Raw genomic sequence first — 46,366 nt, 5'->3', positions numbered from 1 at the left:
ATCTTACATGGAATTCTTCAGGAATTTTTCCTAAATTTGTGTTTTCAAAGTTTTCATTGAGGATTGTTTTATATTAGATATTTGATCTTAATGCACCTTTGGCTATATTGTGCAATATATCTCTTCCGGCTTTTCCAATATACCCTCCAGTTTGATTTTCTTGATCAAAAGTCCAAAGTAAGTAAGTTGTTATTATTATTCTACCTTTTCCCACATTCCATTGTGGAAATATATCTGTTTCATCATTAACATTCCATCCCGTATGAAAACCTTTTGCAAGATATTCATCAGGGTCTATTATATATTCTATTATACCATATCGTCCTGTATAAGAAAGATTATTATCTATTCTAAATATTAATGAATCATAATCTCCAGAATTCCAATAAGATACATCATGCGAATGAGGATCTTCTGTACATACATTCACATTTTCAAATAATGGATCGTTTTCACGAGCTTCTGTAATAAAAAACGAGTCATTTAATGCAGGGAACCATCCTGATTTCATAGAAGAATTTACATAATTCATTAAACTTAATAATTTTGCCCCACCTGCTTCATTATTTGTTATAAAAACAGATCCAGTCTCTACCGCCTCTAATATCTTATTAGCTACTGATTCATCTATGTTCGAAACCTTATCTTCTCCTCCATATATAAAACATGCAATAACTCCATAGTCTTCAGGATTAACATTACCATTTCTTATATCTTCTCCATCAGCTATATCTATCTTTTTTTCTTCTTCCATAATTTTTTTAAATTCTATACTTACAGAATCCATATCATCCTTATCATTTACTATTAAAAGTGTTTTTTCTAGTTTTTCTACAAATTCAGAAGTCAAATAATTGTCTTCATCAACACGACCAGAATGTTGTGGATTTGCATGGAACATTGGCCATGGTGTGTCTGATAAACCACCATTATTTCCTTTTATTGCATAGATATAACCATCCTTACTTCCAATATAAATGGTGCCATCAGACCCTATTGCAGGAGAGGATTTTACCCAATCAGCTGTTCTAAAATTCCCTTTTAAAGACCCATCAGGGTTTATTGCATATATATAATTATCATATGAACTAACGAAAACAGAACCATCGGCTCCTATTGCAGGAGAAGAAGCTACCCAATCTCCAGTTTCAAATTTCCATTTTAGAGACCCATCAGGGTTTATTGTATACATGTATCCATCCTTACTTCCAATGTAAATAGTGTTATCTGCTCCAATTGCAGGAGAAGAAGCTACATCACTCCCAGTTTCAAATTTCCATTTTAAAGATCCATCAGGGTTTATTGCATATATATAATTATCATATGAACCAACGTAAATGGTGCCATCCGCTCCTATTGCTGGGGAGGAAGCTACATCACTCCCAGTTTCAAATTTCCATTTCAAAGACCCATCAGGGTTTATTGCATATATATAATTATCATATGAACCGACAAAAACAGTGCCATCCGCTCCTATTGCAGGAGAAGAAGCTACATCACTCCCAGTTTCAAATTTCCATTTCAAAGACCCATCAGGGTTTATTGCATATATATAATTATCATATGAACCGACAAAAACAGTGCCATCGGTTCCAATTGCTGGGGAGGACTTTACCCACTCTCCAGTTTCAAATTTCCATTTCAAAGACCCATCAGGGTTTATTGCATATATATAATTATCATATGAACCAACGTAAATGGTGCCATCGGCTCCAATTGCTGGGGAAGAAGAAATCAAAGCTTCTGTTTCAAATTTCCATTTCAAAGACCCATCAGGGTTTATTGCATATATATAATTATCATATGAACCAACGTAAATGGTGCCATCGGCTCCAATTGCTGGGGAGGAATATACGCTTCCATTTGTTTTAAATTTCCATTTTAATAATGATGTTGTAAAGTTAGCAATAGTGCTTTCTGCTATTCCACCATATCTATCTTTTGCTATTATTTTCCAGTAATATTTTGTTATTGTATCTAAATCTTCTATTTTATATTTTGATTCTTCATAATCTTTTGCTATTAGTTTTAAATTATTTTTATCTTCTCCAAAATATATGTCATATGTTATATTATGTCCATCAATATCAATAGACTTCCATTTTAATGTTGGAATCAGACTTACATTTTCAGCTCCATTTTCTGGTTCAATTATTTCAGGTGTTGTGGGTGGTGTGTTTTCTTTGGTTTTAAACTCCCAAATATCGCCTTCTGTTTTAGCACCTAAGCTATCAATACTATCTATTTTCCAATAATATGTTTTTTCTACTTCTAAACCTTCTATTTTATATGCTATTCCATCATATCCTTTTTTCATTAATTTTAAATTATTTTTATCTTCACCAAAATATATGTCATACTTTATATTATGCCCATCAATATCAATAGACTTCCATTTTAATGTTGGATTTAAACTTACATTCTTTGCATTATTATATGGCTCAATTATTTCAGGTGTTGTTGGTGGTGTGTTTTCTTTAGTTTTAAACTCCCAAATATCGCCTTCTGTTTTTGCTCCTCTACTATCAATACTATCTATTTTCCAATAATATTTTGTTATTGGCGCTAAACCTTCCATTTTATACGTTGATTCTTTATAATCTTTTTCTATTAATTTCAAATTGTTTTTATCATTGCCAAAATATATATCATATTTAATATTGCTTCCATTTTCTATATCGTATCCTTCCCATTTTAATGTTGGATTTAATTCTATATTTTCACTGTTATTTAATGGATAAACCTCTGTAGCTTTTAATGGTGGATTGTTGTTTATTATTCCGCCAATTAATCCTCCTGCAATCATTGCTATTAGTAATGCGAGTACTATTATTTTATCCATTTTATTCACCTCTCAAATATTTTAATCATTGCCAGTATGTTGTGGAATAGACCTCACTATTTATATCCTATAATTACAAAATCATCAAAATATGTAGGTATATCGTCGTTACCTGGACAATCTCCAATTCTAATACCTTTAAGTCCCTTGTAAGCATTCGGATCTCGGTATTCAGACTTTGGCATGGCTGTGTATTCAATAGTTTTATTGTCTGGCAAGTAAACTTTTATTTTCGAAGAATACCCATCATCGTTTATCCAATATTCATATATTAATGTGTTGTTTATATAAACTTTTCCATATTTTTCATTAGGGAAAAAGATTGTTTTTACATCATTCCATGAATTTATATTATAAACTTTTACTTTTATTTCTTCATTTTTATCAGTTACAAAACGTATATTACCATTATCCCAAATATTAGCACCTCCACATATCCATCCCCACGAAACATCTGGATTAATAAATGCAATCCAACCAATATGTTCTTTATTTGACGCATATACTTTATAATTTAATTCAATTTTTTGATATTTAAATATATCAAAATAGAATACTATACCACAACACCAACCTGGTTGCCCCCATACTTTTAAAAATTTATTTCCAGAAGCATCTATATTTTCATCTTGTACTACTCCATATGAACGACCACTATATAATACAGAAAATTCTTTAGGAATTTTTCCTAAATCTATATTTTCAAAATCTTCATTGAGGATTATTTCAGAAGTCAAATAATTGTCTTCATCAACCCGACCAGTATGTTGAGGATTTGCATGGAACATTGGCCATGGAGTATCTGCTAAACCGCCGTTATTTCCATTTATTGCATAGATATGACCATCCTTACTTCCAATATAAATAGTGCCATCCGCTCCTATTGCAGGAGAGGATTTTACCCAATCAGCTGTTCTAAATTTCCATTTTAAAGAGCCATCCGGGTTTATAGCATATACATAGTTATCCAAACTGCCAACAAAAACAGTGCCATCCGCTCCTATTGCAGGAGAGGATTTTACCCAATCAGCTGTTCTAAATTTCCATTTTAAAGAGCCATCCGGGTTTATAGCATATACATAGTTATCCAAACTGCCAACAAAAACAGCGCCATCTTTTCCAATTGCTGGGGAGGACTCTACATCACCATCTGTTTTGTATTTCCATTTTAGAGACCCATCGGGGTTTATTGCATAGACATAATTATCATCACTGCCAACATAAATAATGCCATCTTTTCCAATTGCTGGGGAGGACTTCACATCACCATTTGTTTTGTATTTCCATTTTAGAGACCCATCGGGGTTTATTGCATAGACATAATTATCATCACTGCCAACATAAATAATGCCATCATACCCTATAGATGGTGAGGATTCGGCATATCCATATGTTAGATATTTCCACTTCAAAAAACCGTCAAAAGTTATTGCATAAATATATCCATCATCACTGCTAACATAAATAGTACCATCAATTCCTATCGCTGGGGAAGTTGATATATTTTTATTTGTTTCAAATTTCCATTTCAGAGAACCATCATAATTTATTGCATAAATATATCCATCACTATTACCAACATAAATAGAACCATCAATTCCTACTGTTGGTGAGGAAGCTACAACTCCATTTGTTTTGTACTTCCATTTCAAAGACCCATCGGGGTTTATTGCATATAAGTAATTATCATATGAACCAATATAAATAGTGCCATCGGCTCCAATTGCAGGGGAGGAAAGTACCCTATCTTCTGTCTTGAATTTCCACTTTAGTAATGATGATGTTGTAGTAAAATTAGCAATAGTACTTTCTGCTATTCCACCATATTCATCTTTTGCTATTATTTCCCAGTAATATGTTTTTTCTACATCTAAACCTTCTATTTTATATTTTGAATCTTCATAATCTTTTGCTATTAATTTTAAATTATTTTTATTTTCTCCAAAATATATGTCATACTTTATGTTATGCCCATCAATATCAATAGACTTCCATTTTAAAATAGGATTTAAAATTACATTTTCAGCTCCATTTTCTGGTTCAATTATTTCAGGTGTTGTGGGTGGTGTGTTTTCTTTGGTTTTAAACTCCCAAATATCGCCTTCTGTTAGTTCTCCTCTACTATCAATACTATCTATTTTCCAATAATATGTTGTGGTTGGTTCTAATCCAAGTACGTGATATTCATTTTTTGTTATTTGATATTCCATTAAATTTAAATTATCTTTGCTTTTTCCCATATATACATCATAATATAAATTGCTTTTATCTTCTTCATCATATCCTATCCATTTTAATGTTATATTTAACGGTATACCTTCACTATAATTTATGGGATAAACTTCTAATGCTTTTGAAGGTGCATTGTTATTTGTCACACATCCTGAGAGTATTAGCGTTATTAAAATTAGCATCATTATTATTTTTTTCATTTTCCCCACCTCCATTTTTTTAATTAGTTTTCTATATTCTAAAATTCTGAAAATATATTGTTTAAAATACTTTCACGCTATTTTTAATAAGGGTTTCAATGTTGTTGTATTAGATAATCGAAAGTAATTCTTTTTATTTGTGTAAAGTTTTAATTGTCATTAACATTGCCAGTATGCTGCGGATTTGCATGGAACATTGGCCATGGTGTGTCTGCTAAACCACCGTTATTATCGTTTATTGCATAGAAACAATCTTTTACTGTTATTTTTCAGCACTATACAACGTCAGGGATTATCCCTGACATTGTATAGTCACAGTTTTTGCTTCAGAGTTAGCTTTAAAATTAAGGAGGTTGTTTAAATAATGAAAATCTTCCTATTGCCGTCCGTTGTTTAATAAATTTTTATGAATTTTTGGCCATGGAGAATTCATCAAACCTTTACTTTTTACATTTAAAATATATAAATTTCCAGCATTGTCTCCAAAGTAAAGGTTTCCATCATAGAACAAAGTTATTCCACCATAAATTGCACCATCTGTTTTAAATCTCCAATACATAGTTCCATCAGGTTTTATTGCGTATAGATAGCCATTATTACTGCCAACATAAATAGTTCTATCTTTTCCGATTACAGCATCTGATGTTATTGAACCTCCAATGTAATATTTCCATTTTAAATTCCCAGAAGCATCAAGCGCATAGAAATAACCATTGTTAGCTCCGAAATATATATTACCTTGATCGTCAATTATTGGGGCTGATTCTATTTTATTTTCAATATTAAAACGCCAAATCTCATTACCATTAAGATCCAAAGCAATTAGATTTTCGTCTGATCCTACATATAAATGTTCAGCTCCTAATGAAAAGGTGTAAAAATAATAATAATAACCATAATATTTAGACCATTTATTATATCCACTACTATAATAACTTTTAATATAATTTGTAATACCTATAATAATATTTCCATTTTTATCTATTACTGGATATGAATACGAATAATTCGAAAGATATTCTTTCCAAACGAAAGAACCATTATTACTAATTTTATATAAATTATAATTATCTTGAACATAAATATTTCCGTCTTTTCCAATTGCTGGAGTATAACTAATATTGTAACTTGTATTGTATTCCCAATTTTTAATTCCATCTTTATCAATAGATAATAAATAATTACCGTCATTTATATATATTGTTCCATCGTTACCTAACACTGGTGATGTATTTATTGTTGAAGTTGCATTATAAGTCCAATTAATGGTTCCATCAGGAGTAATTGAGTATAAACTATTTTCAGTTGTAAAATAAACAATATAGTTTGAACCGTCTATCCATATTGCAGGTGTTGTGGTTATAGCACCATCTACCGATATTTTTGCTTTTAGAATATTTCTTGTTTTAAATGAGTATATTATGCTTTCTGAACTACCTCCGAAACTATCTTTTGCTATAATTTTTAGATAATAAGTTGTATCTAAATCAAGATTTTTTAAATAAATAGATGTTGATTCGTACGAAATTTTATAGAGTTTAGGTTCGCTATTCTTGCCAAAATAAATATCGTATTTTATATAATCTCCATCCGGATCTGAGGATTTCCATGAAATTTCCAATTCAACATCAGTAATTCCACTGTTTATAACTTCATCAGGAGAAATTATTTTTGGTGTTTCAGGAATAGAATTAGATATAATCATAAAATTATTTATTCCTGTATAATATCTTCTAGCCATAGGCCAAGAGCTTTTCATTAGTCCATCATCTTTAAAATCAATACTAATTATATGATTTTTTTCACTGCCAAATATTAAATTCCCGTTATCCAATAAGAACATATTGGTTATTGCTTTATCAGAAACATACTTTCCATACAATTCAAATTCAAGAGAATATTTTCTGATTTCACCATTTTCTAATCCAATATATATGTAATTCTTAGCAGATAATACAGGTATTGAGATAATTTTAGAATCAAGTTTAATCCTTCTTAGAAGGTCTCCATTTTTGTCTAATTTGTATAAATAGCCGTCATCATCCCCAAAATATATGTTGTTATGTATGTCTATTACAACACCTTTTACAATATTATTTTCCGAATAGTATTTCCATATTTCATTATTACTTAAATCATAGCAATATAATATATTTTCTTCTATGAAATAAATTCTATTATTATCCGAAAGTGCAAAGTATCCATCTGTATTTAAATTTAAATTATTTGTATAAATAATATCTCCATTTGGATTAATTACATATAAGTAATTATTCTCATTAAAGAAATAAATATTACCATTTTGATCTATGACAGGACTATTTTTTACTGCTCCGTATATATTCTTTTTCCATTTAAATGTTCCTTCATCAGATAATGCATATATATAATCAGATGTTCCAATATATATGCAACCATCATTTCCAATTGCAGGAGAAGAATAAATCATTCCTTCTGTTTCATATTCCCATTTTAAATTCCCATCAGCACTTATAGCATATATTTTTCCATTCCCATCAGCAACTATAATACTATTATCTTTTCCAATTACTGGTGATGCGTTAACATTAGTTCCAATAGAATATTCCCACTTTTTATTTCCATTAACGTCATATGCATATAAAATTCCACTTTTGCTGATGAAATATAAAATGTTACTGTTATATGCAAAATTATCGTTAATATTTTCAGATATCGTAACATTCCATGCTGTAATATCATTGACTTTAAAAGTATAAGTATCGCTAACTGTATCAAAATAATAATCATGCATTACTATTTTCCAATAGTAGGTTGTATTAAACTTTAATGAAACATAATAATAATTTTCTTCAATCCGGTTAGCTATTTTAGATAAATTATTTAAATCTTCCCCAAGGTATACAGAATATTTTAAATGGGTACTGTCATTGCTTTCAACATTCCAAGATAATTTAATATATGAATCATCAAGAATAGAATTGTCTGCAGGTGAATTTAATGAAACTTTTAATTCTGAATTGCATTGTGATATATAAGGGTTTCCATTATTAAATTTGTTTGATCTGAATTTTGCCCAATTTGACTCAAGAGGTCCTTTAGAATTCGAGTTTATAGCATATAAATAATTATCATATGAACCAACAAAAACAGTGCCATCTGCTCCTATTGTTGGTGAAGATCTTACATCATTTTCCGTTCTAAATTTCCATTTCAAAGACCCATCCGGATTTATTGCATATAAATAATTATCATATGAACCAACAAAAATAGTGCCGTCGGCTCCTATTGCTGGGGATGAAAACACATAATCTCCAGTTTCGAATTTCCATTTCAAAGTACCGTCAGGGTTTATTGCATAGATATAATTGTCACCTGAACCAACAAAAACAGTGCCATCTGCTCCTATTGCTGGGGAAGAATTTACATAATACCCCGTTTTAAATTTCCATTTCAAAGTACCATCAGGGTTTATTGCATATAAATAATTATCATATGAACCAACGAAAATAGTGCCATCTGCTCCTATTGCTGGGGAAGAATTTACATAATACCCCGTTTTAAATTTCCATTTCAAAGTACCGTCAGGGTTTATTGCATATAAATAATTATCATATGAACCAACGAAAATAGTGCCATCTGCTCCTATTGCTGGGGAAGAATTTACATAATACCCCGTTTTAAATTTCCATTTCAAAGTACCGTCAGGGTTTATTGCATAGATATAATTATCATATGAACCAACGAAAATAGTGCCGTCGGCTCCTATTGCTGGAGAAGAACTTACAACATTTCCCGTTTCAAATTTCCATTTCAAAGACCCATCAGAGTTTATTGCATATATATAATAATCACCTGAACCGACAAAAATAGTACCCTCGGTTCCAATTGTAGGTGAAGAAGTTACATAATACCCCATTTCAAATTTCCATTTCAAAGACCCATTTGGGTTTATTGCATATAAATAATTATCGACTGATCCAACAAAAACAGTGCCGTCAATTCCTATTGCTGGGGATGAGAATATAACATTTCCCGTTTCAAATTTCCATTTGATCATATTTTTTATTGTTGTAAAATTGCCTGAAATTTCTTTTATACTTCCAAACGGTTCTTTAGCTATTATTTTCCAATAATATTTTTTGTCAAAAGAAAGATTTCCAATTTCGTATTCTGTTTTTGTCACATCAGTAGCAATAAGCGTTAGATTTTCTCCAAAATATATATCAAATTTTATAAGATCCGATTCAGGTTCTACTTTCCATTTTAATTTTACATTATATGGTATAACGTTTGTTTGGTCTATTTGTGGCGATATTATTTCAAGGTTTTTTATGTCTACATTTATATTTTTTACATTAATTGTTATTGTTGCAGTTGAGGTTGCTCCGTATATATCGGTCGCTTTTATGACTATATCATATGATTTATCTCCTTCATCTAAGGTTGGAGTCCATGTGTATAAACTTTCATTTATGATTCCTTTTCCTGACACGATAGAAAACGTTATTCTATTATTTTCATCAGTTACATAATCGAGCAAATTAATTTCTAATGTTTCATTTTCATTTATTGTGAATTCTTGTATTTCTTTCCATATTGGTGGTTTTGTAGTTGTAAATGAATATGCCGAACTTGTATATTCAATATTATCATTGTCATATGATATTATATTCCAATAATATGTTGTATTACTTTTTAAATTGTTTAATTGATATGATGTTTCATTTATGCCTGTTGCAATAGTTGTCATCTCTGAGTCTCCAAATTGAATAGCATATTTTAATTCACCAGGATAATTGACTCCCCATGTGAGTTTTGGATTCAAACTCACATTTGTTGCATAATTTTCAGGAGAAATTAAAACAGGTTTTTTTGAATCTTTTATTGTTGTAAATGTCCATATTTCAGATGCGGTGGAAGCATTCTTGCTATTTTTCGCCACGACTTTCCAGTAATATGTAGCTTCTTCTAAAATATCCGTTGTGAATGTTTTGTTTGTTAAGTTATTTTTAAAAAGTTTTGGGTCTTTGTCTTTTCCAAAATATATGTCATATTTTAATTCGTTATTATTATCATCACTTGCATCCCATTCGAGTGTTACAATAAGTGGATTATCAACTGAACCATTTTTAGGACTTTTTAATGATATTTTTGGTGGAGTTGTGGTTGAAAAAGAAAAAATATTAGATGAAATTTCATGTTTTCCATCTTTAGCTACAACTTTCCAATAGTATTTTGTATTACTTAATAATTTTGGGTAATATTCTGTTTTTGTATAATTTGTTTCAATTTTTTCAAGATTTTTATTTTTTGATAGGTATATATCATATAATATTTCATCTCCATCTAAATCTGTTGCGTTCCAACTTAATTTTTGGTTTAATGCAACGTTAGTACTATCAAAGGTATTTAATTTTATTTCGGGTAACGTTTCAAAAGATATATCAAATATTTTATCAGAATCCCATTTATTGTTTAGTATTAATACGTTTCCTGTATAAGTAGTTGGTTCTGTAAAATCTATTGATATTTTTAATTTATTATTTTCCATCGATGTAGAGTAATTGCTTATTAGTGGACTAAATATAATCTCTTCAGTTGTTTTAATATCTACAAGAGAAGATAATGTGATGTTTTTTAAATTTTTTAAATTCGCATAAATCATCACTTTATTTTGTTCTTTAATTTCTTCAATTTTTCCAAAATCTATATAGTTCAAATAATTGTATATATTAATATCTTTTTTGTATCCATAATATTTCTTTTTATTTATAATAAAATATGGATTTATTGATATTGTATATATACCTTTTTCTTCTGTAATTAGTTCGAATTTATCTGTTACTGTTTTTTTTGTAGATATTTTTGTATTTTTATAGGTGGTTATTATGTCATAGTATGTCTTTAATGGTTTTTCTTTAAAATCGATTATTACTGTTGAATTTGATGATTCATAATTTAGATCGTTGTATTTTATACTATTTTCAATTTTGCTCATAATTACTTCAGGTTTTTGAACGAATACTATTTTAGCAATATCACTTTTTATTCTTTTGCCATTTACATTATATGTTTCAACCATCCAATAATATTCATTATAATCACTATTTAAGTTGAATGTATATTTATATTCTTCACCTTTGTAATCTTTTACTATGGGGGTAAGATTATCTTTTTTTGTTCCTATGTATAAAGTTGCAAGGGAATCTTCTCCTTTTTTCCATTTTAAAATATAGTCAATTTTTTTAATACCTCTTTCATATATTTTATAATCTTCTATATTTAATTGCGCTTTTAGAGCATCTTTGAATACAAAGCAACCACTTAGTATTAAAGTTATTAGTAGCAATATAAATACTATTTTTTTCATATTAACCCCCTTACCCCATTTTTTTAATTTATGTATTTTTTTTATTTGTGTAAAGTTTTAATTGTCATCAACATTGCCAGTATGTTGTGGATTTGCATGGAACATTGGCCATAGTGTGTCTGCTAAACCGCCGTTATTTCCATTTATTGCATATAAATAGCCATCATATGAACCGACATATATTGCCCCATTCGTTCCTACTGCTGGGGAAGAGTATATTTCTCCTTCTGTTTCAAATTTCCATTTCAAAGAGCCATCAGGGTTTATTGCATATAAATAATTATCCCAACTGCCAATATAAATGGTACCATCTGTGCCTATTGCAGGTGAGGAATCAGCATATCGTCCAGTTTCAAATTTCCATTTCAAAGATTCGTCAGAGTTTATTGCGTAGATATAACCATCACCATTTCCAATATAAACTGTTCCATTATTTCCTAACATTGGAGAGGATATTATATTATTTCCAGTTTTAAATTTCCATTTCAAAGACCCATTGGGGTTTATTGCATATAAGTAATTATCATATGAACCAACGTAAATGGTGCCGTCGGCTCCTATTGCTGGTGAAGAGTATACAATTCCATTTGTTTTAAATTTCCATTTCAGAGATCCATCAGGATTTATTGCATATAAATAATTGTCATATGAACCGACAAAAACGGAACCATCCGCTCCGATTGCTGCAGATGAATATATCCAATTTCCAGTTTTAAATCTCCATTTCAGAGATCCATCAGGATTTATTGCATATAAATAATTGTCATATGAACCGACAAAAACGGAACCATCCGCTCCGATTGCTGGAGAAGAACGAATCAAAGCTTCTGTTTTAAATTTCCATTTTAATGTTCCATTATCGTTTATTGCGTAGATATAATTATCATCACTTCCGACAAAAATAGTACCGTCTTTTCCAATCGCAGGTGAAGAAAAAATACTACCATTAGTTTCAAATTTCCATTTCAGAGACCCATCAGGGTTTATTGCATATAGATAATGATCATCTGAACCAACAAAAATAGTGCCATCGGTTCCAATTGCTGGGGAGGAAGCTACCTTACCCTCAGTTTTAAATTTCCATTTTAATAATGATGTTGTAAAGTTAGCAATAGCGCTTTCTGCTATTCCCCCATATCTATCTTTTGCTATTATTTTCCAATAATATGTTTTTTCTACTTCTAAACCTTCTATTTTATATGCTATTCCATCATATCCTTCTTTCACTAATTTTAAATTATTTTTATCTTCTCCAAAATATATGTCATACTTTATGTTATGCCCGTCAATATCAATAGACTTCCATTTTAAAATAGGATTTAAACTTACATTCTTTGCATTATTATATGGTTCAATTATTTCAGGGGTTGTAGGTGGTGTGTTTTCTTTAGTTTTAAACTCCCAAATATCGCCTTCTGTTTTAGCACCTAAGCTATCAATACTATCTATTTTCCAATAATATGTTTTTTCTACTTCTAAACCTTCTATTTTATATTTTGAATCTTCATAATCTTTTGCTATTAGTTTTAAATTATTTTTATCTTCACCAAAATATATGTCATATGTTATATTATGCCCGTCAATATCAATAGACTTCCATTTTAAAATAGGATTTAAACTTACATTCTTTGCATTATTATATGGTTCAAGTATTACAGGCGTTGTAGGTGGAGAATTTTCTTTAGTTTTAAACTCCCAAATATCGCCTTCTGTTTTAGCACCTAAGCTATCAATACTATCTATTTTCCAATAATATTTTGTTATTGGATCTAAATTATCTATTTTATATGTATTTTTTTTATAATCTTTTTCTATTAATTTCAAATTATTTTTATCTTCTCCAAAGTATATATCATATTTAATATTGCTTCCATTTTCTATATCGTATCCTTCCCATTTTAATGTTGGATTTAATACTATATTTTCACTGTTATTTAATGGATAAACCTCTGTAGCTTTTAATGGTGGATTGTTGTTTATTATTCCGCCAATTAATCCTCCTGCAACCATTGCTATTAGTAATGTGAGTACTATTATTTTATCCATTTTATTCACCTCTTATTATAATATTTCCTTCAAAAATATTTTCTTTTCCATTAAATCCTTCAAAATATGTTATATATTCGTATTTATTTTTCATTATTAATCCGAAATTATTTAATGATATTGCTTCAATACCAGAAATTTTTATTTGTTTATAAATTTTGTTTTCAAGGTCATATAATATATATTTTTCCGAACCAGATAATTTTAATATTAAGAAATTATTAACTGCTGCTATATGAAAGTCTTTGTCAATTAAATTATTCAAAACTCTTGAGTTTTCTTCTGTATTTATATCCAGAATATTCAATGTTGAATCTTTATTTTTTTCGTTAGATATATATATTATTTTGTCTTTAACAAAATTTATCTGGTTCTTAATTAGTTCTGATGAATTTGTATATTTTTTTACTTTGTTATCTGCTATGGAATATACATAAATATCGTTATTATATATGTATGTTATTAGATTTTCAGTTATAAATTTTATTTCGGTTATAGGTTTATCTGTTGAAAGTGGGAATATTTCTTTTACCTTACTTATTTTTTTAAGGGTTAAATCAATTTTTCCATAGTAAAGTCCAGCATTTGATATCCAAGCTATGTTATTTCCAAATATATCAAAATCTGTTTCGTTATTTTCTGATTCCATAAGTATATAATTTGTTTTGTTTTGAAGATTATATAAATATATATTATATGAATTATCTTTTATCATTGTGTATAGAATCTCCTTATTATTTAACCAATAAAACTGATATATAGAATATTTTTGATCTTTCCTTTTCCTTATAGAAGTTGTTCCAATAACTTTAACACTCTTATTTTTATTTATTTCATAAATGTTTAATGAGATATTCTCGTTTGATAATCTAATATATACAATATGTTTTCCGTCTGGAGAAATTTTTGGTTCGATGATCTTTTCCCGAGTATCTGCTTCAATCAATATTTTTGAAATATTCAATTCTACATTTTTGATTTTTGAAATTTCTAATTTTATTGGAGTTACGCTTTTATCAGATTGATTTTTTAAATTGGTTTTGGTTGCTTTTATTGTTGGTTTAATATTTGTTGAAGTAATAACTTTATCAGATTGATTTTCTGAATTTTTACCATTAATTGAATAATTTTCAATAGTAGTTTTAGTTGCATTTTGCGTTTGTTTAATATTTTCTGATTTGGTGTGTTCTAATGTTTTTTTAATTATATTTTTCTGTATTATTTTCATATTCAACTCTTTTAATTTTTTGTTTTTATAGAATATTTGTACTTTCACCATTGTGGCTTCTTCTGATGGTATTAATATAATATTATTTTCGGTTAACTCTAATTTCAAACCACTAGTCTTAAATTTTATTTCGTCATTAAATGTGGTTTTTATAGTATTTTTATTTATTTCTTTTACATAGATTCTATTATTAAATTTGTCAAAAATTTCAAAATTTAATGTTTCCTTATTTTCAATTTCTGTTTTTTCTGGATATAATTTTATGTATTCAGGAGATGAGGGGATTATAAAGAAATATTCATTATTGCTTTCTATATTATTATATTTTAGATTCACTTTATAAATTCCAAATCTTTTCTGATCATATTTAGCAATTATACGATTGCCCGAGATTTTATATGGAATTTTCTGATCATTAATAAATAAATCTAATTTATCTGAAATATAAGAAGATTCTATTTCAATATTAGTCTTTCCTATTTCATATACTTTTCTTACAAGTTTTATTTTTATTGATGTTGCTTCTGAGGTTTTCTTTGACGTTTCAGGTGATGTAATTATTTCTTCTTTTTTTTGAATAGTTGAAGAAATTTCTTCTGATTTTGTAGGAGTGCTTAATTGTGTTTTAGTTGATAATTTGAAATCGGACACAAGAGTTTCTTTTTGGTTTATTTTTATAACCCAATTTCCCAATTCAAGATTTTCATATGTAGCCATTATTTCTCCAAAAGAATGGCTTTTTTCAGGGATAACTTCTATATATTTTTCTGTTCTGTTGATGATTTTTAAGCCTTTTGATTTGAATTTTAAATTTTCTTCTGAATGTTTTAATTCTATATCAGCTTTATCGAATATTTTATAATAAATTTTTGTTTTTTCATTTTCTTTTATTTCTGTATATTGGGAGTAAAAATAAATTTTTGATATTTTACTTGGAACAATCTCTATAAAAAAATGATTACTCTCAATATTATTTAGTTTTATATAAATTTCATTTTTCCCATGTGTAAAATAATTTTCTGTATTTTTTATGATTATATTTTTCTCTTGAAGTTTTTTATCATTATCTAATATTTTCTTATTATTTGCGTATATATCTAAAGGTAGATAATTGAAATCATTTTCAATACCATTTATTTTAAATTGTTTTATAGGTATAATCAATGTTGTTGCTGACTTAAATGATGAAGTTTTAGGTTCAATGAAAATTTGTGTTTGAGTTGTTATCTTTTTTATTTTTATTTCATCTGAAAGGTTTTGTTTCAATTCTTGATTTATTTCATAGTTATCTATTTTTACTGGTATTAACTTTATTATTGTTGCATTATTTGAACTTGGTATATTTGGTATATATAGAATATTTTCATTATATTTTATTCCATTTTCAAATTTTATTTTCTGAGGTATATATTCATTGTTTTGTTTAGTTCTGAATTTTATATTTAAATCTTTAATTTTATTATCTTCGACTAAAAAAGGATCTTTGCTTTCAATATTTATTTTAGAAAATTCAGGTTGTACTATTACTTGTATATCTTTTTCATCTAATATTTGTTTTTCGATTTCATTCGATATTTGATCTTTTTTTTCATTTTGTATTTTATTTTCTTTGTATATCTTTACTTTAATAATATAATTACCAAATTTGGAAAAATATAAACCTTTTATAGTTAGGTTTGAAGTGTTTGTTTTTTCGTTTTTTATTTTTTCTGATTTATTACCATTATTTTTATAAATTGTGAATTCACATTTTATGTTAAGTGATTTCTGAAATGCTTCTAAATCTTCTATTTTTTCATTATCTATTTCAATATCATAATTAAAATTCACATCTTCAGATTCATTTATAATAAATTTGTTTTTATTAAATTCTATTTTTACATTATCTATTTTCTTTATTATATAAAATGTGATACTTATAGTTTTTCTTGAAGTCAGTGTAAAAAATTTATTATCCATTTCTATTTTTTTTAATTTTAATTTTGTTGTTTCTTTTATTACTTCATCGAATATTACGTAAGAATTTGAATATTTTGCCTTATACTCTTTAGACGTTTTAGTGTCTTCAAAATAGAAAACTATATCATGATTTGCTCCATCATATTTTTTCATATTACTTTGTATTTGTACGTGGTCACAATAAAATTTTGTTGTTTCTTTATCTGAATATAAACTTTTCAAATTTGAAAAATTTATATTTTCAATATATTCTTTTTTGTCCAAAAGACCTATTTCTGCCATAGCACTAATACTTATATTAAATCCTGAATTTTTTTTATATAAAATTGTTGGTATAATATTCAATCTAAAAAAGTCTTTCTCAAAAAGATTAATGTGAAATTCTTTTCCAATTCCACCAAACAAATCACGTGATTTTAATATATCGTCTGCCCCGATATTTATAAACCAAGGACCCCAAGGAATTAAATCATAATTTTTAAGTTTTATATTTAGGGAAAAGTCTTTGGTATCTTTTAATTTAGCTTCGCCAATAATATAATTATTTGATATAGGACTAAATCCTATACTCATTCCGAAATAGTTGTTGAAATCATCAAATGAAATATTTTTATAATTAGTTTCAAAATTAGCAGATGTATTAATTTTTGCTATAAAATTTGCTTGTGTTAATATAGAAAGGGTTATGAGCATTATTATAAATATTATATTTTTCATTATATCTCTCCTTATTAAAAATCTTTAGTATTTTAAAAAAATCTATAATATATTATTTGTCTAAGTTCTTTTTGTTTTAATATAGTTATTTTGATTAAAATCAGCATATAGTGTTTTTATTTTACTTTTGTAATGTTTTAATTGTCATTGACATTGCCAGTATGCTGCGGATTTGCATGGAACATTGGCTATGGTGTGTCTGCTAAACCACCGTTATTTTCGTTTGTTGCATATAAGTAGTAATCCCTACTGCCAACATATATAGTCCCGTCACTTCCTATCACTGGTGAGGAAGATACATCCCACTCTGTCTTGTACTTCAATTTTAATGTTCCATCTCCGTTTATTGCATATACATAGTTATCCCAACTGCCAATATATATAGTCCTGTCACTCCCTATCGCTGGGGAAGAGAATACGTCTCCTCCTGTTTTGTACTTCCATTTTAATAATGATGTTGTAAATTCCCATATTTCTCCTTCTGCTATTCCACCATACCCATCTTTTGCTATTATTTTCCAATAATATGTTATTCCTAATTCTAATTTCCTTATTTTATATGTTGTTTCTTTATAATCTTTTTCTATTAATTTTAAATTGTTTTTGTCATTCCCAAAATATATGTCATATATTATTTTATGTCCATCAATATCTTCTGATTTCCATTTTAATATTGGAGTTAAACTTACATTCTTTGCTCCATTATATGGTTCTATTATTTTTGGTTTTGTAGGTGGGGTGTTTTCTTTGGTTTTGAATTCCCAAACATCTCCTTCTATTATTCCACCATACCCATCTTTTGCTATTATTTTCCAATAATATGCTGTTATCGGCGTTAACCCTTCTATTTTATATGTTGATTCTTCATAATCTTTTTCTATTAATTTTAAACTGTTTTTGTCTGCTCCAATGTATATGTCATATGTTATTTTATGTCCATCAATATCAATAGACTTCCATTTTAATGTTGGATTTAAACTTACATTAGTTCCTCCATTTTCTGGTTCAATTATTTCTGGTGTTGTTGGTGGAGTATTTTCTCTGGTTGTAAATTCCCATATTTCTCCTTCTCTCTTTGCTCCTTTACTGTCTATACTATCTATTTTCCAATAATATGTTGTGGTTGGTTCTAATCCAAGTACTTGACATTCATTTTTTGTTATTTGATCTTCAATTAAACTCATATTATCTTTGCATTTTCCTACGTGTACATCATAATTCAAATTGCTCCCATCTTCTTCATCATATCCTTGCCATTTTAATGTGATTTTTAACGGTATTCCTTCGCTATAATTTATGGGATAAACTTCTAATGCTTTTGAAGGTGCGTTGTTATTTGTTACACATCCTGAGAGTATTAGCGTTATTAAAATTAGTATCATTATTATTTTTTTCATTTTCCCCCATCTCTTATTTTATATGTTGAGTTTTTTACTACAATATCAAAAATCTTCATTATTTAATTTTAATTGCTCTATATCTATTAGAATTCCATCGAAATGTTTTTCTCCTTGAATATTATTAAAATCATCAATTTTAAAATGTTTAATTTCTTTGGAAGTTGAGTTTTTAAATATTATTTCAAGATAATAATCCACTTTTTCGTATAAATTATTTAATTTTATATATAAAATATTTTTTCCACCTTTAATTATTTCTGAATGTACTTCGCAATTTTGAATATATTCAATTAAATATTTATAATCTTTTATAGAATATATGGCTCTAACATTTACACTTTTTATACCTTGTGTATATGGTAATTTTAATAATACATTATTTTTAGTTTTAAACTGTGGTATTCTGATATTTTGTGGATACATTATAGGTATTTGTGTTTTATTTTCAATGTTAGAAATGAGATTTAATATTAAAGGATATCTTTCATTATAATAAGATTTTAATAGTAAAAGTCCTTTTAAATTGAAAGGTGTTTGAATTTTTTGATAGTAGTAGTCTTTTATAATATTTATTTCTTTTTTTCCGTTTGGATTAAATATTAATGAATTTGTTTTTGAATCGAATGATAATTCTTCTGATTTTATTTCTAATCTATATTTTTCTTTTGAAATAATATGATAAGTTTGATACATTTGAGCAACTTTAAAATAGGAATGTTCTATATCTTTTTCATATTTTGACAAAGATAAATCTGAGGTAGTAAAAAAATGTTTATTTAAAATTTTATTTCCTTCGAATGTTTTTGAATTTATATATATTTTTACGAAATTTAACGGTTGATTACCATTTATTGTTTCTTCAAATAATTTTAAAATTTTTAGTTTTTTAAAGCCAGGTATTTCAAATTCAAGTAAGTGATATCCTCGAGGAACAAAAAATTCTGCTATTTTACTGGTATTTCCATAATATACTTCATGACCATCTAAATATATTTTCATCATTCTATCTTTATCTTTTATGTCGAACTTAGTTGAGACATTTACAAAGAATTGAGGGATTTTAATTTTAAAATATTCACGGTTGTTCTTTTCTGATACTTCTTTATTGATCCCAATTTTAGATAATTTATATCCATCTTCTATTGGAAATACCATATAGAAATTATATGTACCTTCTGGTAGCTCTATATTGCCATTTTCATCAAAATAAACTTCGGTTATAGGATAATAATTTCCTTTAAATGTTTTACCTTCAACATAAATTTTTTCTAATTTCATGTTTGATTTTGTTTTATCATTTTCTATCATTATTTTTGTTTTTATTAATTTTTCTTCAATTAGTTTATCAAATGTTTTTTTGGTTAAAATTTTTGCGGGCTTTATACTTTCTTCATATATAATATGATTGTTTCTTATCAATTTGATTTTTACAATATTTCCCCATTCGAATAATGGTATTTTTACATCTGCATTTGATTCATTGGCAAATGTTTTTATATAATAGTCATTAATAAATAATTTAACTCCAAACAAATCTTCACTTAAATTCCCAAACATATCTTCAATTTCAAAATTCATTTTATAATCAACAATGTCTTCACAGAATTCAATTTTTTCTTCAATATTATCACCATTATTTAGGCTTATATAGTAATTAGAAAAATCTCCCTTTAACGGTTTAATTAGCAAATAGCCTTCATTAAAAGGTATTTTTCCATTATATATATATTTAAAGTTTTTATATGTGGAGATTCCAATAAATAAATTTTCTTTAAATATAGCAAATGGTACTCTTGATTCAAGGTATATTGATTTGCTCTTTTTGGTGTTTGGTATTCTAACATCAAATATTTTATATATATCATTATTTAATATTCTATTTCCAGCAATTTTAAAAGATGAAATCTGATAATTATTCATAAATAATTTTAATTCATACTCTGAAGAGTCATCAATCCTGATGTTAGAACTATAATTATTCTTTATGACTGTTTTTATACTACTATTATATATGTTTTTAAAATCTATATTTTTAGAAGTATAATTATTAATGTTTAATGTTATATTTTCATCTTTTAATTTTATTTCTTCACCACTAAATTGTTGGAAACCACTATAAGATATATATATTGAATTATCATATATTGGGGGTGTTTCTATTTCATATTCACCTTTTTGATTGGTATAAAAGGTATATGTATAGGTTTTATTGTTTACTTCCATATAAACCTCTATTTTTACAAATCTCATATTTTCTAAGGTTTGATTAATTAAAGAATAACCTTTTGATATGAATTTTAATTTCATTTTCTCCCCATATTTTCTTATTTGTGGATATTTAATTTCTACTTTTTTCAATATAGTTTGTATCGGCTTTATTCTTAAATAATTATATGTTGTGTTTTCCCCCCATATTTTTTTCTCATTTGATAATGTATAAGCAGATATTAACAAAATATAGTTATTTCCTATAAATTTATCATGATCAAGTATATTAATAATTATTTCTCCTTGTCCTTTATTATTTAATCTTATTTCTTTCTTATAAGTCAATATATCATCAATTTCTGCGTCTGGGTCGTCTTCGATAAATATTTTAGCATTTACATTACATGTGTTTAAAGGCTTTCCGTTTAAATCATAAACCATTATATTTACTTTTAATGTTTCATCTGTGCCACTATAGTTAATAGTCTTATTTTTTATAGTATAGTTATAATAAAATGTATTTTCTGAAGTTTTTACTTTAGTTTTTCCTGGAATCTTTTCATTACTGCCTTCGCCTATAGAATATTCTGAAGTTTTTACTGTGTTAAATTTTATCTTAAATGGATTTTTTACAATTTGGATATATGGTATATTTTTTATGTATAAAGATATATATTCATTATTCTGTAGATTTGGAATTTGAACATCTATTTTGTATGTATCACTTTCTAAAGAATCGGTGAAGATAAAAAATCTTGCAATTCCATCTTTATCTGTTTTTGTATTATATTTATAAACAATATCTCCTTTTCTATTTTTTATATAAAAAGTAATATCTTCATTAACTATTTTTTTCCCGTTTGAATCAACAACTTCAAATTCAAAAGGATTATTATATAAATCAGAAAGAGAAATTTTGAAATTTTTATTTTCAAAATAATTTATATTAATTGGTTTGAAGGAAATTTTATTCTTTACTTTATAAAATTTTGTTAATGAACTATCATCGACTTTTATATTTAATGAAAAAGTACCCAACTCTGAAGTTGGTAGATCCAATTCTATTTTCTGATTTTTATTATTTAATTGAAATTTTTTATATAATTTACCATTTATGTTAACGTAAAGAATGGATTCTTTAAAAGGATCAAAATATTTATATTCTGTTATTACTTTTATTTTTTTGCTTACATTTTGCTCGGTTTTATATGAAAAGTTTTCTATTTTAATTGTAGGTTTGTTGTCATATACAATAAATCCTATCTTTTTATATTTCAAATCGAAATCTGAATTTAAACTATACAATTTTATATCATATAATCCATATTCTGATGGATACCAGGTTATATTTGCAGTTTCACCAGATAATATTTTTTCGAACAAAACTTTTGAATTATGTATAATTTGCATCTTATATTTTATATTTTTATTATTTTTACTTTCATTTTTTATATTTATATCTACTGCCGCGCTTTTTTTAAATCGATATATACTATTTTTTGATAAAACGTTATTGAGTTCTATTTTAATTGGGATTAGCTTTTTATTAAAGTAAGATAATTGTACATTATAATTTGAAAGTGTTGTATTTTCAAATGTAGAACCTATTGAAAAGCCAATTCTAAATAAATTTGCTCTTACACCAAGATTGAAATAAGGTATTGAACTTGCTTCAAAATCATAAGGAATTGTAAGAAAAAATTCTGTTCCATATAATTTGGTATATAATAAAAAGTCCAAGCTTTTCTTGTTTGTTGTATAAATAGGTGTATTTATTCCAAATCCGAAGCTTTTATAATCTAAAAAAATTATTGTATTGAATACCGAATTTTTAAATGCTTCCATTTGAAAATAAGGAACAATTGAAAGATTTCCCAAAGTAAGTTTATATCCAGCATCTATTTTATAGTTAAAAAGGTTAACATTAAAATCATTAAAATTCACTCCTGGATAAGCAGATATAAATATATTTTTTATAGCTAATTCAGCACCAAGACCATAATCTTGGTTGTATTGAAAAGAAATGTTTAAATCTTTGTTTAATGTTGTCATGAACAATGATTCAAATTCAGAAAACATTAAAGTACTTATTAAAAGTAGAAATACCATTACAATAACCTTTTTTTTCATATTTTCTCACCTCTAAATATTTTTATTTTTGCCTTTTTTAAATCGTTTTTAGAAAAATGCAATGTGTTTGAAAAAAGAAATGAACTGTGAGATATAATGAGTAATATATTATTATTGTTAGTTTCCCTAAAATTATATATTTCTCTAAATAATATTATAATATTATTATAATCCAAAGAAGCGGTAGGTTCATCAAGAATCAGTAATTTTGGTTTTTTTAGAATGCTTTTAAATATAAGGAATCGTTTTTTTTCACCGTAACTTAATTCATAAATTCTTTTCTTTAAAATATCTTCAAAATTTTTCCCCTTATATAATTCTTTGAATTCTTTATAAAAATCTGTATAGTTTATATTAAAATTTTCTTTTAGATCTTCAAGGTATTCATAAACTTTTCTATATGGATTTAATGCTTTTTCAGGATTTTGAAAAACATACTCAAGGTATTTTAAAAGAAATATATAATCTTTATTTTTTATACTTTTTAAATTTAACCTTTTGTTATCTATAATATATGCAATATCTCCATCCACATTTTTATTGTGGTAATTTATTAGTATGCGAGCTAATGTGCTTTTTCCTGTACCGTTATTTCCGTAAATAATTCCTAAGTTTCCTAAATTTAATATTTCATTTATATTATAATTTATTTTCTTTTGAGAAAATTCTATTTTTTTGAGATTTAATTTTATAAATTCTTCTTTATTTGAAATTGTTTTATAAATCTTATTCATAATATCATTCATTTTATTTTTAAATTCATTTATATCATTTTTTATTTTTGCCATATTTTCTTGCATATCTTCAAAAATGTAAATAAATTTATCATCGTTTCTTTCGAATTTTAAAATTTTATTGAAACTAATATTGTTTTGGTGGTCTATAAGCATTTCTACTTGATGTGTTATCCAGAAAAGTATAGATGTGTCGTTTTCTTTTATAATATCAAAACTTTTCTTTATATATGATAGAACATTAATTTTGTTTAATGATGCTGTAGGTTCATCGCAAAATAATATTCCAGGATTGTGACTAAAATTGGTTAATGCAATTTCAAAATTCCACATTTGTAAATGACCCTCATTTTTTTCATAAACATAATTTTTACAGTTTTCATTGTAATCTGGCAAATTATAATTCTTGATTTGTTTATATGCGCCAAAATCCTTTATTTGTTTATTTAAACTAAAATATTTATTAAAAGATTTTTGAGGATTTTGAGAGATATATTCTAATAGTCCAGATTTATATAATAATTTTCTATCCTTTTGATTAAAGATGTTATAGGTACCCTGATCAGTTATATATAAGATTTCTCCAGTATATTTAAAATTTCTACTCAAAAAACCACTTATTGCATTCATAAATACAGTTTTACCAATTCCTGATTCGCCAATTAGCAAAACTTTATCTCCTTTATTAAATTTTATATTATCAATTTCAATTATTTTTTTTGATGTTATATTGGAATATATTTTTAGATTTTTAACTACTATTGAAAAAATGCGAGATGGAATTTTATTACTTTTCATATAAGATTTACCATTAAAAACTTCTAAAAGATATTCATCATATTTTCCTTTAAGATTTATTTCAGAAATTTGGGATATAAAATTAAACATATAAATTAAAGATATTAAAAACAGAAAAGCATATGTCCCTGCAATTAATGTGTATATAATATAATTGTTTGATAAGTATTTGTACATTAAAAATATGTCGTATAATTTATAGAATAGACTTCCAAAAGTTGGTATAAATATATTAGTTAGTCCAGCAAATCCAAGTATAGATTCAAAAATAACAGATGTTGCTATACTCCATCCAATAGCTGTAATATATATTGGTAAGATGTAAGGGAAATAGTCTTTTTTTAAAATTTGCATATAACTATTTCCATTTAATAGCGAAAGAAATGTAAAATCTTCTTTATTTAATTCATCTAATCTGTTTCTTAATAAAAGTGAAATTCTCGGAGATACTATTATTCCTATAGCTATGCTTAAACTAATTATATTTCCGCTATAAAAATTATATATAAATAATACTATAATAAGCCCAGGTATAAGTAATATTGCGTTTATAATTTTTTTTGAAATATAACTATTTTTTATTGTTCCTAATATGCCTCCTAATATCATTGAAATTAATCCGCTTATAAGTATTAATATGTTTTCATTTTTAGAAACGGTAGATAAATCATATAAAGATCCTTTTATTATGTCAAACAAAGAAAATTCTTCACTCCTACTATTTCTTGAAATTCTGGCGGAATGTTGTGTGTTTTGACTTAATTCGTTTTCAATTATTTTTATATTTCTGAATTCATCACCATCTACATAAAATGATCCATAAATTGAAATTATTATATGAAATAATAAAAATAAGATAGAAAATATATATTTCTTTTTCATATTTCAATCCCTTCTTTTTTATAACGTTTTTCTATTATTATATACATTATTTCTATAAATATTGTTGATATTAAAAATATAAATGTTCCTATTCTCATCAAATTAGAACTTCCAGAAATTTCGAAAAAAGTATAGAACAAATAAGCTATTCCAGGAATTTGAGCTTTGATTTCAAGAATGGCACTATACGTGATAAATAAAGGGACTTCATAAATAAAATTACTTAAAGAATCAAGACTTATACTAATGAGTATATATAAATATTTCCTCAATTTTTTTATGTTTCTAATCTCTGTAATTCTGTTAAATATACTCTCTTCATACAAAAAGTAAGATTTTCTTATATAATGATTAGATATTCCCAAAATTCTTATAGTAATAATAACCCATATCAAAACAATGTTTATAATTATCCCCTTAAAATTAGAAGAAATATTAAGGGTATATCTTCCATTAGTTATTATCAACAAAAAAAGAAATAAAACGGATTCTGGAAAGAGGGATAAAAAACTAAAATCTATTTTTTTTAATATAATGGCTAATACTCCACCAAAGAAAACACCAAAAATAATAGGAACAATAATTAATGAAAGTGTAATTAATAAACTTTTAATAATTTCTAAATTACTTATTTGATAATTTTGATTAAAAAAATTTTTAATCATTAAAATAAACTGTGAAAAAAAGCCATTTATCCTTCCTGTTTTGGAAAGATGGATTATTAACATAGTTAAGAACCATAATAAAAAGATAGATAATATTTTTAATATTTTTTTAATTTTCATTTATAACCCTCCACTCATCAATGTTCATAAAAGGACGTGAAGGTACAATAAAGTCAAAATCATATATTTTACTTATTACAAGACTTTTTTGTAATGTAAATAACCAAATATATGGAATCTCTTCATGTAAAATTTTATGGATATTTTTATATTTTGTCGTTATTACAATTGGATCCAACTCAAAGGATGATGGACCTTCAACTTCTTTTATCAAATTATACAATTTTTCATTTTGCTCTTTTGAATTATATTTTCCAAAATTTAGATATCCATCAGGTAAAAGTAAAGGGCTTATACTTGTTAAAGTTTTTGCAGAAGAATACTCAACTATAGCCATATCATATTCTCCATTTTTTAATTTATTAAGATATTCGCTCCAAGAATATTTTTTTACATCAAGAATAATATTTATTTTTTTTAAGTTTTGCTGTATAGAAAAAACTACGTTATCCAATTCTTTATTTCCTTGTGGTTGGATAAAAATAAATTTTTTCTTGAATTTTACGTCTTTTAAATATTCTATAGCTTTTTTTTGATCGTATTCATATGGAATTATCTGGTTATCATATCCAAAAAATGTTGGATTGAATGGGCCACTAATAACCTTTCCGCCGCCTAAATATACGGAATCTAAAATACCTTCTCTATTTATTCCATATATTAAAGCACGGCGAAAATTTTTATTTTTAAATTCAATATTTTTATTGTAATTCAACGATATATAATAAAATTTATTTTCAAAAGATGGATAGATATTAAACCTTTTATCTCCTTTAAAATTTCTATATGCTTTTTCTGGAGGCACATCTGTAATTAATTCATATAGTCCAGAAATCACACCTTTTTCTATATTTTCATAACTAGGAGAAATACTAATTTTTACTCCATCAATTTCTGGAGGATCAGGATAATTAACATTTCTTTTAAAATAAATAGAGTCTCTTTTGAATGTTTTTTCTAATATATATGGACCGTTAAAATTCAAATCTCCCTTTTCAACTTTTTTAAAGTAATTTTTTGGAGATAAATATGTTCTATAGGAAACTATAGGGAAATCTAGTACAGAAAGTTTATATTTTGTATAAACTTTATAATCGACACTTAAACTCTTTTTAGACATTGTTTTAATTTTTGAAATAATACTTGTAATATATTTATAGGATGTGTTTATATAATCTGAATTTATAAGATTAAATGTAAATTCTATATCTTTTGAAGTTAATTCTCTACGATGATTATCAGACCATTTTATATTATTTTTTAATGTTACAGTTGTACGATATGGTGATGTATTATATTCATTTGCAAAAACTTTTTTTACTGGAGTTGTGATATCTCCAGCTGTTTCAACATTAAATATTCGAAACATTGGGGCATATATGAGGTCTAAAATTCTTAATGTTAAAATATCATCACTCAAATATGGTGCGAAATACTGAGGTCTACTTACTTCTGCATATTTCAATATTTTCCCATTAATGTTTAAATTAAATAATATTAGAATTACAATTAATAATATAAACTTATTTTTTTTCATTAAATCAACTCCTATATTTTTGATTAGAATATATTTATTTCCGCCATTATTTCTTGATTACTTTTTATAAACTGTTGTAAATTATTTATATTAAAGAGTTTAAGATTTATATTCTTATTATTTAATTCATCAAAATTTTTTATTCCAAAAATAATAAATTCATTACTTTTTTTCAGCATCTTATGAGCTAAAATAAGTATTTTCATCTTTGAATTTGAATTTTGAATATTTGTTAACATTTCTTTTTTTTCTGACAATCCTTTTAGATAAAATCTTTCATCTATTCCTATTCTTTTTAATAAGATATGTGCATATTCGCTTAAAATTACAGAAAATAATATTTTATTCCCAAAATCTGTTTTTTGTAAATCTGTTATGTCAAAATCTAAAGTCCAAGTTTTTCGTTTAAAATCATATGTAATTGTTTGTGTAAGTATATCCATAGCTTCTTCATAGTCTTTAGATTTGTATAATGAATAGGCATAATTAAATCCTTCAACATCTATTAAATATACTTTTTCTTTATTTAAATCAACTTTAGATTCTTCAAAAGCTTTTTTCAATTCTGATTTTACACTTGAATTTCCAAGAATATAAGCAAGATAATTTTTTTCGGAGTTTTTTATTGATTTTGAAATATTCATTTTTTCAATTTTTTGATTTATAATATCAAGATTTGATTTTTTATTTTCATATATTAATTCATATCTTAAACGAAAATACTCGTAATATATTTTTTGATCTAATTTTTTTAATAGTTCAAAACTTTTTTCAAAATCATATATTTTATAATAGCTAAAGGCTTTAGCTAACAAAGTTTCATTATCTGTATTTTTTGATTTTATTATTTTCAAGTAATTATGATCAAAAAAATCATTCCAAACATCTTTTTCTGAATTATAATTTGTATCATACAGTATCTCAAGAGGATTCGGAAAGACTATTATTATCAATAATATAAAAAATATGATTAAATTTATTTTCCTCATTTAATCGTCCCCTTTAGTATATCTTCTTGGCCTGTAAATCCTTCAAAAATACATTTTATTTTTCCATCTTTATTCTCATAAAATTTAAAATATGATTTAGAAACGGTTTCTGTTCCCTCAAATTTTATAGGCATTATTTTTTGTGTTTCTATATTGTATATACTCAATCCATGAGTTGAATCTAACGATATTAATATATTTTTTCCGAACCATAAAGGACTTCCAACATCTCCGATAACTCCATTATCTATAAGTATTGTTTTTTCACCATCAAGAGAAACGACTGAAAATGCATAATCAAATTTATTTAATTCATAAAGATATCCTATTTTAGTGCCTTCGTTATTCCAAGTAATATATTTTTTATATTTATCATTATCTTCTGTTAATTTTACAATTTTTTGATTATTTGCGTTATATATATATAAATCATTACCATAAATAAAGGCTAATTTTTTTGAATCTTTTGACCATTTAATGTCTGTAACGATATTATCATTATCTTTTGATTTAATATTTTTTATATTTACTATTTCATTATTCTGAAAATCTAATGTTCCAAGCATTAGATTACCATCAGATGACCAAGCTATATATTTGCCATTTGGAGATAAATCAAACATTGTATCCTGAGTTGGCATTGTATAAATAGGAATATTTTTGTTATCTGATACAGAATAATAATACAAATCATAATTGTTATTATCTTTTATTATTGAATAAAATAATTTATCATTGTCATAATACCATTTATGCATATATATTGAGTGCTGTTCTTCTTTTTTACTTCTACTTCTTTTCTTTCTATTACTTTCACCAACAGACAATATTTCTTTTGAGTTTGTATCAAAAACTTTTAATTTTATATATTCGTTAGTTAATTCAAGATAAGATACATAACGTCCATTTTCAGAAATTTCTGGTTCAATATTTTTCATTTTGCCCTCTGCAGGTATAAGAACATCTTCTATAACAATAGTAGACATATTATCAATTATAATATTTTCTGATTTAAAATTAAGTTCATATGATAATTTACTTTTGAATTTGTTTTCAAAAATTTTAATATCTATTTTTTTATTTCCAACATTACCAAGGAAAATAGAGTTTATATACAGCTTTCCTTTTTCAATTTGATAGCTTGAAATATTTGCACTCTTATCAATTTCATTTAGTGAATTTTTTATATTTAATTCGTTTATTTCAAATTCAGCTGGATTGCCATTTCCATCTTCAATTGATAAAATAATATTTTTTACATATTTAAATGTTTTTTCCGGTTTACTTACTAACTTAATCTCTCTTGGAATCGCAACAAAGTTAACTTCAATTTCACCTATTTTATTATTTCCATAAAATGAAATTTTTTGAATTATTGGAGAAGATATTGCTGAGATTATCATTTTATTATTTTTAATAACTATATTATTTTCAATATTTGTTTTTATATAAAAGTCATAATTCATTTTATTGGCATAATTATCATATAATTTAAATTTGTTATTATCATATTCCAATTGAATTTCGTTTCCAAATTTGTCATAAACATGATAGATAATTTCTACTTTATCCTTTTCATCTTTATATGCTGTTCTTAAATATACTTTATTTTTGTTAAATGATATACTATTGGGTTCTGATGGTATAACATAAAATGTATATGTATCTGAGTTATATTCGTTATATTTACAATAAAATTCGTATGTTTCTGCTTTTGTTATATTTTCAAAATTTATTTTATATTGAGAATCGCTAATTCTTTTCTTTTTAATATTTGTTATGTTCCCTCCAAATTTCAAGTTCTCTTCATTTTGTCCTGTTAATACGCTATTACCATACTTGTCTTTCAAGTTTATAGTTAAAGTAGCTGATTTTTCTTCATCTGCTTTATAATATTTTTGAACTTCTATATTAAAATCAGCTTTTGCTACTTTATCAGGTAAAAAAGAAAGATTTATTTCTTTATTAAATATATCTTCATTAAGTTTAAATATAAGTAAAAATGTATAATTTCCAGATTTAGTTTGAGAAATATCAAAATATGTTTTATTTAGATTATCTATTTCTGGAGAGACTAAGATATTGTCTAAAGTTTCGTTATTTTTTAATGTAATTTTTAACTCGTTTCTCCCACTGTCGTTTATTTCATTTCCGTTATTACCAATAATTTTTATTTTTCCATTATCAATTGTTAACTTGTTACCATAAACATCTTCTATATTAATAGAATTTAGATTTAATTGAATTTGATTAGAAACTATATATTCACTTTTTTCAAAATTTATATTTACATCTTTTATTTTTGAAAGTTTCTTGATGAAAATTGTTATATATAAATCTTTATCAATATCATAATTATCAATTTTTGTTACTTTAAAACTGTATTCACCTATTGATGTTAATTCTTTGTTTAATATTAATTTTCCATTTTCAAATATAATCCCGTTATCAAATTCAACTCTTAATGGTGAAAAAGTATTATATTTGTCTTTAACTCTCAAGATGACATTTGAAATTTCCTTTACACCTAATTTAATGTCATCATTTATTTCATAAGATAATTTTTCAAATGACGGTTTTATTAATATACTAAACTTTCTTTTTTCATTATGAACAGTAAGATTAAAAGTATAAGTTCCAGGAACAGTCAAATTTTTTAGAACAATTTTATTATTTTCAATAACATAAGAAATCTTTTCAGGATTATTTAATGTTTTGAACATAGGCTGAAAGTCAACAAGATCTAATTTTGATTCAATATTATCGAAATACTCATATACTTCATCATTGGTAAAAATGTTTCCAACATAATCTTTGACTTGAGAATTAAATGTAATTTCAAATTCATCATCTTGTGTTTTTACATATTTTTTGTTAATTGTTATATCAATATTTGCAATTTCTGCTGGAAATTTAATACTTAGTATAACATTATTCTTTACTTTATAATTTTTACCTGAATAAGATATCTTTTCTAATTTTAAATTGTAATTCCCTTTATTCATTACATTTTGAAATTGTATTTTATTATTCTCATATGTACATTTATAAATTTTATCGTTATCTATATCCTTAAAAACTAATTCTGCAGAATTAAATTTTTTATCATCTTCTAGAATTTTTATGCTATTTACTTTTAGATAATAGTCAGATGATGATGTTCTTCTTAGATATTCATCTTTTAATTCAATTTGAACTTTTTTAGAATATTGGGTTTTACCAAGTTCAAATTCCAATCCACCACTTATTAGGAGATCTAAATTATTCCCACTGGAAGAAATCATATATTTTGCTTTTCCCATTAGAAAAATATTTAAATTATTAATTATATATTTATTTAATCCAGCAGAAAAAATACCATACAAATTATCAACATTAAAATTAGTAATATTTAGATTAGAAACTCCTCCTGACAATCTGAAAGTAATATAATCTATATATGGTATTTTAACCCTATATTCTAATCCAATATATTCTGAATGATTTAATAGTTGAGGATAATACTCAATTTGTGCACCACTATATATAAATAAGTTATTCCAAAATTTTAATCCTAATTCTGCTTTTAATAAGCTATTTAAATTTTCCGTAAAACTTTTTTCATTTAAAAAACTATATTCAGTGTCAGATTTAATCGAAAAGAAACCTTTTGAAAATATCAAAGAATGCATAATAATCAATATAACAAATAATAATAAAACTTTTTTCATTTATCTATCCCTCCATAATTTAATTTACAGACCAATCAGTAATTAACAAATTTTTAGGATTTGAAAAATCTATATCAGTAATAATTGGATTAGTTAAATTTTCAAGATTTATCTTTTTTATACTGTAATTTGTTGGTGTATTGATAGGGATATATAGACAATTTCCATTTTTTTCAATATACTTTATTGGATCTGATAGTTCAATTTCGTTTTCTTCTTCGAAAGTATCAAGATTTATTATTTTTATTCCTTTCAACAAAAATACTACATATGCATTATTGTTTTCTATTACAAAATCTTTTCCAAAAGCCAATGTTCCAATATTGTATATTTTTGAAGATTCATCTGTTAAATTATATTCTATAAACTCTTGATTTGCTGTGAAATATAAACTATCACCATAAAGTTGCATATTATGAGTTATTTTGCTTATTTCAGTTTCTTCTATAAAACTATCATTTTTTATTTCTCCAAGTATTATGTTTTCTTTTGTTGCTATTATTATACTTCCGCTATTCGTAATTTCTATATCATTTATATAGAATTCTGTATATTTTGATATTATAGTTGATTCTTGAGTGCTGTATATATATATACCATTCTCGGTTCCAAGATATAAGTTATTATTATAGACTTCAAGATCATTTAACTCTTTTCCTATTTTTACCGTTTTTATATCTGGATCTAACGGATTAGTTATATCTATTATTTTTATATCTCCAGTTTTAAGTGGAATATATATTGTTTCATTATCTTTTATTATTTTTTCTACATCATTAATTGAATCTGTTAAATCGGTTGAATATATTGTTATTGGTGTGGCATTATCAAGAATATCCGCTATTTCAAATTTTGTTGAGATAATATTCATTAATTGTGTTTCATTAACTACTGTGAATGTTGAATAATTTGTGGTTGTACTCGCATCTTTATCATCATTAGCAGTTATTTTCCAATAATATGTTTTTCCGTATTCAAGAATACCTGTTTCAAATTCTTGTTCGTTATGATTTTTCTCGTTTATTATGTCAAAATCATCATCTTTTAAATAGATATCAAAATGCATTGGATCATTATCAATATCTGTGGCTACCCAAGTTAATAATGATTTAATTCTTACATTATTTTCATTTTCTGCGGGTTCTTTTATTTCAATTAACGGCGAATGTGTTGTTAATATAGTTGATTCTGTGCTTTTATTTGTTGTTCCATATTCATCAGTTGTCTCTATCCACCATTTATATTCATTGCCTGGTTTCAAGAAAAAGTTCAAGTTTATTTGAGTTGAATTCAATGTAATAATTGTCCTTTCTCCGCTTTTTGTTTCTTCTAAAAAGAATTTTTTTGTTATTCTATTTTCATCATCATAATCAAAATTAAATTCAAATTTTGGTAATAATCTTATATTTGTTCCAAAAGGTGACAATAATGTAGAAGTTGGTGGAATATCTACTGTGATAAAATCATAATTATATGTTACTGTAGAGTCTCTATAATCTATTGCATCTATTTTTAGTCTATATTGAGTTTTATAATTTAAATATTCAGAATTATATAAATCCATTATTATGCTGGAAGAAATTTTAGTAGTTTCCATCCTTGTTCCAATTTTTGTTAATTCATCAGGTTTCCCAAACCATACATCATATTCAACTCTATCATTATTAAAGTCTATACCATTCCATTCAAAATCTAATTTTCTACTCGTATTAATTTTTGGTATTGTTTTAATCCAAACTTTTGGTTTTATATTATTTACGGTAAGTCCATAATTATCGCTAAATATCGAAAAGTCTGTTGCATCTATTGTTCCATCTGCATTTATGGTTTCATATATATTATCTTCATTTTCATCTATTGCTGAACCTATATCCATTTTTTTATTGTATGTTTCTGAGCTTTCATTACTGCCGTATGCATTTGCAAATTCAATAAAATCATAAATATTTACTATATTGTCATTATTGATATCTCCGGCCATATTCAATATTTTTATTTTAAATTCATTTTTCTTATTATAAATGTTCGCATTTTGATCAAGAAATGTCGCAGAAATGGTTAATGTTTCTGTGGCTGGATCGTTGAATTTAAAAGACAATTGTATTGGTTCATTTAATTCAGTTATATAGCTATATCCAATTTGCTTAATTATTACTTTACCATCCTCTGTTTTTACATCAAAATTATCTTTCTTATCTTTTAATTCATTTTGAAATACGACTCCATTTGCTCCTAAATCTGTTTGTAATTCCATTGAACTTGCAGGATAATCTATTTCTATTTCTATATTTAACAAGTCTTTAACATTCTGAAAGTGTAGAGTCATTAATTGATTTGAATTTGGATAATATGTCGTATATTTTGGATTCACATAATCAACATAATTAACTGATTTTGTTACTATGCCTAAATTTTCATTTTTAAAGTTTAGTGCTGTAATTTTTAAATCTGTTTTGGTTAAATTTTTTAAAAATACTATTTTTTCATTTATGTCAAATGTTTTTCCTATTTTAGATATTGCGACTATATTGTCTTTTTTTATTTTCAATGTCTTAGGATTTTCGATTATTTCTGTATCTTTTGATAATTTTATTTCTATGGTTTTTAATTTATTATTTAATGCTACTATTTCTACACCATCATTTTTTTCAATAATGCTCACTATTTTTTCATTTGTAATCAAATCACTTGTAGTATTCCATTTTTTTGTTTTATCAAATTTCATACAACCTGTTATCAGTATTAATATTATGACCATAATTAACAATGTTATTCTTTTTTGCATTATTATCACCTCACTCTATATTTTCCCATTCACAAGTGTATTCGCAAAATTTGAAATTTGAGAAATTACTATTTATATCCTATAATCACAAAATCATCAAAATATGTAGGAATATCATTATCTCCTGTGCTGTCTGCGCCATCTCCAATTCTAATACCTTTAAGCCCTTTATATGCATTTGGATCTTGATATTCAGATTTCGGAGTTACTGTGTATTCAATAGTTTTATTATCTGGTAAGTAAACTTTTATTATAGAAGAATACCCATCATCGTTTATCCATTGTTCATATATTAATTTTCCGTTTATATAAACCTTTCCATATTTTTCATTAGGGAAAAGTATGGCTTTTACTTTATTCCACGAGTTTATATTATAAACTTTTACTTTTATTTCTTCATTTTTATTAGTTACAAAACGTATATTACCATTATCCCAAATGTTGGCTCCTCCACATCCCCATCCCCATGAAACATCAGGATTAATGAACGAAACCCCACCCCGATGGATTTTGTTTGTATCTGATGCATATATTCTATAATTAAATTCAATTTTTTGATAATTAAATATATCAAAATAATATTCTATATCACATCCCCAATATGGTTTCCCCCATACTTTTAAAAATTTATTTCCAGAATCGTCCATATTTTCATCTTGTACAACCCCATATGAACGCCCACTATATCTTACATGGAATTCTTCAGGAATTTTTCCTAAATCTATATTTTCAAAATCTTCATTGAGGATTATTTCAGAAGTCAAATAATTATCTTCATCAACACGACCAGTATGCTGCGAATTTGCATGGAACATTGGCCATGATGTGTCTGCTAAGCCACCGTTATTATCGTTTATTGCATAGATATGACCATCCTTACTTCCAATATAAACGGTGCCATCGGCTCCTATTGCTGGGGAGAACTCTACGTCACCCCCAGTTTCAAATTTCCATTTTAAAGACCCATCAGGATTTATTGCATATAAATAATGATCATCTGAACCAACATAAACGGTGCCATCGGCTCCAATTGCTGGGGAAGACTCTACATCACCCCCAGTTTCAAATTTCCATTTTAAAGACCCATCAGGGTTTATTGCATATAAATAATGATCATCTGAACCAACATAAATGGTGCCGTCGGCTCCAATTGCTGGGGAAGACTCTACATCACCCCCAGTTTCAAATTTCCATTTTAAAGACTCATCAGGGTTTATTGCATATAAATAATTATCATCTGAACCAACATAAATGGTGCCGTCGGCTCCAATTGCTGGGGAAGACAAACCAAAACTACCATTAGTTTCAAATTTCCATTTTAGAGACCCATCAGGGTTTATTGCATATAAATAATTATCATCTGAACCAACATAAATGGTGCCGTCGGCTCCAATTGCTGGGGAAGAGAATATTTTTCCTTCTGTTTTAAATTTCCATTTCAGAGACCCATCAGGGTTTATTGCATATAAATAATGATCATCTGAACCAACATAAATGGTGCCGTCGGCTCCAATTGCTGGGGAGGATAATACTAACCCGCCGGCTGTCTTGAAATTCCATTTCAGAGAGCCATCAGGATTAATTGCACGTATATACCAACCACTTCCAAAATAAACAGAACCATCTATTCCTATCGCAAGGGAAGATATTCCTAAATAGATTGATTCATATTTTCGCTTCAATGTTCCATCAGCTTTTATTACATATATGTTACCACCTCTATTGCCAACATAAATAGTGCCATCGACTCCAATTGCTGGGGAGGAGGTTACCCAATCATCTGTTTCAAATTTCCATTCTAATGATAATGATATTGTTAATATGTTGTAATTTACATTTACTTCATCTAAATCAAATCCATCCATATTAATTGCCAATAATTTCTCTTCATTAATTTCCATGTTATCTTCAAATACAAAACTTACTATTATTTTGCCGTACACAATCTTTTTTATAGCGTTCATTTTTAATCTTTCCTGTATACTTTGAGGAATTTCAATTCTTGATAGGTCATCATCAGTTAATAATTCATTCTCAACGCTTATTTCAAATTCTATACCTTGTGGTGAATTTAGATTAGCATATATATATATATATTCTTCATCTTTATATGTTTTTATTTCACCTTTATTAATTACAGGATGTGCTGAAATTTCTTCAGATTCCTTTATTATTTCCCCACCTTTATCGTCATATGCTTTTAACTTGAATTTATATGTTTTAAAGAGTTGGGCTTCTAAATTATATTCATTTGTTGTTAATGCCTTGACACTATCAAATTCTTCTCCTTCTTTATATATTATTAAATCATATTTAATTTCATCATTGTCTTCATCAGAAGCATCCCACTTTATTTTTAAGGTATCATCATCTATTTGTTCTATTTCCAAACTGGTAATTGTTGGATTATGTGTAGTGGTAAATGTGTATTCTATCATATTAAATCCACCTACATTATCTGATACAACAATTTCAATTTTATAATCTTCATTAACTGTTATTTTCGGCAACTCATATTTTATTTGAGTGCCGTCAACACTTATTATTCCTTTTTTATTAATTAATTCAGTTGGACCATCGCTGATACCTGTTATAGTACCTTCAATACTAATTTCATCACCATCAATATCTTTTATGGTTATAGTACCTTCATAACTTTCATTTATTGCAACGTTATTTTGAGGAATATTACTTATCATTTCGATCTCTGGATTATGAGTAGTTTCGAATTCTATAGATTTCTTTGTAGTTTCCATCTCATCCGTTGCTTCTATATCAATTCTATATTTGTTTTCAGCTTTTAATTTTTCTGAATCAATTATTATTTCATATGTTTTATTTATTTCGCTACCCTCTTCTGAAATATTCATTATTTCTTCTTCTATATTTTCTGTAATATTTGTTAATTTTACTGTGAAACCAAATACATTACCTTCCGGTATGTAATAATCTACTACCGTTGCTTCAATTGTAATATCTTTATTTACCGCTACATTTGTTGTTGATTCCATTGTACTTATTTCTAATTCTGGTGCTGTATTTTCAGCTAAATCTCCCGCTAATTTAAATGAATATATACCTTCACCAATTCCACCTTTTTCATCTTTTGCGATTATTTTGACATTATATGTTTGTTCTATATCCAAATCTTTAATTTCCAAATCTTTTTGTGTTTGTGTAACAATACGAGTTGATTCTTCAGTTTCTTTATTAAGCCATATCTCATATACCAGGTCATCGCCATCTTTATCAGTAGCGTCCCATTGTAATTTTATGGCTTTTTCTCCTGTTACTATATGGTTTATTTCTGTTATCTCAGGATTATGAGTAGTTTCGAATTCAATAGATTTCTTTGTAGTTTCCATCTCATCTGTTGCTTCTATATCAATTCTATATTTATTTTCGGCTTTTATCTTTTCCGAATCAATTATTATTTCATATGTTTTATTTATTTCGCTACCCTCTTCAGAAATATTCATTATTTCTTCTTCTGTATTTTCTGTAATATTTGTTAATTTTACTGTGAAACCAAATACATTACCTTCCGGTATGTAATAATCTACTACCGTTGCTTCAATTGTAATATCTTTATTTACCGCTACATTTGTTGTTGATTCCATTGTACTTATTTCTAATTCCGGTGCTGTATTTTCAGCTAAATCTCCCGCTAATTTAAATGAATATATACCTTCACCAATTCCACCTTTTTCATCTTTTGCAATTATTTTGACATTATATGTTTGTTCTATATCCAAATCTTTAATTTCTAATTCTTTTTGTGTTTGTGTAGCAATACGAGTTGATTCTTCAGTTTCTTTATTTAGCCATATCTCATATACCAGGTCATCTCCATCTTTATCAGTAGCGTCCCATTGTAATTTTATGGCTTTCTCTCCTGTTACTATATGGTTTATTTCTGTTATCTCTGGATTATGAGTAGTTTCGAATTCTAAAGATTTCTGAGAAGTTTTAATACCATCAGATGCAGTTATATCAATTCTATATTTGTTTTCGGCTTTTAATTTTTCTGAATCAATTATTATTTCATATGTTTTATTTATTTCACTACCCTCTTCAGAAATATTCATTATTTCTTCTTCTGTATTTTCTGTAATATTTGTTAATTTTACTGTGAAACCAAATGTATTACCTAACGGTATGTAATAATCTACAACCGTTGCTTCAATTGTAATATCTTTATTTACCGCTACATTTGTCGTTGATTCCATTGTATCTATTTCTAATTCCGGTGCTTCATTTTCTAATTTAAATGAATATATACCTTCACCAATTCCACCTTTTTCATCTTTTGCGATTATTTTGACATTATATGTTTGTTCTATATCCAAATCTTTAATCTCTAATTCTTTTTGTGTTTGTGTAGCAATACGAGTTGATTCTTCAGTTTCTTTATTAAGCCATATCTCATATTCCAGTTCATCTCCATCTTTATCAGTAGCGTCCCATTGTAATTTTATGGCTTTTTCTCCTGTTACTATATGGTTTATTTCTGTTATCTCAGGAAAATAATTATCTCTGTTTACTATGACATGAATCTCTTTACCATCTATGGTTTCATTTGTTGTTTTATTCTTGTAATATGGAAATACTTTTATTTCATATTTTCCTAATCCTTTATCTTCTATAATATTTTCAAATTCAAATATATCGTTTACTATTTTTGTAGCTTCAGATATTGTTTCGCCTTCATAAATAATTTTTTCTCTATATTCATATTCATATTCATAATTTGATAATCTTTCATCTTTTGGGGTTAATTCAATGCTATATTTTAAATCATTTTCTCTTAATATATATTCATTTTTTGTTGATGTTTCTGTTACTTCGCTTTTTATATTAATTTTTGCTTCAGGTTTTAGTATAATGTATATTCTTCTTATATCACTTATCGCTCTTTTTCCTGCAGCATTTACAGCCACTACTTTCCAATAATAGGTTTTAATAGTTGGTGTATATTTAAACTTATAAGTAAACTCTGCTATTTTCTCAATTTCTGCTATTTTATCCATTTTATCAGGATTTTTTCCAAAATAAACCATATATTTTAATGGTTCTTGAGTATCAACTTTCCAATTTAACTTTACCGTTATTTCGTTTTCACTTCCATCGAGAATTATATATATATCTTTTCCAGGATCGGGTTTTGGTACTTCTCGTGTCAATATACAACCAGAGAAAAATAATAATATAAAGGCAAGTAATAAAATCAAGAAATAAAATTTTTTCATATGCTCACTCCTTTAAGATATATTTTATTTATTTAATTATTTTGTACATAATTTATAAGGTATAGGAAATCCTCATCTGATAAAAATTCTGGTTTGATTCCACATATATAGATTTTACCATTTCCAAATTCGTTTAAATACATTACAGCTTCTCCATTATACATTGCTATAATCTCTTCATTAATAGATGGAAGATAAGTATAAGTTTTTGAATGGATTCTAAATTTTATATTATCCAATTGAAATACTCCACCCTCATATTCTTCAAAAGATCTTATATTTTTTATAAATCCATTTGATAATAGGAATGAATCAGCTGAGTTGTCATAAAAAGATAAAATTTTTCCACCATTATTCAAAAAGTTTATTATTGATTCTTTCTCGTAACTCTCAATAAAATATAAATCTGACCAATTATCATTTGAAATAATTAATAGAGAATACTTATTCAAGTTATCGAAACTATTAATTTCTGATACTTTTATATTTTGAACTAATTTTTTCATTTTATTTAACAAAGAAGATGAAAAATTATTAAAATTAAATAATGCTATTTTTCCATCATTATCTGTTATTTCAAATTTTTTAATTAAATATGGATTATATTCTTTTTCATTACCAGGATCTATCAAAATTTTTAATATTTCATTTTTATAATATGCTTTTATTAAAAAAGTTTTATAAAAATTTTTTGATTTAATAATAAATGTTTTATCTTCATCATCAAAAAAATATTTTAAATTTTCATCAAGAATAATTTTTACATTCTTCAAAATATTTTTATTTTTATCAATAAATCTTATTTTAGCCAATATTTCTATATATATTTTTATTTTAACATTTATATTGTTTTCGCTGGTTACTTTAAAATCTTCATTAGAAAATTTTTCTTCAATACCTTTTCTAATTACCCTTAATTTTATGTTATGTTCACCGGGACTTAAATCATTGAGAAATATAATTTTGGTTATTGGAACTTTTTTCCATGATGAATCATCAAGAGAATATTCCAATATTCCTTTTTTTATCATCCAAATAGGGATATTAGTATCTATTAATATGGCCGCTCCGCCTTTTGCTTCTTTGGAATGAATTGGTAATAAAACTTTTGGATAAACAGTTATTCCGGGAATTTTTCCATCTAATTCATTATATAAATCATTTATTGTCAATTTCGTGTATTCTGGATTTTTTAAATATTCATTTATTGTATCTGATAATGTCTTAGTTAATATATTGTCGCTTGTTTTCTCAGAAATCCCTATAGTTATCCATTGATCAAATGTAGGAATTTCCGCTATATCTTGTTTCCCAAGATAACATGCATCAAAAATATTTATAATATTGGCACCTTGTTTTATAAAAAAATCAAAAAATTTCATTAAAAGATTGAGTGGTAAAAAAGTTTCTTTTATTTTTTTTATAGCATCTTCTGGAACAATATATAAAGTTTTTTTTCCGTTTTTTATATCATAGTCGCCATGTCCAGAATAATAAAAGAATATAATATCATTTTTTCTAATTTTAGATTCTATTTTTTTGGAAAATAAATATATTTCTTTTATAATTTTGTTTCGTGTGTTTTTTTCCCCATCTGAACCATAAATTTTTAATATATTTTCTTCTGGTATGTTTAATTTTTTATAAATAGATGTCATTGTTTTAAGTACATTTTTTGAGTAATTTAAATCTTCAATAGTTGGATCTTCGTATCTGGAATTTATTATTATTATTCCATATTTATTTGAATATGCGATATTTATTAAATATCCTATAAGCAAAATAAGTAAAATAGTTTTTTTGTTCATATAACCACCTCTATTCGCCAATTATATAGGTGTACGTGAATATTTCCCAGTTATTTTTATTTAAAACATAATAATTCTTTAAATCATTTAATGTTATTGAAAATTCTAAGAACTTTATAAAATTTGTACTTAATTTATTTTTTGAATATATAGCTATAATAGCTTCCTCTGATATTTTTCCTGAATTAGTGTAAAATAGAAGATTTTTTTCTATTTTATTTTTTATAAGTAAATTTACCATATTTTTAGAAATCAATTCAATAGTACCATTATCATTTTTATAATTAAGAAGAGTTAGATAATAGTCTTTATATGGATAAATTATTACTTTATATACTGAATTGTTTTTCAAAACATGAATATTATTGTTTTCAATAGTTATATACTTTTTTTCTGTGTAGTTTGAAGAAAATATGTAAGGAATAATTTTAATTTTTATTTGATCTTTTGTATTGATATATATTTTTATATTATTATCTATTTTTTCATACTTTAATATTAAAGTTTCATTAGTTAGTGAATTAACAATTATTGAAGGAATTGTTATTTTATTTTTTTCAATAATAACTTCAATTTCACTTTTGTTTTTGTTATAAAATAAATTAGAATTATTAGAAAGTAACAATTTCATTTTTATTCCAGATAAATCATATGGTGTATTTATTTTGATAGTAAAAGGCTGCGTATTTGAATGAATCTCACATTCAATTGATGAAGGAAGATTTATAGAAGTGTCTATAATTGAAGGGAATTTTTTTATTTCTTGATAATAAAATTCTATATTATATTTTTTTATAGTATTAAGAATATTTAATATATTTTTTAAATTTTTTCTTTTATAATGAAAGTCATATTGTTCTTTAAGTTTATCAAAAGTATCCCACAATTTTTTTAATTTTTCTTTTTTTTCATAATATAAATTTTTGGATAAATATTTTTTTTGATTTTCTAATAAATTTGTTGCGGTTTGTATGTATCTTAAACTATATAATATCTCAAAATCTATAATTATTGTTGGAATTTGAGCCTTTACTCTTACTATATATTTAATGTCATTATTATCTTTTATTTTTTTTATATTTGTTATATTATAACTTACGTTATTTATTGAACGTGTGGTTATAACTTTTATCGTAGATGTAAAATTATCTTTACTATTTACACTTTCATTATTAATTTCTTCTACGAAGTTCCACATTTTTTCTACAAAAATTTCAGATTCAAAATATTGAACAAGATTTGAAAGAGCTTGCTGCTTTGCCTTTTGAATGGCAATCTCTTTGTCATAATATTCTATTTCAGCTGTAGCATAATAAAATATGCCATTATTTACAGTTTTTATAATATCTTTATTAGAATTAACGGAACATCCTATTAGTATAATAAGTATCAGAACATTTAGTATAAAGAATTTTTTCATTATTTTATTCTCCTTCTTCTTTCAGTTTTTCAATTGTATAATTTAATATTTCATCCAAAGAAATTGTTTTCTTTATTTCATTATATTTATTGTTTTCTTTAATTAATTTAAAGAATAAATATGGATCATATATTGCAATAACATGATATTCCCTTAATCCCAAAGGTAAATCTATATAATACTTTCCTATAATAATGGTTCCATATTGAATTTCATCTGAAATTGAAAGGAAAAATTTTTTGTATGTGTTATATCTTGTATTATCTAAGCTATTACTTTTTTCCAATACAAAAACTTTAGTTTTTAAAAACATGGAAATTTTTTGTTGAACATCTTTAAATGCTTGGTTGAAATTATCATCTATTAAAATACGCCCTCCCGTACTCATTCCGTTAAATACAATTAATATATTTTTTTCTTTTAATTCTTTAATCCGGGAAATGATGGAAAGATTTTTTTCTACTATTTCTGCATCATATGGTATTTTTAAGAGGGTTATATCATCAAGAGTAAAAAATTTTAATCCTATATTATTTTCTTTCTTTTTTTCTCTTTTAAAAATATATTCAATCCCGCAACCAATTTTGTGCTGGCTGGATAATGCATAGTCTAAAAATAAATATGGATTAAAAATATTTCCATTATATTTGGCATAAAAATTTATACTATTTAAATGTGTCGGAAATAAATTTTTATTATCAATGCTCATTCCGATGGAAATTAAATTAAAATTGAAATTTAACAAATGGTTATATAAAATATCGGAAACAAAATTTTTATTATATTCTATTGAATTTTTTATATTAAAGTTATATTGAAGGTTATATAAAGAAATATTAAAAAGAGGCACTAATAAAGAAACTTCTCCATTTAAATTGTGTAATTCAAGTGAATAAGAAGAATTGATTTGAAATATAAACTCATTATTTTTTAACAAAATACTATTCGGGAAAAATTTTATATATATTAATATAAAAAAAAATACAGCTAATTTGATTTTCATGTATTTTCAACTCCTCAAATAATCAAAGTCTACCGAGTGTATCCTCGATAGACTTTTTTTAATTATACTACATATTACTTTTCGGCTTCTTTGAACACATCATTAAGCATTTTGAATATTTCTTTTGATTCTCCGCCTATCTTCTGAATATTATTTATAAGTTGAGAACTTTCAAAAACTTGAATTAAGGCTAAAGGATCATATACTAAGACTTCGTAATATTCTGTTAGACTGTTCTTTGGTACAAGGTATTTGGCAATTTCCTTTACACCAAATTGCTTTGATTCAGAAAAATTTTTTTGAATACTTTTCATTGCTGTTGTGGAAATTTCCTGTAAATCAGCATTGTCATTATTTTGATTTAAATTGCTTATGTATCCATCGACCTTCTTTTTGAATACTTCAACTTTATTATTTAAATATTCAGAAATTTGAGCCTGAGCATTCATCTTTGCTTTTTCATAACCACTGGTCTTGGAAATATTTCCTGCAACAGAATATCCGGTAAATAAAACCAACATATTGTTTTCTTTGAGTTCTTTAATTCGGTCTGCATAAGATTCATCTATATATTCAACTATAGCTTCTTTAGGGATGCTTGAGATCACAACATTCCCTACTTTTAAATGTTTTACAGGAGAAAATAATGCTGAACATGAGTTCAAGATACCTATAATAAGTACAAGTAAGAAAAAATAAGTTACACTCTTTTTCATCATAATTACCCCCTTTTAGAATTTTATAGAACATACAGATTTATTATAATAACAAGGAAATTATAATTTTATTATTCAAATAAATTATTTTTTAAATTAAATTATAATTTTTCTTAATAATATAATTTAATTATACCATATATCATATTATTCAGTCAATGTGTAAATTTTTTGTTTTATATATTTTTTTATTTTACTCTTTTATATTTAGAAAAAATAAATTAATACTTATTGGCATTATATTTTTTATAGCGAATTTTCCATTTATAATAAATTAATTAAAAAATTAACGTTATTAATATATCTTTGATATGCTAATTATGTTAGAATTTCAAAGAATAAGAATCATTTTCAGGTTATAACTTTATTTTACAAAAAATTCACCTATGTTTACTCAAGATTTATTATATCACCTTTATTAATATTTTGTCAACACTTTTTTATAAAAAAAGAACTGCTTTTTCAGCAGTTCTTTTTTTAATATTATTTTAATATATATTTCTTTTTTAATTTCGTCCCGATTTTGACAACAGAATGGTAAATTTTAAATTTTACAATCAAGTTATATCTAAATTATTTACATGTATTATTTGTATCCTCTAATTACAAAATCATCAAAATATGTAGGAATATCGT

18 protein-coding genes are annotated in these 46,366 nt (G+C 25.6%); all 18 read right to left on the bottom strand.

Annotation, left to right across the window (positions count from 1 at the left end):
- Positions 1-73: 73 nt before the first annotated feature.
- Positions 74-2,842, bottom strand: coding sequence for a PQQ-binding-like beta-propeller repeat protein (locus X275_RS11295; protein WP_197072565.1), 2,769 nt, complete (start codon positions 2,840-2,842; stop codon positions 74-76).
- Positions 2,843-2,898: 56 nt separating this feature from the next.
- Entirely contained in the window at positions 2,899-5,274 is a 2,376-nt protein-coding gene (locus tag X275_RS11290; protein WP_197072564.1) for a PQQ-binding-like beta-propeller repeat protein, read from the bottom strand.
- Positions 5,275-5,650: 376 nt separating this feature from the next.
- Positions 5,651-11,626 (bottom strand): outer membrane protein assembly factor BamB family protein, encoded by a 5,976-nt coding sequence (locus X275_RS11285; RefSeq protein WP_084825053.1) that lies wholly within the window; start codon positions 11,624-11,626, stop codon positions 5,651-5,653.
- 57 nt (positions 11,627-11,683) lie between these two features.
- On the bottom strand, positions 11,684-13,672 hold the full coding sequence (locus tag X275_RS11280; RefSeq protein WP_197072563.1) for a PQQ-binding-like beta-propeller repeat protein: 1,989 nt from the start codon (positions 13,670-13,672) through the stop codon (positions 11,684-11,686).
- A 1-nt stretch (position 13,673) separates the two neighbouring features.
- Entirely contained in the window at positions 13,674-17,576 is a 3,903-nt protein-coding gene (locus X275_RS00720; RefSeq protein ID WP_047267078.1) for a TolB family protein, read from the bottom strand.
- Between the two features lie 188 nt (positions 17,577-17,764).
- Positions 17,765-18,973, bottom strand: coding sequence for a PQQ-binding-like beta-propeller repeat protein (locus X275_RS10935; protein ID WP_052913469.1), 1,209 nt, complete (start codon positions 18,971-18,973; stop codon positions 17,765-17,767).
- A 45-nt stretch (positions 18,974-19,018) separates the two neighbouring features.
- Positions 19,019-23,314: a hypothetical protein gene (locus tag X275_RS00710; protein ID WP_047267077.1), complete on the bottom strand. Its 4,296-nt coding sequence runs from the start codon at positions 23,312-23,314 to the stop codon at positions 19,019-19,021.
- Positions 23,311-25,728: an ATP-binding cassette domain-containing protein gene (locus X275_RS00705; RefSeq protein WP_047267076.1), complete on the bottom strand. Its 2,418-nt coding sequence runs from the start codon at positions 25,726-25,728 to the stop codon at positions 23,311-23,313. The genes X275_RS00710 and X275_RS00705 overlap by 4 nt, the downstream gene beginning before the upstream one ends.
- On the bottom strand, positions 25,725-26,513 hold the full coding sequence (locus X275_RS00700; RefSeq protein ID WP_047267075.1) for a hypothetical protein: 789 nt from the start codon (positions 26,511-26,513) through the stop codon (positions 25,725-25,727). Before X275_RS00700 ends, X275_RS00705 begins: the two co-directional genes overlap by 4 nt.
- The gene (locus tag X275_RS00695; RefSeq protein WP_047267074.1) at positions 26,503-28,050 is read right to left on the bottom strand and encodes an ABC transporter substrate-binding protein; all 1,548 of its coding nucleotides are present in this window, start codon (positions 28,048-28,050) and stop codon (positions 26,503-26,505) included. The genes X275_RS00700 and X275_RS00695 overlap by 11 nt, the downstream gene beginning before the upstream one ends.
- Before the next feature lie 23 nt (positions 28,051-28,073).
- Entirely contained in the window at positions 28,074-29,039 is a 966-nt protein-coding gene (locus X275_RS00690; protein WP_047267073.1) for a hypothetical protein, read from the bottom strand.
- Entirely contained in the window at positions 29,036-32,749 is a 3,714-nt protein-coding gene (locus X275_RS00685; RefSeq protein WP_047267072.1) for a DPP IV N-terminal domain-containing protein, read from the bottom strand. The genes X275_RS00690 and X275_RS00685 overlap by 4 nt, the downstream gene beginning before the upstream one ends.
- Before the next feature lie 19 nt (positions 32,750-32,768).
- Positions 32,769-35,534: a hypothetical protein gene (locus X275_RS00680; protein WP_047267071.1), complete on the bottom strand. Its 2,766-nt coding sequence runs from the start codon at positions 35,532-35,534 to the stop codon at positions 32,769-32,771.
- Between the two features lie 68 nt (positions 35,535-35,602).
- Positions 35,603-40,783: a PQQ-binding-like beta-propeller repeat protein gene (locus X275_RS11640; RefSeq protein WP_197072562.1), complete on the bottom strand. Its 5,181-nt coding sequence runs from the start codon at positions 40,781-40,783 to the stop codon at positions 35,603-35,605.
- A 32-nt stretch (positions 40,784-40,815) separates the two neighbouring features.
- Positions 40,816-42,591: a caspase family protein gene (locus X275_RS00670; protein WP_047267070.1), complete on the bottom strand. Its 1,776-nt coding sequence runs from the start codon at positions 42,589-42,591 to the stop codon at positions 40,816-40,818.
- Positions 42,592-42,601: 10 nt separating this feature from the next.
- Complete coding sequence (locus X275_RS00665) at positions 42,602-44,011, bottom strand: hypothetical protein (protein ID WP_047267069.1); 1,410 nt, start codon at positions 44,009-44,011, stop codon at positions 42,602-42,604.
- 4 nt (positions 44,012-44,015) lie between these two features.
- A complete protein-coding gene (locus tag X275_RS00660; protein WP_047267068.1) occupies positions 44,016-45,014 on the bottom strand; it encodes a hypothetical protein in 999 nt (332 codons plus the stop codon).
- Between the two features lie 74 nt (positions 45,015-45,088).
- Positions 45,089-45,730 (bottom strand): hypothetical protein, encoded by a 642-nt coding sequence (locus X275_RS00655; protein ID WP_047267067.1) that lies wholly within the window; start codon positions 45,728-45,730, stop codon positions 45,089-45,091.
- Between the last annotated feature and the right edge of the window lie 636 nt (positions 45,731-46,366).

Source organism: Marinitoga sp. 1197 (genome assembly GCF_001021165.1).
Classification (GTDB): Bacteria; Thermotogota; Thermotogae; order Petrotogales; family Petrotogaceae; genus Marinitoga.
Note: the sequence above shows the minus strand (reverse complement) of the source record. Positions and strands in the feature narration are given on the sequence as shown.

Bases quoted from the DNA above. Each gene is read 5' to 3' on its own strand.
- X275_RS11640 (WP_197072562.1), bottom strand. From the start codon at position 40,783: ATGAAAAAATTTTATTTCTTGATTTTATTACTTGCCTTTATATTATTA.
- X275_RS00720 (WP_047267078.1), bottom strand. From the start codon at position 17,576: ATGAAAAATATAATATTTATAATAATGCTCATAACCCTTTCTATATTA.
- X275_RS00690 (WP_047267073.1), bottom strand. From the start codon at position 29,039: ATGAGGAAAATAAATTTAATCATATTTTTTATATTATTGATAATAATA.
- X275_RS11285 (WP_084825053.1), bottom strand. From the start codon at position 11,626: ATGAAAAAAATAGTATTTATATTGCTACTAATAACTTTAATACTAAGT.
- X275_RS00680 (WP_047267071.1), bottom strand. From the start codon at position 35,534: ATGCAAAAAAGAATAACATTGTTAATTATGGTCATAATATTAATACTG.
- X275_RS00710 (WP_047267077.1), bottom strand. From the start codon at position 23,314: ATGAAAAAAAAGGTTATTGTAATGGTATTTCTACTTTTAATAAGTACT.
- X275_RS11295 (WP_197072565.1), bottom strand. From the start codon at position 2,842: ATGGATAAAATAATAGTACTCGCATTACTAATAGCAATGATTGCAGGA.
- X275_RS00670 (WP_047267070.1), bottom strand. From the start codon at position 42,591: ATGAACAAAAAAACTATTTTACTTATTTTGCTTATAGGATATTTAATA.
- X275_RS00700 (WP_047267075.1), bottom strand. From the start codon at position 26,513: ATGAAAATTAAAAAAATATTAAAAATATTATCTATCTTTTTATTATGG.
- X275_RS00655 (WP_047267067.1), bottom strand. From the start codon at position 45,730: ATGAAAAAGAGTGTAACTTATTTTTTCTTACTTGTACTTATTATAGGT.
- X275_RS11280 (WP_197072563.1), bottom strand. From the start codon at position 13,672: ATGGATAAAATAATAGTACTCACATTACTAATAGCAATGGTTGCAGGA.
- X275_RS10935 (WP_052913469.1), bottom strand. From the start codon at position 18,973: ATGAAAAAAATAATAATGATACTAATTTTAATAACGCTAATACTCTCA.
- X275_RS11290 (WP_197072564.1), bottom strand. From the start codon at position 5,274: ATGAAAAAAATAATAATGATGCTAATTTTAATAACGCTAATACTCTCA.
- X275_RS00665 (WP_047267069.1), bottom strand. From the start codon at position 44,011: ATGAAAAAATTCTTTATACTAAATGTTCTGATACTTATTATACTAATA.
- X275_RS00695 (WP_047267074.1), bottom strand. From the start codon at position 28,050: ATGAAAAAAAATAAGTTTATATTATTAATTGTAATTCTAATATTATTT.
- X275_RS00685 (WP_047267072.1), bottom strand. From the start codon at position 32,749: ATGAAAAAAGTTTTATTATTATTTGTTATATTGATTATTATGCATTCT.
- X275_RS00660 (WP_047267068.1), bottom strand. From the start codon at position 45,014: ATGAAAATCAAATTAGCTGTATTTTTTTTTATATTAATATATATAAAA.
- X275_RS00705 (WP_047267076.1), bottom strand. From the start codon at position 25,728: ATGAAAAAGAAATATATATTTTCTATCTTATTTTTATTATTTCATATA.